The sequence below is a fragment of the Curtobacterium sp. 8I-2 genome (assembly GCF_902506155.1).
Taxonomy (GTDB): Bacteria; Actinomycetota; Actinomycetes; order Actinomycetales; family Microbacteriaceae; genus Curtobacterium; species Curtobacterium poinsettiae.
On the sequence record NZ_LR732827.1, the window covers coordinates 1,565,136 to 1,621,807 of the forward strand.

At 71.5% G+C, this 56,672-nt stretch carries 52 protein-coding genes (1 of these 52 only partly in view); 15 read left to right on the forward strand and 37 right to left on the reverse strand.

Features of this window, described 5'->3' with window-relative positions; translation table 11 throughout:
• Positions 1-42: 42 nt before the first annotated feature.
• Entirely contained in the window at positions 43-2,004 is a 1,962-nt protein-coding gene (locus BOSE127_RS11275) for a phospholipase C (protein WP_236559535.1), read from the forward strand.
• Between the two features lie 155 nt (positions 2,005-2,159).
• Here BOSE127_RS11275 and BOSE127_RS11280 read toward each other — a convergent pair whose 3' ends face one another.
• Positions 2,160-3,050 (reverse strand): CPBP family intramembrane glutamic endopeptidase, encoded by an 891-nt coding sequence (locus BOSE127_RS11280; RefSeq protein WP_159557220.1) that lies wholly within the window; start codon positions 3,048-3,050, stop codon positions 2,160-2,162.
• Between the two features lie 37 nt (positions 3,051-3,087).
• Here BOSE127_RS11280 and BOSE127_RS11285 point away from each other — a divergent pair, with 37 nt between their 5' ends.
• Positions 3,088-3,777 (forward strand): metal-dependent transcriptional regulator, encoded by a 690-nt coding sequence (locus tag BOSE127_RS11285; protein ID WP_017886335.1) that lies wholly within the window; start codon positions 3,088-3,090, stop codon positions 3,775-3,777.
• A gap of 364 nt (positions 3,778-4,141) precedes the next feature.
• Here BOSE127_RS11285 and BOSE127_RS11290 read toward each other — a convergent pair whose 3' ends face one another.
• Positions 4,142-4,786: a HEAT repeat domain-containing protein gene (locus BOSE127_RS11290; RefSeq protein ID WP_140448284.1), complete on the reverse strand. Its 645-nt coding sequence runs from the start codon at positions 4,784-4,786 to the stop codon at positions 4,142-4,144.
• 108 nt (positions 4,787-4,894) lie between these two features.
• Between BOSE127_RS11290 and BOSE127_RS11295 the strand changes: the two genes are divergently transcribed.
• Positions 4,895-5,848 carry an aldo/keto reductase gene (locus BOSE127_RS11295; RefSeq protein WP_140448283.1) on the forward strand — a complete coding sequence of 318 codons (954 nt, stop codon included), beginning with the start codon at positions 4,895-4,897 and terminating at the stop codon, positions 5,846-5,848.
• Positions 5,849-6,014: 166 nt separating this feature from the next.
• Here the strand turns inward: BOSE127_RS11295 and BOSE127_RS11300 are convergent, their stop codons facing one another.
• Both BOSE127_RS11300 and pyrE read right to left on the reverse strand, forming a co-directional pair.
• Positions 6,015-8,279, reverse strand: coding sequence for a septum formation family protein (locus BOSE127_RS11300; protein WP_159557222.1), 2,265 nt, complete (start codon positions 8,277-8,279; stop codon positions 6,015-6,017).
• On the reverse strand, positions 8,276-8,827 hold the full coding sequence (gene pyrE, locus BOSE127_RS11305; RefSeq protein ID WP_017886338.1) for an orotate phosphoribosyltransferase: 552 nt from the start codon (positions 8,825-8,827) through the stop codon (positions 8,276-8,278). Before pyrE ends, BOSE127_RS11300 begins: the two co-directional genes overlap by 4 nt.
• A 96-nt stretch (positions 8,828-8,923) precedes the next feature.
• Here pyrE and BOSE127_RS11310 point away from each other — a divergent pair, with 96 nt between their 5' ends.
• Both BOSE127_RS11310 and BOSE127_RS11315 read left to right on the forward strand, forming a co-directional pair.
• Complete coding sequence (locus BOSE127_RS11310; RefSeq protein WP_159557224.1) at positions 8,924-10,591, forward strand: hypothetical protein; 1,668 nt, start codon at positions 8,924-8,926, stop codon at positions 10,589-10,591.
• A gap of 74 nt (positions 10,592-10,665) precedes the next feature.
• Positions 10,666-12,018 (forward strand): M23 family metallopeptidase, encoded by a 1,353-nt coding sequence (locus BOSE127_RS11315; RefSeq protein ID WP_083389219.1) that lies wholly within the window; start codon positions 10,666-10,668, stop codon positions 12,016-12,018.
• A gap of 20 nt (positions 12,019-12,038) precedes the next feature.
• Here BOSE127_RS11315 and BOSE127_RS11320 read toward each other — a convergent pair whose 3' ends face one another.
• From BOSE127_RS11320 to BOSE127_RS11345, 6 genes are read right to left on the reverse strand one after another with little or no spacing between them, the layout of a single operon-like run.
• A complete protein-coding gene (locus BOSE127_RS11320; protein WP_159557226.1) occupies positions 12,039-12,833 on the reverse strand; it encodes an aminoglycoside 3'-phosphotransferase in 795 nt (264 codons plus the stop codon).
• An 8-nt stretch (positions 12,834-12,841) separates the two neighbouring features.
• A complete protein-coding gene (locus tag BOSE127_RS11325) occupies positions 12,842-13,444 on the reverse strand; it encodes a hypothetical protein (protein ID WP_159557228.1) in 603 nt (200 codons plus the stop codon).
• Positions 13,441-14,055: a hypothetical protein gene (locus tag BOSE127_RS11330; RefSeq protein ID WP_159557230.1), complete on the reverse strand. Its 615-nt coding sequence runs from the start codon at positions 14,053-14,055 to the stop codon at positions 13,441-13,443. Before BOSE127_RS11330 ends, BOSE127_RS11325 begins: the two co-directional genes overlap by 4 nt.
• Complete coding sequence (locus tag BOSE127_RS11335; protein WP_159557232.1) at positions 14,052-14,465, reverse strand: hypothetical protein; 414 nt, start codon at positions 14,463-14,465, stop codon at positions 14,052-14,054. The genes BOSE127_RS11330 and BOSE127_RS11335 overlap by 4 nt, the downstream gene beginning before the upstream one ends.
• A complete protein-coding gene (locus tag BOSE127_RS11340; protein WP_017886345.1) occupies positions 14,462-14,653 on the reverse strand; it encodes a DUF2273 domain-containing protein in 192 nt (63 codons plus the stop codon). The genes BOSE127_RS11335 and BOSE127_RS11340 overlap by 4 nt, the downstream gene beginning before the upstream one ends.
• A complete protein-coding gene (locus tag BOSE127_RS11345) occupies positions 14,650-15,144 on the reverse strand; it encodes an Asp23/Gls24 family envelope stress response protein (protein ID WP_159557234.1) in 495 nt (164 codons plus the stop codon). Before BOSE127_RS11345 ends, BOSE127_RS11340 begins: the two co-directional genes overlap by 4 nt.
• Before the next feature lie 115 nt (positions 15,145-15,259).
• Between BOSE127_RS11345 and BOSE127_RS11350 the strand changes: the two genes are divergently transcribed.
• Both BOSE127_RS11350 and BOSE127_RS11355 read left to right on the forward strand, forming a co-directional pair.
• Positions 15,260-16,096: an exodeoxyribonuclease III gene (locus tag BOSE127_RS11350; RefSeq protein ID WP_017886347.1), complete on the forward strand. Its 837-nt coding sequence runs from the start codon at positions 15,260-15,262 to the stop codon at positions 16,094-16,096.
• Positions 16,097-16,224: 128 nt separating this feature from the next.
• On the forward strand, positions 16,225-16,473 hold the full coding sequence (locus BOSE127_RS11355) for a hypothetical protein (protein ID WP_056069500.1): 249 nt from the start codon (positions 16,225-16,227) through the stop codon (positions 16,471-16,473).
• 15 nt (positions 16,474-16,488) lie between these two features.
• On the opposite strand, the gene BOSE127_RS11360 is transcribed toward BOSE127_RS11355, so the two are convergent.
• Positions 16,489-16,896 carry an aldehyde dehydrogenase gene (locus tag BOSE127_RS11360; RefSeq protein WP_159557236.1) on the reverse strand — a complete coding sequence of 136 codons (408 nt, stop codon included), beginning with the start codon at positions 16,894-16,896 and terminating at the stop codon, positions 16,489-16,491.
• A 406-nt stretch (positions 16,897-17,302) separates the two neighbouring features.
• On the reverse strand, positions 17,303-18,226 hold the full coding sequence (locus BOSE127_RS11365) for an AEC family transporter (RefSeq protein ID WP_017886350.1): 924 nt from the start codon (positions 18,224-18,226) through the stop codon (positions 17,303-17,305).
• A gap of 84 nt (positions 18,227-18,310) precedes the next feature.
• Here BOSE127_RS11365 and BOSE127_RS11370 point away from each other — a divergent pair, with 84 nt between their 5' ends.
• The 3 genes from BOSE127_RS11370 to BOSE127_RS11380 all read left to right on the forward strand — a co-directional run bounded on the left by BOSE127_RS11370 (position 18,311) and on the right by BOSE127_RS11380 (position 20,268).
• Positions 18,311-18,907, forward strand: a complete 597-nt coding sequence (locus BOSE127_RS11370) for a nitroreductase family protein (protein WP_017886351.1) — start codon at positions 18,311-18,313, stop codon at positions 18,905-18,907.
• Positions 18,908-18,992: 85 nt separating this feature from the next.
• Positions 18,993-19,427, forward strand: a complete 435-nt coding sequence (locus BOSE127_RS11375; RefSeq protein ID WP_159557238.1) for an acyl-CoA thioesterase — start codon at positions 18,993-18,995, stop codon at positions 19,425-19,427.
• An 82-nt stretch (positions 19,428-19,509) separates the two neighbouring features.
• Positions 19,510-20,268 (forward strand): HAD-IIB family hydrolase, encoded by a 759-nt coding sequence (locus tag BOSE127_RS11380; protein WP_159557240.1) that lies wholly within the window; start codon positions 19,510-19,512, stop codon positions 20,266-20,268.
• 233 nt (positions 20,269-20,501) lie between these two features.
• Here the strand turns inward: BOSE127_RS11380 and BOSE127_RS11385 are convergent, their stop codons facing one another.
• Positions 20,502-21,122, reverse strand: coding sequence for a phosphoribosylanthranilate isomerase (locus BOSE127_RS11385; RefSeq protein WP_017886354.1), 621 nt, complete (start codon positions 21,120-21,122; stop codon positions 20,502-20,504).
• A 77-nt stretch (positions 21,123-21,199) separates the two neighbouring features.
• Complete coding sequence (locus BOSE127_RS11390; protein ID WP_051067362.1) at positions 21,200-22,252, reverse strand: serine/threonine-protein kinase; 1,053 nt, start codon at positions 22,250-22,252, stop codon at positions 21,200-21,202.
• A 199-nt stretch (positions 22,253-22,451) separates the two neighbouring features.
• Between BOSE127_RS11390 and BOSE127_RS11395 the strand changes: the two genes are divergently transcribed.
• Positions 22,452-22,655 carry a DUF2945 domain-containing protein gene (locus tag BOSE127_RS11395; RefSeq protein WP_017886355.1) on the forward strand — a complete coding sequence of 68 codons (204 nt, stop codon included), beginning with the start codon at positions 22,452-22,454 and terminating at the stop codon, positions 22,653-22,655.
• Between the two features lie 3 nt (positions 22,656-22,658).
• Here the strand turns inward: BOSE127_RS11395 and BOSE127_RS11400 are convergent, their stop codons facing one another.
• From BOSE127_RS11400 to BOSE127_RS11475, 16 genes are all read right to left on the reverse strand, one after another.
• Complete coding sequence (locus BOSE127_RS11400; RefSeq protein WP_228499450.1) at positions 22,659-23,432, reverse strand: DedA family protein; 774 nt, start codon at positions 23,430-23,432, stop codon at positions 22,659-22,661.
• A gap of 410 nt (positions 23,433-23,842) precedes the next feature.
• A complete protein-coding gene (locus BOSE127_RS11405) occupies positions 23,843-25,951 on the reverse strand; it encodes a PTS fructose transporter subunit IIABC (RefSeq protein WP_159557242.1) in 2,109 nt (702 codons plus the stop codon).
• A 74-nt stretch (positions 25,952-26,025) separates the two neighbouring features.
• Positions 26,026-27,021, reverse strand: coding sequence for a 1-phosphofructokinase family hexose kinase (locus BOSE127_RS11410; RefSeq protein WP_159557244.1), 996 nt, complete (start codon positions 27,019-27,021; stop codon positions 26,026-26,028).
• Positions 27,018-27,806, reverse strand: a complete 789-nt coding sequence (locus BOSE127_RS11415; protein ID WP_056069518.1) for a DeoR/GlpR family DNA-binding transcription regulator — start codon at positions 27,804-27,806, stop codon at positions 27,018-27,020. Before BOSE127_RS11415 ends, BOSE127_RS11410 begins: the two co-directional genes overlap by 4 nt.
• A gap of 197 nt (positions 27,807-28,003) precedes the next feature.
• Entirely contained in the window at positions 28,004-29,188 is a 1,185-nt protein-coding gene (locus tag BOSE127_RS11420; protein ID WP_236559536.1) for an ABC transporter permease, read from the reverse strand.
• Positions 29,185-29,928 (reverse strand): ABC transporter ATP-binding protein, encoded by a 744-nt coding sequence (locus BOSE127_RS11425; RefSeq protein WP_071250543.1) that lies wholly within the window; start codon positions 29,926-29,928, stop codon positions 29,185-29,187. Before BOSE127_RS11425 ends, BOSE127_RS11420 begins: the two co-directional genes overlap by 4 nt.
• A complete protein-coding gene (locus BOSE127_RS11430; protein ID WP_159557246.1) occupies positions 29,925-31,079 on the reverse strand; it encodes a peptidoglycan-binding protein in 1,155 nt (384 codons plus the stop codon). The genes BOSE127_RS11425 and BOSE127_RS11430 overlap by 4 nt, the downstream gene beginning before the upstream one ends.
• On the reverse strand, positions 31,076-31,594 hold the full coding sequence (locus BOSE127_RS11435) for a hypothetical protein (RefSeq protein WP_056069528.1): 519 nt from the start codon (positions 31,592-31,594) through the stop codon (positions 31,076-31,078). Before BOSE127_RS11435 ends, BOSE127_RS11430 begins: the two co-directional genes overlap by 4 nt.
• On the reverse strand, positions 31,591-32,811 hold the full coding sequence (locus tag BOSE127_RS11440; protein ID WP_159557248.1) for a sensor histidine kinase: 1,221 nt from the start codon (positions 32,809-32,811) through the stop codon (positions 31,591-31,593). The genes BOSE127_RS11435 and BOSE127_RS11440 overlap by 4 nt, the downstream gene beginning before the upstream one ends.
• Entirely contained in the window at positions 32,808-33,461 is a 654-nt protein-coding gene (locus BOSE127_RS11445; protein WP_159557250.1) for a response regulator transcription factor, read from the reverse strand. Before BOSE127_RS11445 ends, BOSE127_RS11440 begins: the two co-directional genes overlap by 4 nt.
• 45 nt (positions 33,462-33,506) lie before the next feature.
• Positions 33,507-34,061: a DUF2231 domain-containing protein gene (locus tag BOSE127_RS11450; RefSeq protein ID WP_017886366.1), complete on the reverse strand. Its 555-nt coding sequence runs from the start codon at positions 34,059-34,061 to the stop codon at positions 33,507-33,509.
• Between the two features lie 76 nt (positions 34,062-34,137).
• Positions 34,138-36,306, reverse strand: coding sequence for an ATP-dependent Clp protease ATP-binding subunit (locus BOSE127_RS11455; protein WP_082046896.1), 2,169 nt, complete (start codon positions 36,304-36,306; stop codon positions 34,138-34,140).
• Positions 36,307-36,359: 53 nt separating this feature from the next.
• Entirely contained in the window at positions 36,360-37,766 is a 1,407-nt protein-coding gene (locus BOSE127_RS11460; protein WP_017886368.1) for an MFS transporter, read from the reverse strand.
• 104 nt (positions 37,767-37,870) lie between these two features.
• A complete protein-coding gene (gene tatA, locus BOSE127_RS11465) occupies positions 37,871-38,155 on the reverse strand; it encodes a twin-arginine translocase TatA/TatE family subunit (protein ID WP_031259354.1) in 285 nt (94 codons plus the stop codon).
• Between the two features lie 151 nt (positions 38,156-38,306).
• Complete coding sequence (locus BOSE127_RS11470) at positions 38,307-39,863, reverse strand: sugar transferase (protein WP_017886370.1); 1,557 nt, start codon at positions 39,861-39,863, stop codon at positions 38,307-38,309.
• 111 nt (positions 39,864-39,974) lie between these two features.
• Complete coding sequence (locus BOSE127_RS11475; protein WP_159557252.1) at positions 39,975-42,683, reverse strand: glycoside hydrolase family 2 protein; 2,709 nt, start codon at positions 42,681-42,683, stop codon at positions 39,975-39,977.
• A gap of 237 nt (positions 42,684-42,920) precedes the next feature.
• On the opposite strand from BOSE127_RS11475, the gene BOSE127_RS11480 reads away from it, so the two are divergent.
• Together BOSE127_RS11480 and BOSE127_RS11485 are read left to right on the forward strand one after the other, a co-directional pair.
• The gene (locus BOSE127_RS11480; RefSeq protein WP_042538705.1) at positions 42,921-43,340 is read left to right on the forward strand and encodes a hypothetical protein; all 420 of its coding nucleotides are present in this window, start codon (positions 42,921-42,923) and stop codon (positions 43,338-43,340) included.
• 101 nt (positions 43,341-43,441) lie between these two features.
• Positions 43,442-44,272 (forward strand): aldo/keto reductase, encoded by an 831-nt coding sequence (locus BOSE127_RS11485; RefSeq protein ID WP_017886373.1) that lies wholly within the window; start codon positions 43,442-43,444, stop codon positions 44,270-44,272.
• Between the two features lie 72 nt (positions 44,273-44,344).
• On the opposite strand, the gene BOSE127_RS11490 is transcribed toward BOSE127_RS11485, so the two are convergent.
• Positions 44,345-45,490, reverse strand: coding sequence for a class I SAM-dependent methyltransferase (locus BOSE127_RS11490; RefSeq protein WP_236559537.1), 1,146 nt, complete (start codon positions 45,488-45,490; stop codon positions 44,345-44,347).
• 122 nt (positions 45,491-45,612) lie between these two features.
• Here BOSE127_RS11490 and BOSE127_RS11495 point away from each other — a divergent pair, with 122 nt between their 5' ends.
• Positions 45,613-47,670, forward strand: coding sequence for an Ig-like domain-containing protein (locus BOSE127_RS11495; protein ID WP_017886375.1), 2,058 nt, complete (start codon positions 45,613-45,615; stop codon positions 47,668-47,670).
• Positions 47,671-47,740: 70 nt separating this feature from the next.
• Here BOSE127_RS11495 and BOSE127_RS11500 read toward each other — a convergent pair whose 3' ends face one another.
• From BOSE127_RS11500 to BOSE127_RS11520, 5 genes are all read right to left on the reverse strand, one after another.
• On the reverse strand, positions 47,741-48,151 hold the full coding sequence (locus BOSE127_RS11500) for a heat shock protein transcriptional repressor HspR (RefSeq protein WP_027464889.1): 411 nt from the start codon (positions 48,149-48,151) through the stop codon (positions 47,741-47,743).
• 126 nt (positions 48,152-48,277) lie between these two features.
• A complete protein-coding gene (locus tag BOSE127_RS11505) occupies positions 48,278-49,282 on the reverse strand; it encodes a DnaJ C-terminal domain-containing protein (protein ID WP_017886377.1) in 1,005 nt (334 codons plus the stop codon).
• Positions 49,283-49,323: 41 nt separating this feature from the next.
• Positions 49,324-49,983 carry a nucleotide exchange factor GrpE gene (locus BOSE127_RS11510; RefSeq protein WP_017886378.1) on the reverse strand — a complete coding sequence of 220 codons (660 nt, stop codon included), beginning with the start codon at positions 49,981-49,983 and terminating at the stop codon, positions 49,324-49,326.
• A 2-nt stretch (positions 49,984-49,985) separates the two neighbouring features.
• Positions 49,986-51,851 carry a molecular chaperone DnaK gene (gene dnaK, locus BOSE127_RS11515; protein ID WP_017886379.1) on the reverse strand — a complete coding sequence of 622 codons (1,866 nt, stop codon included), beginning with the start codon at positions 51,849-51,851 and terminating at the stop codon, positions 49,986-49,988.
• A gap of 270 nt (positions 51,852-52,121) precedes the next feature.
• Complete coding sequence (locus BOSE127_RS11520; RefSeq protein WP_139179641.1) at positions 52,122-52,412, reverse strand: hypothetical protein; 291 nt, start codon at positions 52,410-52,412, stop codon at positions 52,122-52,124.
• Between the two features lie 226 nt (positions 52,413-52,638).
• On the opposite strand from BOSE127_RS11520, the gene BOSE127_RS11525 reads away from it, so the two are divergent.
• Positions 52,639-56,442, forward strand: a complete 3,804-nt coding sequence (locus BOSE127_RS11525; RefSeq protein WP_159557256.1) for an Ig-like domain-containing protein — start codon at positions 52,639-52,641, stop codon at positions 56,440-56,442.
• A 151-nt stretch (positions 56,443-56,593) separates the two neighbouring features.
• On the opposite strand, the gene BOSE127_RS11530 is transcribed toward BOSE127_RS11525, so the two are convergent.
• Positions 56,594-56,672, reverse strand: partial view of a DUF3060 domain-containing protein gene (locus BOSE127_RS11530; RefSeq protein ID WP_156155317.1) — the 3' end only. 383 nt of this gene lie beyond the right edge of the window; only the last 79 of its 462 coding nucleotides appear in the window; its start codon lies off the right edge, out of view; it ends in the stop codon at positions 56,594-56,596.

Below are 56,672 nucleotides of genomic sequence, written 5' to 3' on the forward strand. Positions count from 1 at the left end.
CCACCCCACCGTCCCACCGTCCCGACCAGTGAGAGGTTCCACGTGTTCCGACCTTCCGAACGACGCGTCCAACAGGGCGCGCTCGCCATCATGGCCCTGGCGGCCGTCGCCGGGACGGCCCTCGCCATCCCGCAGTCGGCGTCCGCCGCGGACAACTCCCTCAGGACCACCACCCCGATCAAGCACGTCGTCGTCATGTACGACGAGAACGTGTCGTTCGACCACTACTTCGGCACCTACCCGAAGGCCGCGAACACCGACGGCACCCGCTTCACCGCCGCACGGAGCACCCCGAAGGTGAACACGCTCGCGTCCTCCGGCACCCTGACGAAGAACCCGAACGCCTACGCCCCGTCACGGCTGACGCCCGCCCAGGCGCTCACCTGCGACCAGAACCACAACTACCTGCCCGAGCAGAAGGCCGTCGACGGCGGTGCCATGGACAAGTTCGTCGAGAGCACCTCGGTGGACACCTGCACCGGGCTGTACGGCTCGCCGGGCCTGACGATGGACTACTACGACGGCAACACCACCACCGGGCTGTGGAACTACGCCCAGAACTACGCGATGAGCGACAACGCCTGGGACACCGGCTTCGGCCCCTCCACCCCCGGGGCGCTCAACCTGATCAGCGGCAACACCCACGGCGGCACCGGCGTGGACTCGGTCACCGGTGCCACGGTGCCGACCTCGACCGCCGTCGTCGCGAAGGACGCCGCGGGCCAGGGCACCGTCACCGCCGACCCGGACCCCGCCTACGACGACTGCTCCGACAAGGACCACACGTCGACGTCGAACCTGGTGAAGATGTCGGGCAAGAACATCGGCGACCTGCTCAACGCGAAGGGCGTCACCTGGGGCTGGTTCCAGGGCGGCTTCGCCCCGACGACGGCCTACGCGGGCACCGGCACGCTCGCCAAGTGCGACGCCACCACGACGAACGTCGGCGGCTCGGTCAGCAACGACTACTCGCCGCACCACAACCCGTTCGCGTACTACGCGTCGACGTCGAACCCGCACCACCTGGCACCGACGAGCGACCGCATGATCGGCTCCACCGACCGGGCGAACCACCAGTACGACCTGTCCGCGTTCGACACGGCCCTCGCCGAGCACCGGATGCCCGCCGTGTCCTTCCTCAAGGCACCCGAGGCCCAGGACGGCCACGCCGCGTACTCCGACCCGCTCGACGAGCAGAAGTTCCTGACGTCGAAGATCAACGAGATCGAGCGGTCGCCGGAGTGGTCGAGCACGGCCATCGTCATCAACTACGACGACTCGGACGGCTGGTACGACCACGTCGCGCCGACGATCCTGAACGGCTCGACGGACTCCTCGAACGACACCACGGTCTGCACCACGGCCGCGACCAAGGTCGGTGTCGCCGGTGGGTACCTCGACCGCTGCGGCCCCTCGCAGCGGCTGCCGTACCTGGTCATCTCGCCGTTCGCCAAGCAGAACCACGTCGACCACACCGCCATCGAGCAGACCTCGACCACGAAGTTCATCGAGGACAACTGGTCGACGGGCCGGATCGGTGACCAGTCGTTCGATGCTCGTGCCGGGTCCCTCCGGGGCATGTTCGACTTCACGCACCCGCAGCACCGCGAGGTGCTCCTGAACACCAAGACGGGTGCGGTCTCGCGGATCGTGTCGACGGCCGTCACGCCGAAGCCGACCCCGAAGCCCACGACGAAGCCGCACACGGGCTCCGGCAGCGGTACGGGCGCGAGCACCGGTTCCGCTGGTGGGACCGGCAGCGGCTCGAGCACGGGTGCGGGCACGGGGAGCGGGGCAGCGCCGGTCTCGAGTGCCTCAGCAGGAGCCGGGGCCACGGGGCAGACCGTCGCCGCCGACCCGTCCGCGACCGACCCGTCGGCGACGCGCCTGGCCTTCACCGGTGCGCAGCTCACCGGGGTCACGATCGCCGCGATCGTGTTCCTGATGTCCGGCATCGCGCTGGTCGTCATCCGCCGTCGCCAGCTCCGCCGTCGGGCCGACTGACACGGAGCGTCGGGCCGACTGACACCACGCGTCGGGCCGACTGACACGACGTGTCGGGCCGACTGACTCGACAGACCGGTGCCCCGGAGCGTGCTGCGTTCCGGGGCACCGTCGCGTCCGCGCGGGGTCGCCCCGCGCCCGTCGCGTCCGTTCCCTCAGACCACGTCGGCCTGGAGGCGCGGCTCGCCTCCCGGCACCACGACCGCCCCCATGGGCGGTACCGTCCGCCACCGCTTCGCCAGCCGCCGCGGCCGGTCGTCGTACCAGGCGACGACCCCGCCCGCCACGATGCCGAACGCGAGCACCCCGAACGAGAACAGCCCGATCAGGCCGAGCAGGGTCAGCTTCCCGAAGTCGCCCGTGTCCGCGGTCGCCGAGAACCCGATCGACCCGAAGTCCCAGAAGGCGTGCAGCAGCACCGGTGCGAGCAGGGACCCGGTCAGCCGACGCGCGACGTACAGCGTCGACCCGAACGATGCCGCGAACACGACCTGGATCAGCGTCGGTCCGATGCCCGCCCCGGCGAGCGCGTTGAGCAGGTGCAGCAGCCCGAACAGCACACACGACAGCGCCCAGACACCCATCTCGGGCAGGCGGCGGCGCAGCCCGACGAGCAGGGTCCCGCGGGCCATCAGCTCCTCGAACACCCCGACGAACAGCACCCCGACGGCGAGCAGCAGGAAGTAGTGCGCCGGCAGCGCCGTCCAGTCGATCAGGGGCAGCCGCACGACGCACACCACCAGCACGAGGATCGGTGCGAGCATCGTCCACCGCACCCGCGTCCGGACCGGGTCGACCGTGGCGATCCGCCACCAGCCGAGCGCCGTGACGAACACGGCGAGCGCGGCGACGGCGATGCCCTCGGGGATGACCAGGGCGTGCACGACGCTGTCGACGGTCTGCGCGAGGGTCGCGTAGTCGTCACTCGGCCGCGAGCGCCAGGCGCTGAGCGCGGCGAACACCACGAGCGGCGCGAGCCCGAGCAGCAGCGACGGGGGCACCGGCCAGCGACGGCGAGGGGCTCGGACGGGGGCGGTGGTGGTCACCTCCCGGTTGTACCAGGCGGGACGTACGATTGGCGGTATGCGCCTGCCCTCCCTGTCCACCATGGCAGAGGACTACGTCAAGCTCATCTGGAAGGCCAGCGAGCGCGGCGGGCCCGGGCTGGCGACGCGGGACATCGCCGCGTCGCTGAAGGTGTCGGCGTCGACGGTGTCGGGCAACCTCAAGAAGCTCGACCGTGACGGCCTGATCGAGCACACCCCGTACTACGGCGTCGTCCTCACGCCCCTGGGCCAGCAGGTCGCGGTGGCGATGGTCCGCCGGCACCGGCTGATCGAGACGTTCCTGGTGCGACGGCTCGGCTACTCGTGGGACGAGGTCCACACCGAGGCCGAGGCCCTCGAACACGCGGTCTCGGAGCGGTTCCTGGACCGTGTCGACGCCGACCTCGGGCACCCGACGCACGACCCCCACGGTGACCCGATCCCCGGCGCGGACGGCATCGTGCCGGACTCCCCCGGCACGCTCCTCGGCGCGATCGAGCCCGGTGCGTGCGGCACGGTCGACCGGGTCTCGGACGACGACCCGTCGCTGCTGCGGTACTTCGACGAGCTCGGGGTCCGGCTGGGCACGCACCTGCGGGTGGAGCGGGTGCGGGACTACGCCGGCGTCATCGCGGTGTCACGACGCTCGACCGACGGTTCGGAGTCCCTCGTCGACCTGCCGGCCGCCGCCGCCGCGTCCATCTGGCTGGCGCCCGACGGCGACTGACCGCGCTGCGGGCGCTGGCCGGCTGGTCGCGGCTGGTCGGCTGGTCGGCCGGTCGGCTGGTCGCGACACCCCGCTCACGTCCGCCGAGCGGTCACGAACTGTCGCCCGACAGCCCCGCAACCGACGATTCGCGACCACTCGGCGCCGAGCGCACGGGGTGTCACGACCGCACCGCGGCCCGCGAACGCGCGTGGCGACGGACGGGAGGCTCGGCGCACCGCCGCCACGCGCCTCCCGTCCGGCGCCCCCGCCGGTCACGACACCCCGCTCACGTCCGCCGACCGGTCACCATCCGTCGCCCGACAGCCCCACAACCGACGGTCCGCGACCACCCGGCGCGCCCGGCCGGGCGCGCCCGCCGGCCCTACCCCTTGACCGAACGCGTCCGGCCGAGGGCGACCTCGCGCCGAGCCCGTTCGAGCGCGTACTCGGAGGCGACGCCGGGGTCGTGCAGCAGGCGTTCGGTCTCGCGCACGTGCTCGCGGACGACGTCGGAGCCCCGGTCGGGAGCCGCGGCCAGCACCGGCGCGACGGTGTCCTCGCCGAGTCCCACCAGCGCACGCGACAGGCTGAGCCGACGATCCCGGTCGCCGACGCCGAGCTGCACCGCGAGGGTCCGCGCGAGCGACGCCCGCTCGTCGCCGGGGACCAGGGCGACCGCAGTGCGCCAGGCGGCTCGGAGCACCTCGTCGTCCTGGTCCCCGAGCAGCGGGCGCACCGCCGGCCAGGCGTCCGGGTCACCGATCTTCGACAGGGTGTGCAGCGCCTGGCTGCGGGCCTGCGGCTCGGGGCGCTCGAGCTCGGGCAGCACCCGGGCCACGACGTCCTCGGCCCGGTGTCGGGTCAGTGCCCACGTCAGCATGTCGCGGACGAAGAAGTCCGGCTCCACGGCGCACTGCGCGACGAGCACCTCGAGGTCCGACGGGTCCGGGGTGGTGCCCGCGGCCATCACGGCCTGCAACCGGGCAGAGGATCGCGGGTCGGTGAGGGCAGCGGTGAGCGTGGTCATCCCTCCATCGAAGCCCCTCGCGCCGGGGCCGTGTCAAGCATCGGGGCATAGCGTCGGGAGACGTGCGGTTCGCTCCCACCGCACCTCCGACCACGAAAGGACCTCCGCATGCCCCGCATCGGTACCAGTGACCTGCACGTGTTCCCACTCGCCCTCGGCGGCAACGTCTTCGGGTGGACGGCGGACGAGTCGACCTCGCACCAGGTCCTCGACGCCTACACCGCGGCCGGCGGCGACTTCATCGACACCGCCGACGTCTACTCCGCGTGGGCGCCGGGCAACTCGGGTGGCGAGTCCGAGCGTGTGATCGGTTCGTGGCTCCGGGCCTCGGGCAAGCGGGACGACGTCGTCATCGCCACCAAGGGTTCGCAGCACCCGGAGTTCCAGGGCCTGGGCGCCGACACCGTCGCCGCCGCTGCCCGCGCCAGCCTCGAGCGCCTCGGCACGGACCGGATCGACCTGTACTACGCGCACTTCGACGACCAGTCGACCCCGCTCGAGGAGACCGTCCGTGCCTTCGACCAGCTCGTGCAGGACGGTCTGGTCCGGTACACCGCGATCTCGAACTACTCGAAGGACCGCGCCGCGGAGTGGATCCGCATCGCGACGGAGAACGGCCTCGCCCAACCCGTCGCGATCCAGCCGCACTACAACCTGGTCACCCGCCAGCCGTACGAGTCCGACATCGCACCGCTCGCCCACGAGCACGGGCTCGGCGTCGTGCCGTACTTCTCGCTCGCCGCGGGGTTCCTGACCGGCAAGTACCGCACGAAGGACGACTTCGCCGGCAAGGACCGCGAGGGCCAGGTGTCCGGCTACTTCACCGACGAAGGGCTCGCCGTCGTGGACGCGCTGTCCTCGATCGCCGACGCGCACGGTTCCGAGATCGCCACGGTCGCACTCGCCTGGTTGCAGGCGCAGCCCGACGTCGTCGCGCCGATCGCGAGCGCCCGGAACACCGAGCAGCTGCCGGCGCTGCTGGCCTCGGCGGAGCTCGAGCTCTCCGCCGACGAGCTGCAGACGCTGTCCGACGTGTCGGCGAAGGTGCCCGCGAGCGCCTGACGCCCGCGCGCCAACGGATGCGCGTGCATGTTCCGACATCCCACTCGTCGTTCGACGGGTGGGATGTCGTTCGTTGCGCACGCATTCGCTGCGCGTGCATGTTCCGACAGAGCACCCGTCGATCACGGGGTGGATCGTCGCAGAACGGGTCCGCCCCGCCGCGCCCCTACGCCCCCGGAGCCAGCGACCCGGTCAGCGGCTGCCCCGACGACCGCGTCACGAAGCACGCGATGAACCGGTCACCCTGGTCCCACGTCGCCTGGTCCGGCGCGTAGGAACCCTGCACCTGCACGTCGCCCACGGCAGCCGCGGCCGAGGCGTTCAGGGCCGTGTCGGACTGGCACTGGTCGGCCGCCTGGGTCGCAAGGGCCTCGGCACCGGGGTAGGTGTCACCCTCGACGGCGAGGCGTGCGGTCAGCTGCCCGATGTGCGGCGTCGCGCAGTCCACCACCGTGAAGGTCTGCGACCACGCGTTCGTGAACGGGGACAGGCACTCCCCACCGGCCAGGTCGGTCCACGGGTGCTCACCGGGCTGGGCCGGTGTGGTCGCGAACTGCAGCGCGGCGGCGGGTGCGGTGGCCTCGCTCGACTGCGCGGTCGAGGGAGCGGCGGTCGGGGCCGCCGATGCCGACGACGCAGCCGAGGGCGACTTCGTCGGGACGGCCTGGTCGGCGATGTTGTTGCCGAGGATCCACTTCGACAGCAGGAAGACCAGCACGATGAGCACGAGGATCAGGGCGATCGACCCGTAGATCAGCAGCTGCTTGCCGCGCTTGCCCTCGTTCCGCAGCCGCGCAAAGCCCTCGTTGATGAAGTTGTCGCGTTCGCCGGGCTGTCGGTCCGGACCAGCCGCGGACCGGCCGACACCAGCACCAGCAGCAGGGCGGGCCGCAGCCGGCGCAGCAGCAGTGGGCACGGCAGCCGCGGGCATCATCCGCGTGCCGGTGTCCTCGGGGTCGTAGCCGGTGTCGCCGAGCTGCCCGACGGCCTCGGTGCCGAACAGGTCCTTGATGGCGCTCGTGTCGCTGGTCTCGCGGCCGTCCCACTCGGACTGGTCCAGGTCGTCCGGCGCGGCGGCGGGCAGCGACTCCGGCTGAGGACCGGTCTCGGTCCGGCCCAGTCCGAGCACGGCGTCGAGGTCTTGTCCGACCGACGGCGGCAGGTGTGCCGGGTACTCCTGGGCACCCGCGGTCGGCTCCACGAGCGGCGGCGCAGCGGTCGGCGGCACGGTCGCGTCGGGCTCGGACCACCAGGGCGTCCCGGCTGCCGGGATCGCGGTGGTCGGGGCGTCGGATCGGAGGCCCTCGGTCGCCTCCGCTTCGTCGGCTCCGGTGGACGCACGGGGCGCGTCCACCGCCTCGGTCGGGTCCGCGGGGTCGCTCGCGTCCGGCGAAGCGGCGCCGGCAGCAGCGGCGGCAGCACCTGCGCCGGCAGCGGCGGCAGCGGGCACAGCCGGCGGCACCGCGGGCGGCACCGGCACGGCCGGCGGCACCGGGTAGGTGCGCGGCGCCTGGGGCAGCCCGGCGGCCGGGGTGTCGACCTCGCCGGCCACGACCTCGTCCTCGTCGTCGAACTCGTCGGCGAGCGACCAGGACCCTGCGGACAGTGCGGTGGTGTCAAACGAGTCGGTGGTCAGCGTCGCCGGGACCTCGCCGGGCTCGTCGTCGTCGCCGATCGCCCAGTCGAACGGCCGGTCGTGGGCGCCGGTCTGCGTGGGGACCGGCCCGGTGCTCGTGATGCGCAACAGGTCGGTGAAGGTCGGCGGCTCCTCGGTCGGGGGCAGCACGTTCTCGACGCCGAGGGGCTGCGGCGCAGCTGGCGCCACGGGCTCCGGGTGCGATCCCGTCGCACGGCCGAGCCAGTCGACGTCGGCACGGCCCTCGCCGAACGGGTCGACGCGGCGACGCTCGTCCTCGATCGCCTTGGACGCGGCGGCACGTTCGTCGCGGTGGGCCTGGGCCGTCGGCAGCACGATCGACGACGGGTGCGGTGCGGTGGAGTCCGGGGGGACGTCCGCGGCGGCCGGGATCCGGTCGTGCAGCGTGGAGCGCTCGTGCTCGACGGCGGCGTCGGGGTTCTCCGACGGCGCGAGCAGCTCGGCGGGCATCGAGATGGCCTGGGTCGAGTCATCCGGCGCAGCGGGAGCAGGAGCAGGAGCAGGCGCAGGCGCAGCATCTTCGGGCTCGGGCACGAACGGCTCGGGCAGCGGTGCGCCCGTCTCACGCGCGGTGCGCTCGGCCTCGCGACGCTCCCGGCGCGACGGCCAGTCCTCCTCGCCCCGCGGCGCCCCGAAGATGTCCGCAGCGCTGCGGAGACCGTGGAACGGAGCGTCCGATCCGGACGCACGCCGAGCCTCCTGGCCGTCGTCCCCGTCTGCCGGGCCGGCGGTGCCGTCGGGTTCGCGTGCGTCGTCCGGACGCTCCTCGGTCACGCGGTCAGCCCCAGATCAGCCAACCCGATGGCTGCGAAGTACGGGTAGCCAGCCGCTTCGATCGTCTCCTTGGCACCGGTGTCCCGGTCGACGACGACCGCGACGGCGGCGATGATCGCGCCCTCACGCTCGAGTGCCTCGGCGGCCTTGAGCGGCGAGCCGCCGGTGGTGGAGGTGTCCTCGAGCACGACGACGCGCTTGCCCTGCAGGTCCGGGCCCTCGACCTGCTTGCCGCGGCCGTGGTCCTTCGGCTCCTTGCGGACGACGAAGGCGTCGTAGGTCAGTCCCTGGGCGGCGGCCTGGTGCAGGACGGCGCTGGCGATGGGATCGGCGCCCATGGTGAGCCCGCCGACGGCGGAGACGTCCGGCACCTGCTGCACGAGCTCGGTCATGACCTGTCCGATCAGCGGCGCGACGCGGTGGTCCAGGCTGACCTTCCGCAGGTCGATGTAGTACGTCGCCTTCTTCCCGCTGGTCAGGGTGAAGTCGCCGTGGAACACCGCTTCGGAGGAGATGTACTGGATCAACTGTTCGCGCGCGTCGGTCACAGCGCACAAGGGTAGCCGGTCGGGCCCGCAGCGCGCTCCCCCAGCCTGAGCGTCTGTGCGTGCTGGCACCGAGGCAGCGTCGGTACGCTCCGGGGCATGTCCCGTGCACCGCGTCGCGCCGCCGTGGAGCCGGCTCCGGCCGGCGGCCGCCGGCCCGGTGCCGTGGCCGTCACGATCGGACGGGAGGCCCTTGGCGGCCTGGTCGCGCTGGCCCTGGCCGTCATCGCCCTGCGCCACGTCGTCGCGACGGAACGGGTGGCGTTGCTCTGGTACGACGGCGACTCGGTGCTGCTGCCGCTCGTCGAGCGTTCGCTGCAGGCCGGGCAGCCGTTCGAGTGGGCGATGTCGCCCGCGCTGTTCTTCTTCCCCGAGCTGCCCGCGTACCTGTTCAGCGCGCTGGTGACCGCGACGCCGCAGCAGGCCCTGGCGTTGAACGGGGTGCTCGTGCTCCTCGCCGTCTACGCGCTGGTGCGTGCGGCCGCGAACGAACTGATGCCGTCCGCCGGGCGCCCCGCCCGGATCGCGGTGTCGGCCGGGGCGCTCGGCCTCGTCACCCTGCTGGTGCTGACCGAGTCGTCGGCGACGGCGACCTCGCTCGAGCTGGCGTCGCTGCTGCTCACGACGACCTACTACTACGGTGCCGTGCTGGCGATGCTCGGCACCGCGGTCCTCGTGCTGCGGTCGGTGCGGCTCGGCCGGGCGTCGGTGCTGCTGCTCGTGGTGCTCGGACTCGTCGCCGCGTGCACGACGGCGTCGAACCCGCTGTACGTGCCGTGGTCCGCCGCTCCGGTCGTCGTCACGCTCGGGCTCCTGGGGCTGGCGCGCCGGGTGCCGTGGCGTCCGGCGGCGCTGCTGTCCGGTGCCGTCACCATCGGCTCGGTCGTCGGGTACCTGGTGCGGATCCCGCTGCGGCCGTTCGTCTCCCTCGACCCCGCGACGTACGTGCAGCCGTCGCGGGCCGGTGAGACGCTGCGGTTCTTCGCGGCACTGACCGACGACCGGGCGGGCACGGCACCGGGCGACGTCGGCCTGCTGCTGCTGTTCGCCGGCGTGCTCGTCACCGTCGGCGGCACGGTCTGGGCCTGGCGGGTCCGCACCGCCCGCACCGTGCTGGTCGCGACGCTGCTCCCCCTGGTGACCGTCGTCGCGGTGTCCGTCGGGGTCGTCGTCGCCGGGTCCGAGACCCCGCGCTACCTGCAGCCGATCGTGACCGCACCGCTGCTCGCACTCGTCGCCGTGGCCGAACTCACCCGCACCGCGGTGCGCCGGACACGGGTCCACCGTCCGCACCGGGGCGTCCGAGCAGGGGTCGCGGTCGCGATGGCCGCCGTGCTCGCGGTGGGCGTCGCGGTGACCCCCGGGACCGCCCACGCCGTGGCGACCGCCCGGTACCCGGCGGCGGCGTGCCTCGACCGTTGGGCGCACGGACGCCAGGTCACCGGCGTCGGACAGTTCTGGACCGTCCGTCCCCTCGCCACCTACGCGTCGACGAACCTCGAGCTGCTGCAGGTCCGCGACACCTTCGAGACGTACCCGTGGCTCGTCGACCTCGGGGCGTACCGCGGTGCCGACCCGAGCTTCGTGGTGGTCGGGTCGCACGACCTCTGGACCACCGCGGTCGAGGACTCCCTCGGCCCGCCGGCGACGATCACCCACTGCACCGGCTTCGACGTCTACGACTACGCCGGCACCGCGGGGCAGGCCCTCCTGCGGCGCGACGTCGTCGGGAGCGCCGACGTCATCCGCCGCGAGCGCGGCTTCTGATCCGCTGCTGAAGTTGTCCACAGCGGCGCGTTGCCGTCCGATGCTCGCTGTACGGATGTATAGGCTCGTGCTCGATGTCTCGCCCCTCACGCCTCCGTGTCCCCCGTGTCCCCGTGCGCCTGCGCCTCGCCGTCACCGGCCTGGCGCTCGCGGGCCTCGTCGGCACGGTCGTGGTCGATGCCCCGGCGGCCCAGGCGGTGACCTACCCCACGTGGGACGAAGTGAAGTCCGCCCGTGGCAAGGAATCCGCGAAGCAGGGGCAGATCACCGAGATCCGGGGCATCATCAGCGAACTCGACGCCAAGGTCGAGGCTGCCGAGGCGAAGGCGCAGAAGCTCGGTGACGTGTTCTACAAGGCGCAGCGCAAGGCCCAGACCGCCGCAGAGAAGGAACAGCAGCTCCGCGCCGACGCGAAGGAGCACGCGGAGGTCGCCGACCAGAGCGCCGCGCAGGCCGGCCAGTTCGCCGCGCAGATGTCCCGCTCCGGTGGTGCCGACGTCACCACCTCGGTGATCACCCAGGGCAAGGACGCCAGCGACCTCCTCTACAACCTCGGCGCGCTGAGCAAGCTCTCCGAGCAGGCCGAGCGTGTGCAGGCCGCCGCGAGCTCCGACGCCGCCGTCGCCAGCTCGCTCGAAGCGCAGGCAGACCGCGCCGCCGAAGCACTCGGCGACCTCGCCGCCGAAGCAGAAGACCGCATGCAGGAAGCCCAGACGGCGTCCGACGCCGTGCAGGCCGCCTACGACGAGCAGCAGTCGAACAAGGCACGACTCGACGCACAGCTCGCGACGCTGACCTCGGGCCGGGTCCGGACCGAAGCCGAGTTCGCCAAGGGTGAGCGCATCCGCAAGGCGGCGGAAGAGAAGGCGGCACGCGAAGCCGCAGAGCGCGCAGCAGCCGCGCAGCGAGCGGCCGCCGCACAGGCTGCCGCGAACTCCGGCGGGGGCGCTCCGTCAGGCGGCGGCTCGACCGGCAGCAGCGGCTCCGGCGGCGGCGGTTCCGTCGGCGCGGGCTCGGGGACCGGCTGGGTCCGCCCCGCCAGCGGCTACGTCATCAGCCCCTACGGGTACCGCGTGCACCCGATCACCGGCGTCGTGACCATGCACGAGGGCACCGACCTGGCGAGCGGCTGCTACACGCCCATCGTCGCGGCCTCGGCCGGCACCGTCGACTACGTCGGCTGGTACGGCGGGTACGGCAACTACGTCCGGATCAACCACGGCGGCGGCGTGCAGACCGCGTACGGCCACATCGTCGACGGCGGCTTCCGGGTCGCCACCGGACAACAGGTCTCCGCGGGGCAGCTCATCGCACTCGTCGGCTCCACCGGGGCATCGACCGGCTGCCACAGCCACGTCGAGGTGCACATCAACGGCGCCACCACCGACCCGGTGCCGTTCATGTCGGCGCGCGGCGTCGCCTTCTAGCGGACCAGCCCGCCTCCGGCTCAGCCCGCGGCAGGCCCCACGTCGTCCACGTCGGTGTTCCACAGCGCCCGGTACCACGCGGTGCGCTCCGGGTCGTCCGGCAGCCCGTACGCCCGGTGGAACAGCGGCTCCCACCCGGGTCCGTAGTTCCAGCCGAGCGCCATCGTCGCCACCGCGATGTCGGCCCAGCGATCAGCGACGCCCATCGCATCCAGGTCGACGTGCCCGCTCCACCGCCGGTCCGCACCGATGAGCGTGTTCGGCGTGCACGGGTCGCCGTGACAGACGACGATCCGGTCGGTCGGCGGCTCCGGACCGAGCGAGCCCGGCCCCCGGTCGGCGTCGGTGTCGGCCGCACGCGCGCGATCGAGCCGGTCCACCGTGGACCACGTGAACGGGCAGTCGTCGACCGGCAGGGCGTCGTGCAGCGCGCGCAGGCCCTCCCCCACCGCGACCACCGCCGTCCGGGGTTCGTCGTGCCAACGCGGGTCGACGGCGCTCCAGCCGGGCACCGCGCGGGTGTGCAGCCAGACGCCGTCCTCGTCGGTGTCGTGGTCGAGCACCTCCGGCACCCGGGCGTACCGGGACGCCCACGTCAGCCGCGCGGCCTCGCCGCCGACCCACGAACCGTAGGCGTGCGGCAAGACCTTCACGAACTCCTCGGCGTGCGCGTCCGGCCCGATGCGGAACGTCGTCCCGCCGATCTGGTTGTGCCAGACGAGCGCGACCTCACGCCCTCGGGCCGCCTGGGTGACCACGCGCGGCACCGGGACGGTCTCGCCCGGCCGGGGCAGTCCACCGATCGAGCGCACCACGGCGACGCTCAGTGCACGCGGTCCGGGCGGGACGACCCCGAACCGCCACGGGCGATCTCGAGCAGCACCGGCAGGCGTTCGCCGAGCAGGGCGTCCAGGTCGGCGACGACGGCCTCGACCCGTTCGGTGATCTCCCGCGGCGCGGCTCCCCGCCGCGGACGGACCCGCACCCGGATCGCCCGACCGCCACGGACCCGGTAGACGTCGACGGCGAGCGAGCCGACCTGGGGCAGGTCCCCGATGGCCGAGGAGAGCGCGTGCTGCACGGCGGTGGACTCGATGCGCACCGAACCGGCGACGCCGTCCGCTGAGCCGTCGCTGTCCACCACGGTGCTCTCGCGACCACCGCCGAGCGTCGTCAGCACCACGAGTGCGAGCACGCCGAGCACGACACCAACGCCGAGCACGCAGGTCCACGCGAACACCGAGTCGTCACGCGACGCTCCGGTGCCGAGTCCGGCGAGGGCATCGCCGACCACGCGCCACCACGATGCGACAAGGGGCAACCTCTGGGCGGTCTGCACCAGAATCGCGGCGACCCCGGCGACGAGCAGGACGAGCCCGAGCACGATCAGTGCCGTGCGTCCGAGTGCGCGGTTCGTGGCGTTCATCCGTCCACCCGCCCCGTCGGCTGCACCCGGACGCGCGCGGCGAGGGCCGGCTGCGCGCCGATCGCGGCGAACTCCCGCTCGACGGCCTCGGTCGCGGCCACCGCGGGGACGTCCACCCCGGCTGCGGGCCGGAGCACGACGTCGACCGTGCGACGGCCGACTGTGCCCACGGCGGCGTCGGCGCCCAGACGGGTCGCGGATCGGGCGGCGCGGGCCGCGGCGGAGGCCAGGACCTCGTCGTCGACGACCACGGCGAGCCGGTCGGACGACATCGTGTGGCGTGGGCGCCGCTGCGGCAGGATCCCCTGCAGCAGGAGCACCAGGCCGATCAGGGCGACGACGGCGCCGACACCGATCACGATCGTCGTGTCGAGGCCGTCCGGCGCGGCGAGGGCGGCGTCGACCACGGCACGGGGGTCGACACCGAGCACGTTCTGGTCGAGCAGGACGAGCGCCCCGGCGAAGACCGCAGCGGCGGCGAGCACCAGGGCGATGAGCATCGCGACGACGACGGCGCCCGAACGGGAGACGTGGGTCTCCCGACGCAGCAGGCGCCGGTAGGTGGCAGCGTGGTCCCCGGCGGGCGCGCCGACGAGGGGTGGGACGGTCACCGGACCCTCCGCGGGGTGTCCACCACCGACGACGCGAACGTCACCGTCACGCGGGCAACCTGTCGGCCGGTGATGGTCCGGAAGCGCTCGGCGATCGTGCCGCGAGCCCGGTGCGCCGTGGCGACGACCGGTTCGTCGGGGAGTGCGTGCGCGCCCAGCACCGGCAGGGCGAGCGGGGCCGTGATCTCGACCGCCAGCGCACCGCGGCCGTCGTCGGCGACGCGGGCACGGACCTCCCGGGCGGCAACGCGCAGCGCTTCGGCGGCGACCGCCTGCGCGGTCCGCACCAGCGCGTGGGCTCCGATCCTGTCGGAGCCGGGGACCCGGACACCGACGGGAGCAGCGCCAGGACCGGAACCGGGGACCCGGACGCCGCGGTCGCCGGTCGTGGCGACGGCGGCGTCGCTCACGACGAGCTCCGGCGTCCGCGCAGCACGTCGAGGAGGCGACGGAAGTCGACGTCGCCGGTGACGATGCGTGCGACCAGTGCGCCGAGCGCCATGCAGACGGCGACCACGACGAACGCCCAGAACCCGAGCGTCACGGCGACGATCGCGAGCAGGGCACCGACGCCCATCCCGACGACGGTGGCGTTCAACGGACCCGACCGTCCCGGGTGTCGAGCTCGTCCGCGACGCCGTTGAGGGCCGGGATGTTCACGTCGTTGATGGCGATGTTGACCTCGGTGACCTCGAGGCCGACGAGTTCGGTCACGGCGTTCGTGACGGCGGCGCGGACCGCGGAGGCGACCTCCATCATCGGCGTCGGGTAGTCGACGACGATCGTCAGGTCGACCGCCACCTGGGTCTCGCCGACCTCGACGCGGACGCCCTGGCCGAGCGCGCTCGAGCCGATGGCGTCGCGGATGGCGCCGAACGCGCGCGAGGCGTTGCCGCCGAGCGCGAAGACGCCCGGCACGTCGCGAGCGGCGATGCCCGCGACCTTCGCGACGACCGTGTCGTCGATGATGGTCTTGCCCTTGGCGGTGACCTGCGTCGTGGTGGTGCCTGCGGGCTGGGTGTTGCCTGCCCCGGTGCCGAGCGTGGCCCCGGTCGGGGTCCCGTCGACGCGGTTCGTCGTCGATGCCATTGCTGCCTCCGTGCGGTCGATTGCTGGCCTCCAGCGAACACCATCGTGCCGGACGCCGCACAGACGATGCACGTGCCGACCTCGTCGTCAGTCGGCACCGGTAGGTTCTTGTTCCATGCGCGTGGCGACCTGGAACGTGAACTCCGTCCGCACCCGAGTGGGTCGGATCGTCGACTGGCTGGTGCGTGAGGACGTCGACGTCCTCGGTATGCAGGAGATCAAGTGCAAGCCGGAGCAGTTCCCGGTCGAGCAGTTCGAGGCTGCGGGCTACCACGTCGAGGCCCACGGCCTGAACCAGTGGAACGGCGTCGCGTTCGCCAGCCGTCTGCCGCTGGAGGACGTCACCCGCGACTTCCCGGGCCAGCCCGGGTTCCTGAAGGGCCACGAGGGGCCGGACCTGCCGGTCGAGGCCCGCGCGATCGGCGTCACGGTCGACGGCGTGCGGCTCTGGAGCCTCTACGTGCCGAACGGCCGCGAGCTCGGCGACCCGCACTACACGTACAAGCTCGACTGGCTCGCGCAGCTGGCCGACCGCACGTCGGAGTGGATCGAGGCGTCGCCGGAGACCCCGCTCGCGCTGATGGGCGACTGGAACGTCGCACCGCTCGACCAGGACGTCTGGGACCTGCGGGTGTTCGAAGGGTCCACGCACGTCAGCGAGCCCGAGCGGGCAGCGTTCCGCGAGTTCGAGGCCCGGGGGCTGCAGGACGTCGTCCGCCCGATCGTGCCCGACGGGTACACCTACTGGGACTACAAGCAGCTGCGGTTCCCGCGCGACGAGGGCATGCGCATCGACTTCGTGCTCGGCTCGCAAGCCTTCGCCGACGTCGTCACCGACGCGTCGATCCACCGGAACGAGCGGAAGGGCGACGCCCCGAGCGACCATGTGCCCGTGGTGGTGGACCTCGACCTGGACACGTCGCTCGACGACGACCGCCCGATGATCTTCTGAGCGGAGCCGGGTCACCAGGCCGGAACGTCGGCACCCGCTCTGTTACGCCCGGCGTCCGCCGTCGCGCCGAGGACCGTCACGTCGACGTAGGTTTCCTGCACCGAACCCCTTCGAGAGCAGGTGAAGCCATGTCACGCACGACGATCCTTCCCATCCAGCGCCTCATGGCGACCGCGGCCCCCGCTGCGTGGCGCGACGGCATCGTCGTCGAGACCCGCGCAGCCGACGCCGTGGTGCTGTTCCTCGACGGGAGCATCACCCAGCTGCGGGTGGCGGACGCGGACGGCGTCCTGTCGGTCGGCGAACCGGTCGCCCACCACCCGGTCGCCGAGATCCTCAGCGCCGGCAGCCGGCAGACCACCGCGCGCGTCGCGTAGCGCAGCCGGAGCGGCTCACGCGGCCATCGCGTCGAGCATCGCCTGGCACTTCGACACCATCTCGTCGCAGGCCATCGCGCAGTAGCGGCACGACTCGTCCATGTCCTGGTGCGTGCGGCACTCGGCGGCGCACGCGGTGCCCATCGCGACGACGGCCATGAGCATCGCCTGCATCGCGGCCGTGTCCATGCCCATCGGACGCATCATCATCCGCATGCCGGTGTCGGCGAGCATCGCGGTGTTCGAGCACATCGCGGCGCAGGTGGCCATGTCGCCGCCCATGCGCATGTCGGCCGCGGAACACATCGTCGCGGCCATCGACGCGGCGTTCATCGCCATCATCGTGTCCTGCATCGTGGTCATGTCCATCTGCACGGGCATGTCCGTCGTCGACATGTTCTGCATCATCGCCATCGTGTCCATCGGAGGTCTCCTCGTCGTGGTCATCGGTCGCGAGGCGGTCCGCCCCGCGTGCCCGCCACGATACGCGCGCGCTGTTCCCACTTCGTGAGCAGGAACGGTCGGGTCGGCGGGCGCGACCCGACCGCTCCTGCGCACGGTCCGCGGTGGTCGCCACCACGTGACGGACGGGAGGCCCGGTGCAGCCCCGCCACGCGCCTCCCGTCCGTCCCGCCGCGCGTCCGGACGCGGAAGACGCCGGCGTGCGCGCACGACGCCCGCAAGTTCGCGAGACGCCGCCGAATTCGGCGGCGTCTCGGCGAGATCGAGGCGTCTCGACAACACGACGGCGTCTTCCGCAACGCCACACGCCGGCGTCTCGACAACACGACGGCGTCTTCCGCAAAGCCACACGCCGGCGTCTCGAGCGCTACGGGTGCAGCAGGGCGGCGATCGCGACCAGCACGGGCACCGAGCCGAGGGTCGAGATGAGCACGACGTCACGCGCCACCGGCACCGCGGCCCCGTAGCGCTGCGCGTAGTTGAAGACGTTCTGCGCCGCGGGCAGGGCGCCGAGCGTGGTGAGCACGAAGACGTCCTGGTCCCCCAGGCCGAACACGAACCGCGCGAACACGAACGCCACCGCCGGCATCACCACGAGCTTGATCGACGACGCCACGATGACGTCGGTCCGGATCGCCGGGTCCCGCAGCGGGGTCGCACCGTGCAGGCTCATCCCGAACGACAGCAGCACGACGGGCACCGCGGCAGCGCCGACGAGCGAGAACGGCTCGAGCACGGGGTCGGGCAGGGTGAGCCCCGTCGCCGAGCACACGAGCCCGACGAGCGAGGCGATGATGATCGGGTTCCGGAACGGCCCGGCGATCCGCCTGCCCCACCCGCCACCACCCGCGGTCGCGGCGTCGAGGATCGTCAGCGCGATCGGGGCCATCACGACGAGCTGCAGCAGGATCACCGGCACGACCGCGGTCGCCTGCCCCAGCACGTAGACGGCCACCGGCAGCCCGATGTTGTTCGCGTTGACGTAGCTCGAGGCCAGCGCTCCGACGGTGGTCGTGGTGACGGACCGCCGCAGCACGAAGCGGAACACCACGGCGGCGGCGAGGGCGACCACGGCAGCACTCAGCAGTGAGACCCAGAGCATCGACGACAGCAGCGACGCGATGTCGGCCGTCGCGATGGTGTGGAACAGCAGGCACGGCATGAGCACGAAGAACGCGAGCCGGCTCATCACGAACTGTGCGTGCGGGCCGAGCAGACCGATGCGTCCGACGACGTACCCACCGGCGATGATCACGCCGATGATCGCGAAGCCGGTCAACACGCCACCCATCCCCTCCATCCTGGCACCTGGAGGCGGGGATGTGACGTCACTCAGGTCGGAAATGCGTACGCATCGAATACCGTTGAGCGCACCATGACCTCGACGAACGCTGACACCCTGACCCGGTCCACCGACTCCAGCCAGCCGCTCGTGCCGCTGCTCGAGGAGCGCTGGAGCCCCCGCTCGTACGACGAGACCGCGACGATCTCGGACGACCAGCTCGACGCCGTCCTCGAGGCAGCTCGCTGGGCACCGTCGGCCATGAACTTCCAGCCCCGCCGCTTCATCGCTGGCCGCCGCGGTACCGAGACGTTCCGGAAGATCAACGAGAACCTGCTCGGCTTCAACGCCGCGTGGGCGTTCCGTGCCAGCGCCCTGGTCGTCGGTGTGCTCGAGACCGTGACCGCCGACGGCGACGAGCGTCCCTTCGCCCAGTACGACCTCGGCCAGTCGCTCGCCGCCCTGACGGTGCAGGCCCACGCCGAGGGGCTGCACGTGCACCAGATGGCGGGCATCGACGCCGCCGGACTGCGCACCGCGTTCGACCTGCCGGAGCGGTTCGTCCCGTACACCGTCACGGCAGTCGGCACCGTCGCGCACCCGTCGCAGCTCGACGAGAAGGCCGCCGAGCGCGAGGTCGCCCCGCGCAGCCGCATCGCCCTCGACGAGGTCGTCCTCGTCAAGGAGTGAGCGACGGCGGCACACCGCCGCCCCCGGATCGTCACGACGGCCGTGTCCCTGCGGGGGCGCGGCCGTCGGCGTACCATGACGTGACATGGATCAGCACCAGGACGACGCCCCGCCGGAGATGAACTTCTACACCCGGAAGTGGGTGCGACCGGAGGACCTCAACGCGAACGGCACCCTGTTCGGTGGCAGCCTGCTCCGCTGGATCGACGAGGAAGCCGCCGTCTACGCGATCATCCAGCTCGGCAACGGCAAGGTCGTCACGAAGTACATGTCGGAGATCAACTTCCTGTCCTCGGCGAAGGAGGGCGACATCGTCGAGATCGGCCTCGTCGCCACCCGGTTCGGCCGGACGTCGCTGACCATGCGGGCCGAGGCGCGCAACCTCTTCACGCACCGGAGCATCCTGACGATCGACGAGGTCGTGTTCGTGAACCTCGACGAGGACGGCAACCCCGCCCCGCACGGCTACACCGACATCACCTACGCCCGCGACCGGGTCCCCGGCACGCACCGCGCGTGACCCCGCAGACATCACGCAGCACCCGGCAGCCCGGAGCACCGCACGCGGCATGTGATCGGCGGCCTCTGGCAGGATCAGGGGCATGACCACGACCCGCCTCGTCGCCTTCGACCTGGACGACACGCTCGCCCCGTCGAAGTCCTCCCTCGACCCCCGCATGCTCGAGACCTTCGCGTCCCTGCTCGAGGTCGTGCCGGTCGCGGTCATCTCCGGCGGCAACTTCACGCAGTTCGAGCAGCAGCTGGTCACCCCGCTCCGGCAGCGCGACGGGCTGACGCTCGACGCCCTGCACCTCCTGCCGACCTGTGGCACCCGCTACTACCGGTGGCAGGACCAGGACTGGGCGCTGCAGTACGCCGAGGACCTCACCGACGAGCAGAAGGACCGCGCCCTCGCCGCGGTGGAGACCCGTGCGAAGGAAGCCGGGTACTGGGAGTCCGAGACCTGGGGCCCCATCCTCGAGGACCGCGGGTCGCAGATCACGTTCTCCGCCCTCGGCCAGTCGGCACCGGTGGACGTCAAGAAGCAGTGGGACCCGACGGGCGAGAAGAAGGACCACCTGCGCCGCCTGGTGCAGCAGGACCTCGCCGACCTCGAGGTCCGCTCGGGCGGTTCGACGAGCATCGACATCACCCGCAAGGGCATCGACAAGGCCTACGGCATGCAGCGCCTCGCCGAGATCACCGGCATCGCGCTCGACGACATGCTCTTCGTCGGGGACCGGCTCGACCCCGAGGGCAACGACTACCCGGTGAAGGCGCTGGGCGTCCCCTGCCACGCGGTCGAGGGCTGGGAGGACACCGACGCGTTCCTGACCGAGCTCATCCCCACCCTGCGCTGATCCCCGCGCGAGACGCCGGCGTCTCGCCAGGACGCCGCGGCGTCGCCGAGACGCCGCCGGATCCGGCGGCGTCTCGGATGCATCGCGGCGTCGACAGGACACGACGGCGTCTTCCGCGCCCGACACGGACGGCACGGCGGACGGGAGGCCCGTTGCGGGCCCGCCCCGCGCCTCCTGTCCGTCCGCGGTCGCGTCCAGAGCCGCGACTGCGGCCGATCGGCGCGAGCGCGCGCTCAGCCCAGGCTGCGGACGGCCTCGACGAAGGCGCGGATCTTCGCGGGGTCCTTGACGCCGCGCTCCGACTCGACGCCGCTCGACACGTCGACACCGTCGGGGTCGAGTGCCTCGACCGCGGCGACCACGTTCGCCGGGGTCAGCCCGCCTGCCAGGATCCAGGCCTCGTCGACGCCGTCGATCGTGGCCGGGTCGATCAGTCGGCCGCTGCCGGGCACAGCCGCGTCGAGCAGCAGCAGGTCGTGGTCGAACGCGGCACGCTGTTCGGGCGTCTCGCGCAGGTAGTCCTCGGCCGCGAGGGCCCGGATGGTGAAGAAGCCGGCGTCACGCGCCCGGGCGAAGTCGGACGGCGACTCGCCACCGTGCAGCTGCAGCGTGGTGAGTCCGACCTCGGACGCGATGCCGACGATCTCGTCGATCTTCTGGTCGCGGAAGACCCCGACGGCGTCGATGCCGTCCGGCACCCGCTCCACCAGTTCCTTCGCCAGGTCGGCGGTGACGGTGCGGGGGCTGCCCGCCGCGAAGACGAACCCGACGGCGTCGGCACCCGCGTCGACGGCGGCGTCCACGGTGTCGGGCGTCGACAGGCCGCAGATCTTGATCCAGCGCTGGTCGGTCATGCTTTCCATCTTGCCAGGGTGCCGCTGTCCGCAGCGCACCGGTCTCCGGAGTCCGGAGTCCGGATCCGCGGGGTGGGTCAGTGCAGGGCGCCCGCGACGTAGGCGGCCACGCAGGCCGCGGTGACGCCGAACGCCGCGAAGGACCCGACCAGGACGTTCCGTCGGCGCCACCGGCGGACCGCCGAGAACGTGCCGCGCCGGGCGTGGCGGTGGGCAGCGCGGTGCATGCGGTGGTCGCGCTGGTGCTTCACGCGCTCCGGGCCGAGCGGCACGGGGCCGGTGATCTGGGTGGACCCACCGCGCAGCGCGTTGGCGATCGCGACCGCTGTGGGCCGGCGCTCGGGGTCGCGGGCGGTCATCCGGCTGAGCAGCTCGCGCCACTCGTCGGCGACGTCGTCCGGCACTTCGGGGTCTCGGCGGAGCCGGGCGAGCGCTGCTTCGATCAGGGTGCCGGAGTACTCCTGCTTGCCGGTCAGCGCCTCGAGCAGGACGAGTCCGAGCGAGTACACGTCGGTGGCGAAGCTGATGGGCTCGCCGGCGACCTGCTCCGGGCTGAGGTAGGCGGCGGTGCCGATGACCGTGCCGTCGTTGGTCAAGCGGGAGCCGTCGACGAAGTGGGCGACGCCGAAGTCGGTGAGCTTGACGGTGCGGGCGAACCCGGACGAGCCCTCGTCGCTGATCAGGATGTTGGCGGGCTTGACGTCGCGGTGCACGATGCCGCGCGAGTGCACGTACGCCAGGGCGTCGGCGAGCTGTGCGCCGAGGTCGGCGACCTCGTAGTTGTGCAGCGCGCCCTCGGACAGGCGGCGCAGCAGCGTCGTGTCGGCGATGAGCTCCATCACGATGAACCGGTGCGGGCCGTCCTCGAACTCGTGGGTGCCGGCGTCGTACAGCGGGATCAGGCCGGGGTGGGAGAGCATGCTGAGCAGCCGGATCTCGCGCTCCTGGCGCACGCGGTCGGCGGTGGTCATCTTGTCCGGGGTGGCGAAGAGCTTCACGGCCACGGCGCGGTACGTGTGCTCGTCCCGGGCTTCGTAGACGGATCCCATGCCGCCGGTGCCGATGAGCTTCACGAGCCGGTACCGCGCAGCGAGGACGGTGTCCGCCCGCGCGCTGTCCAGCAGGGTCATGGTGTCCGTCGTCCCGTTCCGGAGCCCGTGGTTCCGCGGCCGCTGCCGACGTGTGGACTCACGGGAAACGGTACGCGTCCGACTCTGGATCCGCAGGGCCGTTACGACATCGTGACCGCCGTGCTTCCCCGGGTTCCCGGGGATCGCCGGGGTACAGTCCGACACCCATCAGGAAGACCGAACGCGCAAGGAGGACAGCATGGCGCTGTCGAAGGGTGACGAGGTGCGCTGGAACACCTCGCAAGGCAAGACGACGGGCACGCTCGTGCGGAAGCGCACGAGCGACTTCGAGTTCGACGGACAGCACTTCAAGCCGACCGACGACGACCCGTACTGGATCGTCGAGTCGGGCAAGAGCGGCAAGCAGGCCGCCCACAAGGAGTCGGCGCTGACGAAGGCCTGAGGGTCAGTCGCGGGCGGGCTCGGCGCGACGACGACCCCGGGCACCGCTCGCGGCCGGGCTGCTGCTGCCGCGGTCGTCGTGGTCGTCGGACCCGCCCGCACGACGCTCGGCCCGCACCCGGCGGAGCCGCCGCACCACGAAGCTCACCACGACCACCGCGATGGCCACGTAGAGCACGCGGTCGATCCACTCCGTGTAGGCCTCGACCTTGTCGTACTGCGACCCGAACGCTGCACCGAGCAGCACGAGTGCACTGTTCCAGATGCCGCTCGCGATGATCGTGAACACCGAGAAGGTGCCGAGGTGCATGCGGTCGGCGCCGGCGGGCAGCGAGATCAGGCTGCGGACGATCGGGATGAACCGGCCGAAGAAGACCGCGCTCTTGCCGTGGCGGTGGAACCAGCCGGCCGCCTTGCGGAAGTCGTCCTCGTCGACGAGGGGCAGCTTGCCGAACCACCGCGTGGTGCGTTCGAACCCGATCTTCGCGCCGAGCCAGTACAGCACCAGGGCCCCGAGGTACGAGCCGATCGTCGCCAGCACGAGGACCAGCACCAGGTTCATCTGACCGGCACCTGCCAGGAACCCGGCCAGCGGCAGGATCACCTCGGACGGGATCGGCGGGAACACCGTCTCGACGAAGAGCATCAGCCCGACGCCCCACTCCCCCAGGGCGTCGATCAGCTGGAGCACCAGGCCGGAGAGCCCACCGAGGTCCGAGGGGGCGGTGGAGTCGCCACTGGCGACGGTCATGGCGCGGGCGGTCACGGCAGTCGTCATGCCCCCAGCATCCCTGAACGCCCTGTCAGGACCCGGCGCGCCACCTGGGTGTCGGCCGAGTTCGTGCAGAGCGACGACCTCGGTTTCGGCCTCGGTGGAGCCGCCCGGTCACGACACCCCGCTCAGCTCCGCGGACTGGTCAGCAAGTGTCGGATGGAACCGGCGCAGACGACGATCCGTGACCAGTCGTTGTGATTCGGCGCGCGTGGCGGGCGAAGGCGACGGGACGACGGACGGGAGGCCCGGTGCCAGCTGGCACCGGGCCTCCCGTCCGTCGAATGGTGGCGTTGACACCGCGAGACACCGTCGTCTTGCTGAAGCGCCCGTGCTCCCGCGAGACGCCCCCGAATCCGACGGCGTCTCGGCGACGCCACGGCGTCTCAGTCGGACGCCGGCGTCTCGCGGATCGACTACGCGGCGACCGGCGCGCGCTGGCCGATCGTCTCGCCGGCCACGGCAGCCTCGCTGCCCGCAGCGGCCTCGTCGACGGGGCGACGACGCACCCACTTCTTCAGGGCGACGAGCACCAGCGCGGACACCACGGTCCCAGCCAAGATCGCGACGACGAACATCAGGACGTCACCGATCGCGAAGAAGACGAAGATCCCGCCGTGCGGCGCTCGTGAGGTCACACCGGCAGCCATCGAGATCGCGCCCGTGATCGCGGCCCCGACCATCGACGCCGGGATGACGCGCAGCGGGTCGGCAGCGGCGAACGGGATCGCACCCTCGGAGATGAAGGACGCACCGAGCAGCCACGCGGCCTTGCCGTTCTCGCGCTCCGGCTTCGTGAAGCCCTTGCGGTAGAGCACGGTCGAGGCGAGCGCGAGTGCCAGCGGCGGCACCATGCCGGCGGCCATGACGGCGGCCATGATCTCGAACGGCACGACGTTCGTGGCGGTGCCGGCACCGAGCCCGGCGACGGCGAACGCGTACGCCACCTTGTTCACCGGACCACCGAGGTCGAAGGCCATCATCAGGCCGAGGATGATCCCGAGCAGCACGGCCGAGGCGCCGGACAGGGAGTTGAGCCAGGCGGTGAGCTCGGTCATGACCCAGGCGATCGGGCCACCGAGCACCAGGAGCATCAGCCCCGAGGCGATGATCGAGGCGAAGAGCGGGATGATCACGACGGGCATCAGGCCACGCAGCCAGCGCCAGGTCGGGATGCGCCCGATCCAGTAGGCGGCAGCACCGGCGATCAGGCCACCGACCAGACCACCGAGGAACCCGGCGTTCATGAAGACGGCGATCGACCCGGCGACGAAGCCCGGCGCGATGCCCGGGCGGTCGGCGATGGCGTAGGCGATGTACCCGGCGAGTGCTGCGACCAGGAACCCGAGCGACACCTGCCCGATCTGGAACGCGGCGGCGCCGAGGTAGTACCCGAGGCCCTCCGGCGGCAGGTTCAGCAGCGTGGAGTTCGTGAGCGTGTACGCGGCGTTGCTCATCCCCGAGTCACCGTGGTCCAGCGCGATGCCGTACCCGGAGAGCAGGAAGCCGAGCGCGATGAGCAGCCCGCCGCCGGCCACGAACGGGATCATGTAGCTGACGCCGGTGAGCAGCCAGCGCTTGAGCGACTGGCCGAAGTGCTCGTTCTTGGCGGTGGACTCACCCTCGACGGCGGCACCACCCTGCACGCGTGCGGCGTGCGGGTCCTCCGAGGCGCGGATGGCCTCGGCGATCATCTTGTCGGGCTCGTCGACACCGCGCTTGACGGGGCCGGAAACCAGCGGCTTGCCGGCGAACCGGCCGCGGTCGCGGACGTCGACGTCGACCGCGAACACGACGGCGTCGGCACGGGCGATGAGGGCCGGGTCGAGGGGCTCGACCTGCGAGGACCCCTGCGTCTCGATGTGCATCTCGGCACCGGCGCGCTGGGCGGCGGCGACGAGGGCGTCGGCAGCCATGTAGGTGTGTGCGATGCCGGTCGGGCAGGCGGTGACGCCGACGAAGACCTTGCGGTCGGCAGCGGGGGCCGCGGCGGTCGCGCTGCCTGCCGTCGCCGGAGCGGAGGCGCTGCTCGCCGTCCCGACGCCGGCCTCGGCCACTTCGCCGCTCACCTCGTTGTCGACGAGCTGAACGATCTCGTCGGCCGTGGTCGCGGCGCGGAGCGCGGCGGTGAAGTCCTCACGGATGAGTGCGCGAGCCAGGGTCGAGAGGACCGTCAGGTGGTCCTTGTCCGCCCCTTCGGGCACGGCGATCATGAAGACGATGTCGGCGTCGCCGTCCGGAGCGCCGAACGGCACCTTCCGGGCCAGGCGCGAGAACGCGAGCGTCGGCTCGGACACCGACGCCGACCGGGCGTGCGGGATGGCGATGCCACCGGGGACGCCCGTGCCGACGCTCGCCTCGCGCTTGATGGCGTCGTCGGCGAGCGTGGCACCGTCGGCGGCGCGGCCGGTCGCGGCGACGCGGTCGGCGAGCACCCGGATCACGTCGGTCGACGTGGCGCCGAGGTCCTCGTCGAGGCCGACGAGCTGTGCGCTGATGAGGCGCGGACTCGAGTCTGCGGACATGTGCTTGCTCCTTCGCAATGGCGCTGATCGCGCGGTGGTGCGGGTGTTCGTGGGGTGATCGGGTGGGGTGGGGATCAGGCGGGTTCCGGAGCCGGGTGCGTTTCGAGCAGCCGGACGGAGACCGCCGTCGGGTCGGTGTGGTCGAGTGCCGGCACGTCACTGCCGGGCAGTGCTGCGGCCGCGGCCCCGGTGGCGACGGCCTGTGCGAGACGCTGCTCCGGCGACGCTCCCGCGACCTCGGCGAGCAGGTAGCCGGCGAGCGAGGAGTCCCCCGCGCCGACCGTCGAGCGGGCGATGATCTTCGGTGCGGCGGCGGCGAAGGCCCCCTCGTCCGAGACCAGCACGGCTCCGGCGCTGCCCAGGGTGAGCAGGACGGTGCCGACGTTCTTGCGCCGCAGCCGCTGGGCTCCGGCGACGGCGGCGTCGAGGTCGCGCTCGTACTCCTCGGGGTCACCGCCGACGACCTCGGCGAGTTCCTCGGCGTTCGGCTTCACCAGGTCGAGGTGTTCGCCGGACTGCAGCAGCGCGGTGAACGGCACCCCGGACGAGTCGACGGCGATCCGGACGTCCGCACCGTGGCGGGCACGGACGGCCCGGACGAGCACGGCGAGGGCGTCGTCCGGCAGACCGGGCGGCAGGGACCCGGCGACCACGACCCAGCGGGCGGCGGGGCCGGTGGCGGTCGCGGCGGCGGTGTCGGCCACCAGGGCGGCGAGGTCGTCGAGGCGCCCGGCGAGCGAGGGGCCGGGTTCGTTGAGCTTCGTGGTGGTGCCGGTCGGCTCGGTCACGGTGACGTTCGAGCGGAGCGGTGCCCCGATCGGCAGCGCGGCGGTCGGGATGCCGCGCGTGGCCAGGCCGAGCAGGACCGGGTCGAGCTCGTCGCCGGGCAGGACCGCGACGGTGTCCCCACCGCTCGCGACGACCACACGGGAGACGTTGACGCCCTTGCCGCCGGGCTCCGCCGTGGACCGGGTCGCGCGCTGGACGGCGCCGCGCTGCAGTTCACCGGCGAGCTCGATCGTGCGGTCGAGCGACGGGTTCGGGGTGACGGTGACGATGCGGGCGTTCATGCGACGACCACCTCGACGTCGGCGTCGGCGAGTGCTCCGGCGAGGTCGGCCGGGGGCTGGTCGTCGGTGACGAGCGTGTCGATCTCGTCCAGGCGTGCGAACCGCATCAGGGCCTCTACGCCGTGCTTGGCGGCGTCGGCGAGCACCACGGCGCGTCGGGCGGCGAGCACGTAGGCACCCTTCACGGCGGCCTCGTACTCGTCGGGAGTGCTCAGGCCGAAGCCGGCGGACAGGCCGTTCGTGCCGATGAACGCGACATCGGGGCGGAGCGCACCGATCTGCTCGACGGTTGCCGTGCCGACCGCCGCGCTCGTGACGCCGCGGACCCGGCCACCGAGCAGGTGCAGTTCGAGGTGCTCGCTGTGCTGCAGGGTCGCGGCGATCGGCACCGAGTTCGTGATGACGGTGATCGTCGAGCCGGCGACCTCGGGCTCCCAGCGGGCGAGTTCGGAGGCCACGGCGGCGCAGGTGGTGCCGGCGTCGAGGGCGATCGAGCCGGTGAAGGTGGGCGGCACCAGGCGCATCGCGGCGCGGGCGATGGCCGACTTCGCGGTGCCGTGCTGTCCCTCGCGCTCGGCGACGCTGAGTTCGACCACGCTCGAGCGGCCGACGGGCACCGCTCCCCCGTGCACCCGGCGCAGGACCCCGGCGGACTCGAGGGCGTCGAGGTCACGGCGCACGGTCTCGGTGGTGACGTCGAAGTGCTCGGCCAGGCCTGCGACGGACACGCGACCGGCGGACTGCAGCTCGGCGGCGATGGCGGTGTGCCGCTCGGTTGCGTACATGCCCGAACTCCTTCGTTCCGTTGGGTTTCGTGCACTGTACGTCGCAAACCCACAAGAACGCAACCGTTCCGTCCTGAAACCAACAGGTCCACAGGTGCCGGCCGTCACGCCCGCGGGGCCGCGGCGACCGCCTGGAGGCCCGGTGCCGGTCCGGCGGACCGGCACCGGCCCTCCTGTGCGGACGTCCACCGCACGCGTCAGACGGCCGCCAGGGCGGACGTCGGTGGGATCCTCGCCGCGCGCGCCGCCGGGTAGAGCCCGGAGACCCCGCCGATCACTACGGTGGCGCCGAGCCCCCCGACGACGGCCCAGACCGGCAGCGCGACCGGCCACCCCTGGGTGACGGCGAACACGACGGTCACCCCGACCCCGAGGACGACACCCGCCACCCCACCCAGGAACGACAGCAGCAACGACTCGACCAGGAACTGGTCGCGGACGTCCCGACGACGTGCGCCGAGGGCACGACGGACACCGACCTCGGCGCGGCGCTCCAGGACGGTGATCACCATCGTGTTCGCCACCCCGATGCCACCGACCAGCAGGGCCACCCCGCCGATGCCGACGAGCAGCCCGGTGAACGAGTCGTCGGTGGCGTCCTTCGCCGCCAGCGCGTCCGACGGCCGGGTGACGCCGACGTCCTGCGGGTCCCCCGGCCGGACCGCGCCGGCGAGCAGGTCCCGCGACCGTTCGACGTGCGCCGGGTCGACGCGTGTGTAGACGGCGGTCGGTGCCCCGTCGAAGCCCAGCTGCTCGGCGAACCCGCGGGGCACGAACACCCGCGAGTCCAGGTCCGCGGCGAGCGCCACGGGTTCGAGCACCCCGACCACCTGCACCCACTGCCCACCGAGCCAGACCCGGCTGTCCGGCCGTGGGTCGCCGATGCCGAGCACGACTGCGGCCCGCGCTCCCAGCACGACCTGCGGCGGGGCGCCGGCGGCGTCGATCCAACGCCCGGATGCGAGCCGCCCGCCGAGCACCCGTGGCACGTCGCCCCACGCAGCGAGGACCCCGAGGCCCTTCGTCTGGGGTGCCGGGACGAAGTCGTTCCGGTACACGCCGGTGTCCGGCACGGTGCCGACCGCAGCTGCCGACTCGACGTCGTCCTGTCGCAGCACCGACTCGAGTGCGGTGGACGGCAACGGCACCGGTTCGCCGAGGCCCTGCGCCTGGGTGAGGGTGAGCACGTTCGTGCCGAGCGTGTCGAGCACCTGGTCGACCTTCGCCTTGCTCGACGACGAGATCCCGACGACCGCGAGCATCGCCGCGATGCCGATCGCGATGCCGAGCGCGGACAGCACGACGCGACCCGGTCGGGTCCGCAGCCCGAAGACGCCGAGGCGGAGCAGGTCGAGTCCGCCCACGGACCGACGGCGGCTCACGGGGCGACCTCGTCGACCGGCGCGACCTCAGGCTCGATCATGCCGTCGCGCATCCGGACCTGCCGGGGCAGCGATGCCGCCAGGTCCAGGTCGTGCGTGATGACCACCACCGTCGTGCCCGCAGCGTTGAGCTCGCGCAGCAGCTCGACGACCGTCGCACCGGACGCCGTGTCGAGCGCCCCGGTGGGTTCGTCGGCAAGCAGGATCGTCGGGTCGCCGACGACGGCCCGCGCGATGGCGACGCGTTGGCGCTCGCCGCCGGAGAGCTGGTGCGGTCGGTGGTCCACCCGGTGGGCCAGTCCCACGCGGCCCAGGGCCTCGACGGCCAGGCGGTGCCGCTCGCGCCGGGGGACCCCCTGGTAGAGCAGGCCGTCGGCGACGTTCTCGGCGGCGGTCGCCCCGGCCTGCAGGTGGAAGTGCTGGAAGACGAACCCGATGTGGTCGGCACGCAGGCCGGACAGATCGTCGTCGGACATCGTCGCGACGTCGTTGCCGGCGATCGTCACCGTGCCCGAGGTGGGACGGTCGAGCGTGCCGACGACGTTGAGCATCGTCGACTTGCCCGAGCCCGACGGGCCGACGACCGCGACGAGCTCCCCCGCGCCGACCTCGAGCGAGACCCCGCGCAGGGCTCCGACGTCGCCGTGGGTCTTCGTGACGTCCCGGAGCGACAGGACGGCGGCCGCCGGCAGGACGGCCGTGACGGGCACGGCGGGAACGACGGGAACGACGGCGCTCATCCGGGCACCACCACCCGGTCGCCCGCGGTCAGGGCGCCGGTGACCGCGACCCGCCCGTCGGCGCTGAAGCCGGGCTCGACCCGGACCCGCTCGGTCGTGCCGTCCCGCTGCACGACGTCGACGGCGTACCTGCCACCGGCACCCGCGACGAGGGCGGCGACCGGCACGGACAGGACGTCGTGCTCGGTGGCGCCCTCCGCGTCGACCTGCGCGGACGCGGCCTCGGGCAGGGACCGCTTGCCCGGGTCGAACGACACCGAGACGTCGACGGCCGTGCCGCCGTCCTCGCTCGTCGTCGGCTGCACGTCGACGACGGAACCGGGCATGGCCCCACCGGCGCCGTTCACGCGGACCTCGACGTCGGTGCCGACGGCGAGCCGCTCGGCATCGCGCTGCGGCACGGTCGCCGTGACGACCCGCCGGGTGCTCGTGACCTGCAGCACGTCGGTCGTCGCGCCCGCGCTGCCGGCACCGGTGCTCGCTCCCACTGGACCGGCGCCGGCCGCTGCACCAGCACCACCCGCGGCCGCTCCCGCACCACCGTCGATCCGCTCGCCGAGGCGCCCCTCGACCGAGGCGACCCGGACCGCGCCGTCCACGAAGGCGACGTCGTCCGCAGTGAGCACCCCGGTGCCCTCGTGTCCCCGGCCCTCGTGCCACTGCCGGACTGCTCGCTCGGTCCGCGGGCCGAACCGGTCGTCCACGGACACGTCGTACCCGAGCGCGGCCAGGTTCTCGTTGAGCTGCCGGACGTCGGCGCCCTGCAGCCCCCGTTCCAGATCGCGCCAGAGCGGCACGGTGCCGTACATCGACCGGACGTCCCGCTCGTCGACGGCGTACAGCGCCCCGTCGCGTTCGACCACGTCGCCGACCCGGGGCAGCCAGGTGATCGTGCCGGCGGCTGCACCGGGGACCCCCGAGGCCGCGCCGTACCCGAGCGTCCCGGCGAACACCTTCGAATCCGTCAGGTCACCGCGCGTGACGGTGCCGGTGGCTCCGGCGGGTGCAGTCCCGCCGCGCGACGCACTGCTGGCCGAGGCGCCCGCACCGTTCGGCGCCACGGCGAGGGCCCACGTCCCGACCCCCGCGGCCACCGCTGCGACGAGGCACCCCGACACGATCAGCCGGCGACGGGCGCGTCGGTGGGTCACGACCCGGCTCCGCCCTGGACAGCCTCGAACGCCGCGTCGGTGCACGGCCCGGCGGCCTCGTCGAACGCCTGTTGGTCGTCCGGCTGGAACCGCATCTGCGCGTCCTGGTCGTCCGGGTAGTCCGGGAACCCCTGCTCCCGCAGGCACTCCGCCGTCCTCCGGGCGATCTCCTCGGTGCCGGGCATCGGTTGCGCGGCCTGCGCGTCACCCGCGGCCGCAGAGTCGTCGAGGCAGCCCTTGAGGTCGTCCTGGTACTGCTCGGGGTCGACGCCGTCCGGTGCGCTGAGCTGCATCGACCCGCCGCCGGTGCCGGGGTCCGGCATGTCGTAGCCGCGGTCGCGCATGCACTCGGCGAGGGCGACGCCGGGTGCCGCGCCCCCGGAGGCGGTCGTCGCGTCGTCGTCGGGTGCCGGGTCGGAGCAGCCGGCCAGCAGCAGGGGCAGCAGGACGACGGCCGCGGCCACGCTCATCAGGGACCGGGTGCGACGGGTGGTCGTCATCGTGGTGTGGTTCATGCCTCCAGCACAGCGGACGGGCTGTTTCGCCCCGCGTGCACGTCGGGTTGCACCGGCGAAACACCGACCCGGACGAGCAGCCCACCGGTCGGCCGTGCGGTGATCGACAGCGTCCACCCGTGCGCGTGCACGATCGCGGCCACGATCGACAGGCCCAGACCGCTGTGCTGCCCACGTCCGGCGTCCGCGCCGCCGCGACGGAAGGGTTCGACGAGCAACGCCGCCTCGTCCGCCGCGACCACCGGCCCGTCGTTCTCGACCACGAAGCCGTCCGGTTCCGTCGTCACCCGCACGGCACCGCCGGGTTCGTTGTACTCGACGGCGTTGCCGACGAGGTTGCCGAGCAGCTGCCGCAGCAGCGTCGGCTCGCCGGACACGACCAGGCTGCCAGGAGGCCCGGTCCGGCGTTCGTGGGTCAGCGTCACTCCCGCCTCGGCCGCGTCCCGGGCCGCGCTCGCGACGACCTCGTCGGTCACCTCGACGAGGTCGACGGCCCGTGTCGCGCCCGCCAGGCCGCGGTCGGCCTCGGCGAGCACGAGCAGCGACGCGACCAGCCGCTCGGTCCGCCGGTTCTGCTCGAGCAGCTCGGCGCGGACGGCACGCACCTCGGCCGGGTCGGCGTCGTCGTGCAGCCCGATCTGCACCGCGGCGCGTTGCACCGCGAGGGGCGTCCGGAGTTCGTGGGACGCCTGGGCGACGAACCGTCGCTGGCTCTCGAACGCGGTCTCCAAACGGGCCAGCAGGTCGTCGACCGTCCGCGAGAGCCGTCGGAGCTCGTCGTCGGGTCCGCCCAGGGCGATGCGCTCGTGCAGGTTCGACGCGGAGATCCGGTTCGCGGTCGCCGTGATCCGGTCGATGGGACGGAGCACCCGGCGGCTGACGATCCAACCGATGCCGCCGGCAGCGATCCCGGCACCGGCGGTCCCGATCGCGGACCACTGCCACTGCTGCACCGCGACGAGGCGGATCACCGCCACGGCACCGGTGCGCTCGTCCGCCGCCGCTGGGTCCACCGCGAGCGGGGCCGGAGCGGTCGTGGCGCTGTCCGATCCGGACGGTGGTCGCTCGACGGCCGCCGTGTCGAGACCCGCGCCGACGCCCGCCAGGGACATGGTGTTCGTGAAGACCACGACCCCGGTCGCGAGCGCCATGGCCGCCAGCGCGAACGTCAGGGCCGTCCGGGTCCGGATGCTCCAGCCTCGGGCCCACCGACTCACAGCGAGTAGCCCTGGCCGGGCACCGTCCGGATCGGGTCCGGGTCCCCGAGTTTCCGGCGCAGCTTCGACATCGTCACGCGGACCGCGGCGGTGAACGGGTCGGTGTTCACGTCCCAGACCTTCTCGAGCAGGTGCTCGGCGGAGACGATGCGACCGTCCGCGCGGAGCAGGGTCTCGAGCACCCCGAACTCCTTCGACGTCAGGTCGAGCGGGTGACCGTCACGCGTGGCCATCCGCCGGTTCGTGTCGACGACGAGTCCCGCGCGTTCGAGCACGGGGGCGACGGGTGGGACGCTCCGCCGACCGAGCGCGCGGACCCGGGCGACGAGTTCCGGGTACTCGAACGGCTTGGTCAGGTAGTCGTCCGCACCGAGCTCGAGCCCCTGCACCCGGTCGCGCAACGTGGTCGCTGCGGTGAGCAGGAGGATCCGTGTGAGTGCGCCACGAGCGGTGAGACGCCGTGCGACCTCGTCGCCGTGCAGCCCGGGGACGTCGCGGTCGAGCACGACGACGTCGTAGTCGTGCACCGCCAGCAGCTCGTCGGCGTCGTCGCCTCGGTAGGCGACGTCCACCGCCATGTCCTGTCGGGTCAGGCCCGTCGCGATCAGGTCGGCGAGGGCCCGTTCGTCGTCCACCACGAGTACGCGCATCGATACATCACACGTGACGTACCTGTACTGGACCTGGGAGGCAGATCAGGCGTCGAACGGCACCTCGCCGTGGTCGCTGACGCCGGCGCGCTGCCGGTAGGACAGGTGTCCGCCCAGGTACCCGCCGACACTCACGACGGCGAGCCCGGCGAAGCCGAGCAGCTTGCCGGCCCCGTGGTTGCCGCGCTTCCGCTGCAGCCACGACAGGCCGTACAGCGACAGTCCGGTCCAGTTCACGGCCTGGTGCACCCATCCGGTGCGGAGCTGCTCGCGGTCCAGTTCCGACCAGTCGACGTAGCCGGCGACCGAGGCGCTGCTCGCCGAGACGACCCCGACGCCGACCAGGGTCTTGGCGGCCTTCGCGTTGCCCTTCCCGCCGAGCAGGTCGAGCACCGCGGCGGAGATCCAGGCGCCGAGCGGCACCTGCACCATGAGCGGGTGGATCGGGTGACCGAACGGGACTCCGTGCAGCAGCTGACGCAGGGCTTTCGGCTTGGCCAGGGCATTCACGACGGCACGGTCGATGTCGACGGCCTTGTCGAGCACGCTGGCGTGCTCGACGGCGTCGGTGAGGCGGCGGAGCGCGCGGATCTCAGGCATGCTCTGCAGCCAACACCCTGGAGGCCCGGCACCGGTCTCAGGAACCGGTGGCGGGCCTCCCGTCCGTCTTGGTGGGCTACTCCTCGACGATCTCGGCCAGCTCGAAGGGCTCGACCGTCAGGCCGTCGCCGTCCGCGGCGACGTCCACCCGGACGGTGTCGCCGTCACGGACGTCACCCGACAGGATCGCGCGGGCCAACCGGTCGTCGATCTGCCGCTGCATCAGGCGACGCAGCGGCCGCGCACCGTAGAGCGGGTCGTACCCGCGTTCCGCGAGCCAGCCGCGCGCCTCGGGGGTGACCGCGAGCTCGAGCCGACGGTCGGTCAGGCGACGAGCCAGCCGGTCGACGTAGAGCGACACGATCTGTCCGAGGTCCTCGGCGGTCAGGGCCTGGAACACCACGATGTCGTCGAGGCGGTTGATGAACTCGGGGCGGAACGCCTGCTGCACGAGCTCACGGACCGCCTCCTCCCGCTGCACGTCGCTCAGGGACAGGTCCGTCATGAACTGCGACCCGAGGTTCGACGTCAGCACCAGGATCGTGTTCCGGAAGTCGACCGTGCGGCCCTGGCCGTCGGTGAGCCGTCCGTCGTCGAGCACCTGGAGCAGCACGTCGAACACCTCGGGGTGGGCCTTCTCGATCTCGTCGAGCAGGATCACCGAGTACGGACGACGCCGGACGGCCTCGGTGAGCTGCCCACCGGCCTCGTACCCGACGTACCCGGGCGGGGCACCGATCAGGCGGGCCACGGAGTGCTTCTCGCCGTACTCGCTCATGTCGATCCGGACGAGGGCCTTCTCGTCGTCGAACAGGAACTCGGCGAGCGCCTTGGCCAGCTCGGTCTTGCCGACGCCCGTCGGGCCGAGGAACAGGAACGAACCGGTCGGACGGTCCGGGTCGGAGATGCCGGCGCGGGTGCGCCGGACGGCCTCGGACACGGTGGTCACGGCCGTGCGCTGCCCGATGATGCGGCGGCCGAGCTCGCTCTCCAGGTGCAGGAGCTTCTCGGTCTCGCCCTGCAGCAGTCGGCCGAGCGGGATGCCCGTCCACTGCGCGATGACGGCGGCGATGTCCTCGTCGGTGACGCTGTCGTTCACCATCCGGTCGGCGCTCTCGGCCTGTTCGGCGGCGGCGAGCTCGGCCTCGATGCGGGGCTTCTCGCCGTACTCCAGGCGGGAGACGAGTTCGTAGTCGGCCTCGCGCTGGGCTCGCTGCGACCGCATGTTCAGGTCGTCGAGCTGCTGCTTGAGCTCACCGATGCGGTTCAGGCTCGCGCGCTCGGCCTGCCAGCGCTGCTCGAGCTCGGCCAGCCGGGCCCCGCGCGTGTGCAGCTCGTTGCGCAGGGTCTCGAGGCGGGCCTTGGAGGCGTCGTCCTTCTCCTGCTTGAGCGCGAACTCCTCGACGCGCAGACGGTCGACGTTCCGCTTCAGCTCGTCGATCTCGACGGGGCTGGAGTCGATCTCCATGCGGAGTCGACTGGCGGCCTCGTCGATCAGGTCGATGGCCTTGTCGGGCAGCTGGCGGCCGGAGATGTACCGGTTCGACAGGCTCGCGGCGGCGACCAGTGCGGAGTCGTTGATCGTCACCTTGTGGTGCGCCTCGTAGCGTTCCTTGAGCCCGCGGAGGATCGCCACGGCGTCCTCGACGCTGGGCTCACCGACGTAGACCTGCTGGAAGCGACGCTCGAGGGCGGCGTCCTTCTCGATGTACTCGCGGTACTCGTCGAGGGTCGTCGCACCGATGAGCCGGAGCTCACCGCGGGCGAGCATCGGCTTGAGCATGTTCGACGCCGCGACGGACCCCTCGCCGCCACCGGCCCCCATCAGCGTGTGCAGCTCGTCGATGAACGTGATGACCTGCCCGTCGGAGTCGTTGATCTCCTTGAGCACGGCCTTCAGCCGCTCCTCGAACTCGCCGCGGTACTTCGCGCCGGCGATCAGGGCGGAGATGTCGAGCGAGATGAGCCGCTTGTCCTTGAGGGAGTCGGCGACGTCGCCGGCGACGATGCGCTGCGCGAGCCCCTCGACGACGGCGGTCTTGCCGACGCCGGGCTCGCCGATGAGCACCGGGTTGTTCTTGGTGCGGCGCGTGAGCACCTGGGACACGCGCCGGATCTCGGAGTCACGTCCGATCACGGGGTCGAGCTTGCCGCTGCGGGCGATCGCCGTGAGGTCGATGCCGTACTGCTCGAGGGCGGTCTTCTGTCGTTCTTGCGAGTCAGGAGCGCCCTGGAGGTTCGCCATGCGTTCCGTCCTTTCGTTGCGGTGGTCCTGGACTTGAGTCTACTCCACTCAACTTACGTCCGCGCGGGCGTATTCCGGATCCCGACCGCGCAGACGACGGCACCGGCCAGCAGCAGGAGCGCCATCACCACCATGGCCCGGTGCAGCCCCTCGACGCTCACCTCGCCGCCGAGCACGACGCCAGCGAGTGCCACCGTGACCAGGCCGGCGATCCGGGCGAAGGCGTTGTTGACCGCCGACCCGGAGCCGGCCTCGGACTGCGGGACCGAACCGAGCACCGCACTCGTCAGGGGTGTGACCATCAGCGCGATGCCCACGCCGATCAGCACCAGTCCGGGGAACACCGACCACCAGTAGCCGTCCGGGTCGTCGCCGGCGAACAGCAGCAGGAGCGCCCCGACCGCACCGACCGCCGGCCCCGCGGCCATGAACCAGCGCGGGCCGTACCGACCGGCGAACGACCCGACGGCGGTGGAGAGCACGAGCAACATGATCGTCGGCGGCAGCGTCGCGAGGCCGGCGAGCCAGGCCGGGAACCGCCAGACCTCCTGCAGGAAGAGCGTGACGACGAAGAAGACCATGCCGAGTGCGCCGTAGATGGACAGCGTCGCGAGGTTGCCGACGGTGAAGTTGCGCGCCCGGAACAGTTCGAGCGGCACGAGCGGCGACCCGGCCGTCCGGGTCACCCGCAGTTCCCACGGCACGAACGCCACGAGGGCAGCGGCACCGAGCACGAGCGCGGCGACCACCACCGGGGAACCCCACCCCAGCCGCTCCTGCTCGATGAGCCCGAGCACGACACCGCCGACCCCGACCACGGCGAGCAGCGCCCCGACGACGTCGATGCGTGGGCGGACGACTGGGTGCACCTCGCCGGTGATGCGCAGGACCAGGGGGATCGTCACGGCGATCGGCACCGCGGTGAGCACGAAGATCCACCGCCACCCGATCCCGTCCACCACCAGGCCGCCGGCCACGGGCCCGAGGATGGTGGCTGCACTCGACCAGGCTGTCCACGTGCCGATCGCCTTCGCCTGCGCCGCCCCGCGGAACGCCGCCACGATCAGCGCGAGCGCACTCGGCATGACGAGCGCCCCGCCGACGCCCTGCAGCGCGCGGGCGACGATGAGCACCTCGCCGGTCGGGGCGACCGCGCACGCCACGGACGCGATGCCGAAGACCACGAGCCCCCACGTGATGATCCGCACCCGGCCGAACAGGTCGGACAGGCTCCCGGCGACCAGGATGAGCGAGCCCAGGGTGACGAGGTAGGCGTCGACGACCCACTGCTGCACGACGAGTCCGCCGCCGAGCTCCTGCCGGATCGCGGGGAGTGCGACGTTCACGACGCTCGAGTCGAGCCCGACGACGAACGACGCCAGGATCGCCACCACCAGCACGATGCGTCGGTCGCCCCGGAGCGGTGCGACGGCGTGCGGCGCGGGGACGGGAGCGGTCATGTGCTCATCCTGCGGCACGGGGTGCCCGGCGGTCGATCCCGCACGACGAAGCCCCCGCGACCGATGTGGTCGCGGGGGCTGCCGACAGGACGGGGCTGGGTGTCCTAACGCCGGGAGTCGGTGTTGGGCTGCGCGCTCGGCCCCGGGTTCAGGACCGGACCGGCGGCGGGCTCGGCGGGAGCGTTCTGGACGGTGCTGTTGTGCACCGTGCCGTCCGGCGCCGCACCGTTGGCCTGGGCCTTCTTCTCGTCGTCGGACATCTCCTTCTTGAAGATGTTGATCGACTGACCGAGGCCCTTGGCGAGCGCCGGGAGCTTGGTCGCGCCGAACAGCAGGATGACGATCCCGAGGATGATCAGCAGGTGAATGCCGCCGAGGTTTCCGAGCATCATGACTCCTTGTTGTGGAACTGGTCGCCGTCCGGTGATCGTCGTCGACCCACGCGGCGGAAGTCCGTGTGCCTCCATCGTAACTCCCCCGCCCCTGGAAGCCCAGGCCGGCCCCCGGAACGGACACCGTTCGTCCAGGGAAGCGCAGCGCTCAGTACGCGCCGCGGGACCGCAGCACCGACGGGACGGTGCGGGCGAGGATCACCAGGTCGTGCAGGAACGACCAGTTCTCGACGTAGTGCAGGTCGAGCCGCACCCCTTCGGCCCAGTCGAGGTCCGATCGGCCGCTGACCTGCCACAAGCCGGTGATCCCCGGGGTCACGAGGAGTCGGCGGTCGGCGAAGTCCTCGTACAGCGCGACCTCGCGGGGCAGGGCCGGTCGGGGGCCGACCAGGCTCATCGACCCGGTGAGCACGTTCCACAGCTGCGGCAGTTCGTCGAGCGAGGTCCGTCGCAGGAAGGCACCGACCCGGGTCACCCGCGGGTCGTCCTGCATCTTGAACAGCGGACCGGCGCCCTGGTTCTCGGACTGCAGAGCAGCCATGCGCGCCTCGGCGTCGACGCACATCGTCCGGAACTTCAGGATCGGGAACTCCGCGCCACCGCGACCGACGCGGACCTGCCGGAAGAACACCGGCCCGCCGTCGTCAGCGCGGACCGCCAGCGCGACCGCGGCCAGGACCGGGGAGAGCAACGCCAGGCCGAGCACGGCGCCGACGACGTCGAGCGCCCGCTTGCCCATCCGGCGGCGGTAGTCGGGGGTCTCGACGTGCATGAGCGGCAGCCCGTCGACCGGGCGCTCGTGCACCCGCCCGGCGGCGATGTCGGCCAGGGGGGAGGACACCACGAGCTCGACGCCGTGTTCCTCGAGCTGCCACCCGAGGCGACGGAGGCGGGCGTGCCCACCACGGACGGCACCCGCGACGACGACGGCGGAGACGCCCTCGGCCCGGGCGTGCGCGAGCACGTCATCGATGCCCCCGACGACCGGAGCCGTTGCCGCCCCCAGGTCGACACGGGCCCCGGCCGGAGCGCAGTCCGTGACGACGGCCCGCACGCGGTAGCCGGCACTCGGCGCAGCGGCGATCCGCGCACCCACGTACCGGACGTCCTCGGCGTCGCCGACGATCAGGACGTCCTGCAGGTGCTCGCCCCGGGCGCGACTCCGGGCGAGCACTGTGCGGACACCCTTGCGGCCGAGTGTCAGGAACGCGAGCCCCAGCGGGAACGCGATCGCGACGTACCCGCGGGCCAGGTCGAGCTGCGCCGCGTACGCGACGACCGCGACCCCGGCGATGGCGACGAGGCTCGCGGTGACGAGGCGGCGGTACTCCTCGCCGCCGATGCCCGCGATCCGGGGGTCGCGGGTGCGGAACACCGAGAGCAGGAGCATCCAGACCACGACGATGGCGGGGGCCACCACGAACTCGAACCAGCCCGAGCGTGGTCGGACGGATGCGAGCTCCCAGGGGAACCGCACGACGTGGGCGATGGCGAACGCGGTGAGCAGCAGCGCGAGGTCGAGCAACGCCACCGCGGGGACGAACCCCCGGCGCGCCCCCGCCGGAGCGACCGTCCGGAGTGACGCCGTGGCACCGACCGGCCCGGCGGACGTCGGCACCGTCGAGTTCAGCGCGGTCGGGTGGAGCACGGTCGAGTGGAGCACGGTGGGGACCGCTCCGGTGGGTGGGCGCATCGCGAACGACATCTGGGGCCTCCTGTCGACCGATCGACGAGGAGATCGATCGGACGCCGGAGTCGCTCAGGTCACGACATCGAGCGGCGCACCGTCAAATATATCACCGTGTCGTTCTGCATATCAACGGTCGAGCGCGCGGTCCAGACTCCAGAGCACGGGCGCCTCCCGGAGCGCGGGGACGTCGGCCTCGGTCACCCCGCGCAGCCGGAACACCACCCGTTCGCCGGGCAGCAGCGTCATGAACCCGCGGTCGACCGTGCCGCCGGCCGCCACACGGTCCGGCTGCACGAGCAGGTCGCGGACGAGCGAGTCAGCCTCGACGGTCAGGTCCACGCCGCCGTCGACCACCGCGAACGCGGTCCGGTAGCGCGCCGGCTCCCAGCGCATCGCAGCGTCGGGGCCGGGGGTCCAGACCGCACGGCGCCAGTCCATGTCCGCGACGATGAGCTCGTTCGCCGGGTCGTCGACGACGCCCACCGACTCGGGCAGCGACACCACCGCGACGCCGGCGCCGGACAACCGGACCGGCAGCGACACCTCGGCCAGGATCGTGCCGGCCGTGGTGATCCGGCGGACCCGGACGACGCTGTCGTGCCCGGTGCGGGTCGACCGGACGGCCACCTCGACGGGCGAGGACCCGAAGGCGCCGGGCGAGACGCCCAGCGAGAGCGTGTCCGCGAGCGCACCCAGATCGGCCGTCTCGCCGGCCGCAGGCGACGCACCCGGGTGATCCGGGCCTCCCGTCCGCTCCGCACCCGACGCACCCGACGCGCTGGTCGGAACGACCGCACCGGACGCGTCGGCCGCCCCAGGCGCCACCGACACCGACGACACCGGACGGATCGTCAGCAGCACGTCGTCGTACAGGCGGCGCAGCTCGTGCGCCAGCGGCTTCAGCCGCCCCGCCGAGTCGATCGCGGACCACGACGACACCGGCCACAGGTCGTTCAGCTGCCACACCACCACGCCGGTGTTCCGCGGCCAGTGCGTGCGCCAGTGCTCGATGCCGGTCGCGATCGCCCGTGCCTGCTGCAGCTGCGTCAGGTAGTGCCAGGCGTCGAACGCTGCCGGGTCGACCCCGCCGAAGCGCGGCTCCAGCCCGCGGGCCAGCTTGGCCATCCCGTCCGCCGCCTTCTGGTGGTGGACCACACCGGGCGAGTCGACCCGCAGCGGCGCGTCCGTGACCGCATCGCGCAGCGTGCGCCAAGCGGGCGGCGCCTGCCAGCCGAACTCGGACACGAAGCGCGGCACCGACTCGCGGTAGGCGGTGTCGGGCAGCCGGTTCCAGACGTCCCAGGAGTGGTGCGTCTCGTGGTCGACCTCGTTCGCGGGCAGCGACTCGGAACCGGACCACGGCGACGCGACCGTGTAGAAGCGCGACGGGTCGACGGCGTCGACGATGGTCGGCAACAGGTCGAGGTAGTAGTCGAGGCCCCAGCCCCGATCGCCCAGCTCGGCACCCCAGCCGTCGGCGTCGTGCAGCCAGATGTTCTCGTTGTTGCCGTTCCAGACCACCAGCGAAGGATGGCGGGCGAGCCGGGCGACGTTGTCCCGCGCCTCGGCGATGACCTCGCTGCGGATCGGCTCGACCTCCGGGTAGGCGGAGCAGGCGAACGGGAAGTCCTGCCAGACGAGCAGCCCGAATTCGTCGCAGACCTCGTAGAAGTCGCGCGATTCGTACACGCCGCCGCCCCAGACGCGCACGAGGTTCGTGCCGAGCGACGCCGCGGCACCCAGCCGGGACTCGAGCCGGGCGCGGTCCACGCGCGAGACGATGACGTCGTCGGGGATCCAGTTGACGCCACGGACGTCGACGAGGGTGCCGTTGACGTGCACCGCGAAGGGGCGACCGATGCCGTCCACCTGGGTCTCGATCCGGGTCGACCGGAAGCCGGTGCGGAACGTGTCGCGGTCGAGCACCTCGCCGTCGACGGTCTGCAGCTCGACCACGACGTCGTACTGCGGCTGCGCGCCGTAGCCGCGCGGCCACCAGCGTCGTGCCTCGGGAACGCGCACGGTGACGACCGTCTCGTCGTCCTTCGGGGTCAGCTGCGCGCGGGAGCGCTGACGCGTGGTGGCGCCGTCCTCGGTCTCGCCGCTCACGGTGACGACGAGCACCAGGTCGTCGTCCTCGCCGTCCTGGTCCAGGTCGTTCATCCCCGAACGCTCGACGGTGATGTGGGCGTCGAGCACGCCCTCACCGGCCTCGACGTCGACGAGTGGACGCACCTCGCGCAGGCGCGCGGTCGACCAGCGCTCGATCGCGACCGGCCGCCAGGGGCCGCTCGTGACCGCGGTCAGGCCCCAGTCCCAGCCGAAGTTCGACGCCATCTTGCGGATGTACGGGAACGGTTCGTCGTACGGGCCCGGCATGCTGCCGGCCTTCGCGGCCACCCGGCCGGCCTCGCGGTACGGCGACTCGAACAGGATCTCGAGGTCCTTCGTGGTGCCACCGGACCCCGTCTGCACCCGGGCGTCGAACCGGTAGCGGCGGTGCATGTTGCGGGTCGTGCCCACGACGACGCCGTCCAGGCTGAGCTCCGCGACGGTGTCCAGGCCGTCGCAGACCAGGTCGACGCGCTCGTGTCCGCGCGGGTCGACGTCGACCGTGCGGCGGTAGGCCCAGTCGGCGCGGCCGACCCACTTGGCGGCCTGCTCGTTCAGGTGGAACGTCGGGTCCGGCAGCAGGCCCTCCCACTCCAGGTCGGTGTGGACCTGGCCCGGCACCGTCGCCGGGATGGTGCGGCCCACGACGCCGTCCGGCGCACCGGTTCCTCCGGCCATCGTCACGGTCCAGTGGTCGCGGAGTTCCTCGCGTTCGAGGGTCATGCGGGTCCTTCTCTTCGGCGGCAGGGTGTCCGTCAGCCTCGGTCGGGGACGCCGGCCGGCGGCCCGGCCCACGACCGGTCCCACGGCCTGGAGGCGCGGCACCGGTTGCCCGGGCGTCGTCACGCCGCGCGCGCGAACGGGGTGCGCTCGCGCGAGGGGTGCTCGGCGATGCTAGTACGGGATGCTTTCGGCAACCTAGGTGGTGACAGGGGCGGGTCGCGCGGGCAAGGTGGGAACGTGATCACCGTCGAACTCGCCAGGTCCCTCCGTGACGCCGGCCTCCGCTGGCACCCCGAGACCGGGGACCGGTTCGTGATCGACAAGCCCGGCATCGACGACGACGTCTACACGGTGTCCGAGATGACCGTCGAACGGCACGACTCCCCCACCGGCACGATCCTCGGCTTCAACGGCACCACGGAGTGGGCCCTCGACTCGGTCACCGCGTCGGAGTCGCTCTGGCTGCCCCGCGAGGACCAGCTGCGCGACCTGCTCGGGCCGTCGTTCATCGGGCTGACCCGGGTGCCGGTCGGCGGGCGCCTGGTCTTCACGGTGACGGCGACGATCGGGGGCGTCGACCGCAGCTTCGCGTCCGAGGTGCCCGCGATCGCGTACGGGCAGGCACTGCAGGCGTACATCACGGCTGCGCTCTCCTGAGCTGCGCAGCCCGCGCGGCGCAGCCCGAGCGGCGCGCCCGGGCTCGCCGTTCCTGGGTGTCGGCGGAATGCGCGCTGAGGGGCGTTTGGTTGCATGGGTCCATGACCGTTCCGAACATCACCCTGAACGACGGCAAGACCATCCCGCAGCTCGGCTTCGGCGTCTTCCAGATCGACCCCTCCGAGACGAAGGCCGCCACGCTGGCTGCGCTCGAGGTCGGCTACCGCCACATCGACACCGCCGAGATGTACGGCAACGAGAAGGAGGTCGGTGAGGCGATCGCTGCGTCCGGCATCCCGCGTGAGGAGATCTTCGTCACCTCGAAGCTCAACAACGGCTTCCACGACCCCGAGGCTGCGCTGGAGAACGGCAAGAAGTCGGCCGAGCTGCTCGGCGGCTACACCGACCTCTTCCTCATCCACTGGCCCCTGCCCACCGTCTCGGACTTCGTGCCGACGTGGAAGGCCTTCGAGGAGCTCTACGCCGCCGGTACCGCCCGGTCGATCGGTGTCTCGAACTTCCAGACCAACCACCTCAACCGCCTCGCCGCCGAGACGACCATCACCCCGGCCGTGAACCAGATCGAGGTGCACCCGTACCTGGCGCAGGACGAACTCCGTGCCTACAACCGCGAGCACGGCATCGCGACCGAGGCGTGGTCCCCGATCGCGCAGGGCCTCGTGCTCGACGACGAGACCATCACCCGCATCGCCTCGTCGGTCGGCAAGTCCCCGGCGCAGGTCGTCCTCCGTTGGCACATCCAGCGCGGCGACATCGTGTTCCCGAAGTCCGTCACGCGCGCCCGCGTCGAGGAGAACTTCGCGATCTTCGACTTCGAGCTCTCGGACGAGGACATGACGGACATCACCGGCCTCGACAAGGGCCACCGCACGGGTCCCGACCCCGACACGTTCGACTACGTGCCGGCCTGATCGATCCCAGCACAGCAGCACGTCGCGAGAGCCGTCCGGGTCAGCCCGGGCGGCTCTCGCCGTCCGTGGCCGTCAGCGGTTCGTCGCGACCGAGGCCGTCACGGTGAACTTCGGGGTCCTGACGACCTCGCGGGTCGGCCCGGCCAGGCGCGAGAGGACCGGCCGGTAGCGCAGGTGCGTGTTCCAGACGCACCACAGTTCACCGCCGGCCTGGAGGATCGTGGCCGCGTTCCGGAACATCGCCTCGGCGGTGTCCGTGGTCACCGCCGTGTCCGCGTGGAACGGCGGGTTGCACAGCACCAGCTGCGCGGACCCCTCGGCGAGCTCGTCGCCCGCGTCGGTCCGCAGCACCGTCACCCGGTCGGCGACCCCGTTGGCCTCCGCCGTCGCGCGCGTCGACTCCACCGCGATCCGCGACACGTCGGTGGCGACCACGCGGACGTTCGGTCGGCGCAGCGCGGTCGCCGCTGCGATCACGCCGTTGCCACTCCCCAGGTCCACGACCGTGCGCGCGGTGGGGACCGCTCGGTCCATCGCGTCGAGGAGCACCCGCGTGCCCTGGTCGAGCGACGTCCCCGCGAACACGCCACCGTGCGCGACCAGGGTCATGCCGAGGTCGTCGACGTGCACCGACCGGGGCCAGGGGTTCGTGGTCGCGGCACGGGTGGCCTGGGCGCGGAGCGGGTCCTGCGCGATGAGCAGCCGCGACTTGCCCCGGCCACGCGAGGCAGTGACGTCGCCGAACGACCGGCGCAGCACGTCGTTCTGCGACAGGTTCATGTACTTGACGTTGCCGCCGCAGAGCAACACGACGTCGGGCGCGGCGAAGCGGGCGACGGCGCGGGCGATCTCGTCCAGTCGGTCGTGCGACTTCGACAGCCGCAGCACGACCAGCCGGACGTCGCGGAACGCAGCCTCGAACGAGTCGGGGTGGTGGAACCCACGGAGTCCGAAGGTGCCGGCGTTGGCCTCGAGCGCCCGCTCCCCCACCAGGGAGTCCTGCACGACCCGGATGTCGCTCGCGCCGTACTGCGTGATGAGGCCGAGCGTCAGCACCCCGTACCGGTCGTCGACGACCGCGACCTCGCCCGGCTGCCGGAGTGCGTCGCCGTGCACGTGCGGTGCTTCGTCGAGCAGGAAGCGGTCGGTGCCGTCGATCGCGATGAGGTCGGGCGCGTCGTCGTCGCGTCGGCGGAAGAGGTCGGCGAAGTCTGGCACCGCGTCAGCGTACCCGGCGACAGCCCGCGGCGAAGCGCATGGTGATTGCACTCGCGATATCAACAGCCTGTGTATTTCACATGTCAATACACTGGGAGTCCCCCCACCAGAAGGAGCCCTCAATGGCATCCACATCGTTCCGGAGCGCCGCGGTCGTCTGCGGCGTCCTCACCGCTTCCCTCGGCTTCGGCTTGCTGACGCCCGCGGCCGCCACCGCTGCCACCGCCACTCCCGCAGCCGCCTCGTCGTCGGACTCCACCGTGCAGGAGACTCTTCCGGACTTCGATTCCATCCCCGTCGATCCCTCGCTGGAGGCACTGCGCTTCTCCATCGACTGGAGCACCCCGTGGTCATCCCGCATCGTCGGCGGACGAGCCGGTGGTGGCGACGACGTCTGGCTCGTCAGCGGCAACCAGGTGTACGACCGGAGCACCACCGGCATCTTCTTCCTCGTCGTGCAGGACCGCCACAAGGACGAACCGCTCGAAGCGATCCGCGTCCACACCGCCGCCGACGGCACCCAGACCCGCGGCGAGCGCACCCCAATCCCCCGCACCATCAAGATCGACGGACTGCAGCAGCAGAACACGTTCACGCCCGGCACCACCCACTTCGCCGGCAGTGCGACCGCCGGTGCCACGATCGTCGCGAAGGACACCACCTCGGGCGCCACCCTGTTCACGACCGAGGTCAGCGGGGCACGCAACGGGACCGGCACCTGGAACGCCGATGCCGACCTCGCCGACTCCGACCACGTGATCACCCTCACGCAGACGACGACCGACGGTCGGAAGAACGAGCTCCGCGACGTGCGGTTCTCGCCGGCGGCATCGGAGGCGCCGCAGGCGCCGACGGTCGTGCAGAAGGGGCGCGTCCTCGACGGGTCGTTCGTCGTGGCGGGTTCCGTCGCTGAGGACGTCGACTCGGTCGTCGTGCAGGACGAAGCCGGCTCCACCATCGCCGACGCCAGCCTCGGCGAGACCGGCTACTCCGCTCGGCTCCCGCAGGACCGCGTCGGCTCCACGGTCTACGTCGTCGGACGCACTGCCGACGGCACCTCCTCGGCCCGCGTGCCCGTCGCGCTCGAGCAGCTGCCGATCGACCCGACTGCCGCCGCACCGTCCCTCCGGTCCGTGTTCGTCTACCCGGACGGGCGCGTCCAGGTGGTCGGGGAGCGCGATGACGCTCCTGGGCTCTGGATCCTCGACGGAGACCGCGTCGTCGGGCACACCACCCGCGCCGATGCGGTGTGGAGCTACACGATCGCCGCCGCCGCGACCGGCAAGCAGCTCGACATGGTCAACCTGGTCTTCAACGGCCGCGACTTCAGCGGGACATCGGAGCGCGTTGCGCTTCCCCGCCTCCTGCGGGTCGAGGGCCTCGCGGACGAGAACGACTACACGCCGGGCAAGCGGGCGTTCGCCGGCACCGCCGAGGCCGGCGCGACGATCACCGCGACCGACCAGCGCGGCCAGCGACTCTTCGAGACGAAGGCAGACGGCGCACGGTCGGGCGTGGGCACCTGGGACGCCACCGCCGACCTGACCAGCAAGGACGGGTACGAGGTCACGTTCACGCAGACCACCGCCGACGGACGCTCCTCGGTAATGCGCAACATCGCCTTCACCACCGAAGACGACGCCGTCGCACCGCTCGTGGTCACGTCCCCCGGGATGAACGGCACCGCCTCCGGCCCCCGCCCCACCTTCACCGGCACGGGCCAGGCCGGGTCCACGATCGAGATCCGCGGCACCTCCCGCGTCGTCGGGACCGCCGAGGTCAACGCCGACGGCAAGTGGAGCGCCACGTCGAGCATCGACCTCGGCCGCGGCAGCTACGCCCTCACCGCGAAGCAGACCACCACCGGCAACGCCACCAGCGAAGCCCCCGTCCGCTTCTCCGTCACCGCCACGGCAGCGCCGTTGACGGTCACGTCCCCCGGGATGAACGGCACCACCACCGGACCCCGCCCCACCTTCACCGGCACCGGCCAGGCCGGCTCGACGATCGAGATCCGCGGCACCTCCCGCGTCGTCGCGACCGCCGAGGTCAACGCCGACGGCAAGTGGAGCGTGGCGTCGAACATCGACCTCGGCCGTGGCAGCTACGCCCTCACCGCGAAGCAGACCACGCCCGGCAACGCCACCAGCGAGCTCCCCGTCCGCTTCACCGTCAAGTAAGCCACACAGCCCACACAGAACGCCCCCGGTGACCACTCGGTCACCGGGGGCGTTCGCCTGTCGATCCCCGTCAGCGCGGTCCGCGGTACAGGACGATCTGCGTGTTCCGCTGCGGCCGCGACCCCGCCTTGAGCGAGATCGCCGCACCACTCGCGGTGGCGGCGAAGACCCGCGCACCGGGCCGGTTGATGAGCTGGTCGGCCAACGCCGACTCGAGTTCGCGCACCCGGTCGCGCAGCGCCTTGTTCTCGTTCTCCAGGTCGAGCACCCGCCGGATCCCCTCCAGCGACACCCCCTCGGAGCCGAGTCGCGCGATCTCGCGCAACTGCACGACATCGCGCATCGAGTACCGCCGCGACCCACCCCGGGTGCGACCCGGCACGACCAGGCCGAGCCGGTCGTACTGCCGCAGCGTCTGCGGGTGCATCTCGGCGAGCTCCGCAGCGACCGCGATCGCGAAGACGGGCGAGTTCTCGTCCATGTCGGTCATGGCGCGTTCCTTTCCGTCGTCCGCGTGGGGTGGAAACCAGCCTGGAGGAACGGCGAGCGTCCGTCAGGAAGCCGCGCCGTTCCTCCAGGCCGGGTCTACTGCATTGCGTGCGCGACGCTAGTCGCGCGCCTTGGCGAGGAGGTCCTCGCGGGGGTTCTCGTCGGGCAGCGCAGCCGCAAGTGCCTCGACGGCCTCGCGCTGCTTGTCCGACAGGTGCGACGGCACCGCGACCTGGACGGTCGCGAGCAGGTCGCCCGTGCCGTTCTTCGTCGTGACGCCGCGGCCCTTGACGCGCAGGACGCGACCCGACGGCGTGCCGGGGGCGACCTTGAGCTTCACGGGCGAACCGCCGAGCGTCGGGACCTCGATCGTCGCGCCGAGCGCTGCCTCGGTGAACGTCACGGGGACGTCCACGCGCAGGTTGAGCCCGTCGCGCTCGAACACCGGGTGCTTCCGCACCGACACGGCGACCACGAGGTCACCGGCCTCTCCGCCATCGGGCGAGGGCTCGCCGCGGCCGCGCAGACGGATCTTCTGACCGTCGGCGACGCCCGCGGGGATGCGGACGTTCACCGGTCGGCCGTTGCCCTGCGACAGCTTGACGGTGTCACCGGCGATCGCCGTGGTGAAGTCGAGGGTCGTCGACGCCGTGACGTCGCGGCCCTTCGTCGGCCCGCCGAAACCGCGGTAGCCGCCGGAGGTCTGGCCGAAGCCGCCACCTCCGCCGAACATCCCGCCGAGGATGTCCTCGAATCCACCGGCACCGCCGGGGCCACCCTGGCCGAAGCGGACACGCTGTCCGCCGCCGCCCTGCTGCCCGAACATCCCGCCGAAGACGTCCTCGAAGCCGCCCTGGCCCCCGCCGCCCGCTGTGAAGCGGGCGCCGGAGCCCATGGCGCGGACCTGGTCGTACTCCTGGCGCTGCTCCTTGTCGGAGAGCACCGAGTACGCCTCGCTGATCTCCTTGAAGCGGTTCTCGGCGGCGGCGTCACCCGGGTTGGAGTCCGGGTGGAACTGCCGCGCGAGCTTCCGGTACGTCTTCTTCAGCTCGGCGTCGGAGGCGTCCTTGGACACGCCGAGGACCTTGTAGAAGTCCTTGTCGAACCAATCCTGACTGGCCATGGATCACCTGCCTTCTTCTGTCGTCACCGTGGGGACCCGGCTCAGGCCGGGACCGCCACCGCGACCTTGGCCGCGCGGAGAACGCGCTCACCGAGCTTGTAGCCCGGCTCGACGACGTCCGCGACGGTCTGTCCGGTGGCGCCCGGGGTGGGGAGCTGGACGATCGCCTCGTGGATGTTCGGGTCGAACGCCTCGCCCTTCTCGCCGATCTGCACGAGCTTGAACTTCTCGAAGCCCCCGCGGATCTTCTGGCCGATGACCTGCATCGGCCCCTCGGCGAGGTCACCGTGGGCCTCGGCCCGGGTGAGGTCGTCGAGCGCCGGCAGCAGGGCCCGCACCACTTCGGCGATGGCGACCTCGCGGTTGGCCTCCCGGTCACGCTCGACGCGCTTCCGGAAGTTCACCAGCTCGGCCTGCGCACGGAGCATGTCCGCACGCATCTCGGCGACGAGGTCACGGTCCTCGGTGCTGAGCTTGTCCTCGGCGATGCCGCGGGCTGCGTCGGCGAGCAGCGCTTCGTCCTCCGGGGAGAGGTCGTTCGCTGCTTCGGCCGCCGGGCCCCCGGCGGCGGGGCCGTCCGTCGGTACTTCGACGTCGGGCCCCTCCGCCTCGATGAGGTCCTCGGGCTCGGCCGCGTTCGTGGCGTCGCCCTCGACCTGGGGCTCGTCCTCGTGGGGCGCGTTGTCCTTGGGATCCGTCATCGTTACTTCTTGTCCTTGTCGTCCTCGTCGTCCACGACCTCGGCGTCGACGATGTCCTCGTCGTCGGCCGGCTGCTCACCCGCGGGCTGCTCGCCACCGGCGGCGCCGGCTGCTGCGTCCTGCTGGCTGTAGATGGCCTGGCCGAGCTTGCCCTGCGACTCGTTGAGCTTGTCGAAGGCGGTCTTCACGGCGTCGTCGTCCTCGCCCGCAAGAGCGGACTTGAGCGCGTCGACATCGGCCTGCACCTCGGACTTGACGTCCGCGGGGAGCTTCTCGTCGTTCTCCTTGATGAGCTTCTCGATCGAGTAGACGAGCTGCTCGGCCTGGTTGCGACGCTCGTTGGCCTCGCGACGTGCCTTGTCCTCGGCGGCGTGCTCCTCGGCTTCGCGGACCATGCGCTCGATGTCCTCCTTCGGCAGCGACGAGCCGCCGGAGATGACCATCGACTGCTCCTTGCCGGTGCCCTTGTCCTTGGCGGACACGTGCACGATGCCGTTGGCGTCGATGTCGAAGGTGACCTCGACCTGCGGCACACCACGGGGAGCCGGGGCGATGCCGGTGAGCTCGAAGGTGCCGAGCGGCTTGTTGTCCCGGGTGAACTCGCGCTCGCCCTGGAAGACCTGGATGGCGACCGACGGCTGGTTGTCGTCAGCGGTCGTGAAGGTCTCGCTCCGCTTGGTCGGGATCGCGGTGTTGCGGTCGATGAGCTTCGTCATCAGGCCGCCCTTGGTCTCGATGCCGAGCGACAGCGGCGTGACGTCGATGAGCAGGACGTCCTTGCGCTCGCCCTTCAGCACACCGGCCTGCAGCGCGGCACCGACGGCGACGACCTCGTCCGGGTTGACGCCCTGGTTCGGGGACTTGCCACCGGTCAGCGACTTGACGACCTCGGCCACGGCGGGCATACGGGTCGAGCCACCGACGAGCACCACGTGCGCGATGTCGTTGACCGAGACACCGGCTTCCTTGATGACGTCGTTGAACGGCTTCTTGGTGCGGTCGAGCAGGTCGGAGGTCATCTGCTCGAACTGTGCGCGCGAGATGGTCTCGTCCAGGTTCAGCGGGCCCTCGGCGGTGAGCGTCAGGTACGGGAGCTGGATGTTCGCCGACATCTGCGACGACAGCTCCTTCTTGGCCTGCTCAGCCGCTTCCTTCAGGCGCTGCTTGGCGATCTTGTCCGTGGACAGGTCGACGCCGTGCTCGTCCTTGAACTTCTTGACCAGGTAGTCGACGATGCGCTGGTCCCAGTCGTCGCCACCGAGGCGGTTGTCACCGGAGGTCGCGCGGACCTGGATCGTCGAGAAGTCGTCGTCCTTGCCCACCTCGAGCAGGGAGACGTCGAACGTGCCACCACCGAGGTCGAAGACCAGGATGAGCTCGTCTTCCTTGCCCTTGTCGAGGCCGTAGGCCAGTGCGGCCGCGGTCGGCTCGTTGATGATGCGGAGGACGTTGAGGCCGGCGATCTCACCGGCGTCCTTCGTGGCCTGACGCTCGGCGTCGTTGAAGTACGCCGGAACGGTGATGACCGCGTCCGTGACGTCTTCGCCGAGGTACTGCTCGGCGTCGCGCTTGAGCTTGCCGAGGGTGCGGGCCGAGATCTCCTGCGGCGTGTACTTCTTGCCGTCGATCTCGGTGGTCCAGTCGGTGCCGACGTGACGCTTGACCGACGCGATGGTGCGGTCGACGTTCGTCACGGCCTGGCGCTTGGCGGTCTCGCCGACCAGGACCTCGCCGTCCTTCGTGAACGCCACGATCGACGGCGTGGTGCGCATGCCCTCGGCATTGGCGATGACGGTGGGCTCGCCACCTTCGAGAACGGAGACGACGGAGTTGGTGGTTCCGAGGTCGATGCCTACTGCACGTCCCATGTGTTGCTCCTCTTGCTTGGGGGTAAGTCGTTGGACTTGCGTCCGATGGACTCAACCCTACTCCTGAGTCACCTGGAGTCAACTTCAGGGAGCACAGACCTGCGCCAATCCCACTCAACTCCCAGCCGGGACGCCCGCGAGGTAGCACGTTCGTATGTTGGTATTTCACGTGATATTCTGAATACACATGCGCCGTTGGAGTCTGTCCACGGGCGTGCCCCTTCCCGCACAGCCGCCGTCGCGCGGCCTGTCCTGAAAGATGCACATGTCTCACAAGAAGAGGGCATCGACTGCCCTCAAGTCCATGGGTGCGGCCGGGCTGGCCGCTGCCACCATCGTGTCCGGCCTGTCATTCGGTGCAGCAACGGCGATCGCTTCGCCCGAGCCCCGGTCGATCTCGACCCAGGCCACCGCCTCCGGCAAGTTCGTGATGAAGTCCAGATCTAACTCGACCTGGTGGGCTGTCGGATCCAATCTCAGCGCCACAGCCCATTCATCGCTCGCCGCCGCGAAAGCGGCTGCTGCGACTGCAACATTCACTACGGGTACTGGCGAGCTCAAGATCGGATCCTCGTGCATTGTCCCGGCACCGTCGGGCTTCACCCACGACTACACCGTTGGATCTTGCGGCAACGCGGTGCAGATCAACCTCAGTGGCGGCACCCTCTGGGAGGGTTCTTCCCGGATCGGTATCTGGCCGTACTCGAATGAGCCAGCATGGCTTGGGAAAGGCCAGACAGGTTACGAACTCGCGACGTACGATGAGATTTTCCCGAGCACCCGAGCCATGACCGCGCAGGTGACGAAGGTGAACAACATCGCGAGGACCGCTGAGGTGTCGGGTACGGCAACGCCGAACGGCACGGTGACGATCGGCAACAAGACCGTCGACGTCAACTCGAGCGGCAACTGGTCGATGACCGTCGAAGGGCTCTCAGTCGGGGCGAACTCCCTCACCGCGACGCAGCGCTTCAACAACGCGCGGGTCGACGAGAAGACTGTCACCGCGACGATCGTCGAGGGCGGCACGCTCGTCGGTGTCGACCAGGGCCCGATCGAGCTCGAGCGCGGCGAGAGCACCCCGGTGCCGTTCGTGGTCGAGAACCGCGAGGCGCGCACGAACACCGACGGCACGGTCACGCTCGACGCACCCGAAGGCACCACGTTCGACCAGCAGGCCACGGTCCAGGGCCAGATGCGTGACGTCGGAGAGGACGACTGGGCGAACACCACGTCCGTCCCGCTGACCGACGGTTCGCGGTCGAATGACGGCAAGACCATCACGTTCGATGCCGAGTGGGCCGCGAACCACCCCGCAGACGAGCAGTACCGCTTCATGGTCGGCGTGACCGCTGACGAGGACGCTCCCGCCGGTTCCGACGCAATGGAGTTCTCCATGCCGGGCACCAGCAGCAAGGGCGACTTCCTGGCTGAGGGCACGACGACCACCACCATCGAGACCAACGTCGTCGACCTCGTGGCCGACATCGCTTCGATCGACCACGCAGGCAAGTCCGCCGTGATCTCGGGTACCGCAACTCCGGGCGCGACGATCACGATCGGCGACGAGAGCACCGAGGCCGACGCCGAGACCGGTGCGTGGAGCATCACGGTCGACGGCCTCGAGCGCGGCACGAACGCACTCCACGTGGTGCAGGAGATCGAAGGCGAGGAGCACGACTCGAAGGACCTCGACGTCGTGATCAACGACGCCGCGATCTCTGGCCAGGCCGGCACCGCAGTCACGCTCGAACGTGGCGAGGTCACCTCGGTGGAATCCCTTTTCAAGACGAACGGTTCGATCAGCCGCCCGCAGGGCAAGGTCGAGTTCACCGCTCCCGAGGGCACCACCTTCGCCGCGGACCAGAGCACGATCGAGGGTTCGTTCAAGAAGCCGGGTGACGACGCCTGGACGAACTCGGCCATGACCCTGACCAACGGGGTCCGTTCCGCGGACGGCACGAAGTACACCTACGACTTCGCGACGACCACCACGACCTGGAACCTTCCCGACGCGTCCCTGATGCGCTGGAACATCGACGTGAACACGCCCGAGGACGCCGAGGCCGGCACCTTCCCGATGCGCACCGTGCTCAGCGGTACCGCCACCGAGGGAGCGTTCAACACCACCAGCACCACGCAGGCCACGGTCGAAGCCGCCGAGGTTCCCGCACCGGACGCGCTCGTCGTCACCACGCCGGCCGACGGCTCCACGGTCGACTCCAAGCGCCCGGTGTTCTCGGGTACCGGCGACGAGGGTGCCACGATCGAGATCCGCGACGCCGACGACAACCTCATCGCGACCACCGTCGTGAAGGACGGCGCCTGGAGCGTCCCCGCGACCGCGGACCTCGCAGACGGCTCCTACGAGTTCGACGTGATCCAGACCCCGCTCACCGGGGCACCGAGCACCGAGAAGGTCTCCTTCACGGTCGCGACGAACCCGCTCACGACCGAGCTGACCGCGGTCGGCGCGTTCGATGACGACGTCACCAAGCCCGCGACGATCTCCGGCGACGCCACCACGGGCGCGACCGTGATCGTCAAGGACAGCCTCGGCAACGAGGTCGGCCGCACCGAGGCAGTCGACGGGAAGTACTCGATCCCGGTCCCGCCGTCGTTCGCCCACACCGGCGTCAACGACTTCACCGTGACCCAGACGAAGAACGACACGACCTCGCCCGAGAAGGACGTCTCGCTCGACTACGGCATGCCGGCACCGATCCGCATCACCAGCCCGGCGAACGGCTCGACGGTCCAGAAGGACGGCCTGACCTTCACCGGTACCGGTGACGAGGGCGCCCGCATCGACGTCCGCGGTTCCGTCCGAGCCATCGCGACCGGTACCGTCACCGACGGTGTCTGGAACGCACCGGTGACGATCGACCTGTCGAACAACGTCTACAACCTGCGCGCCGTGCAGACCACCAAGGGCGGACTCACGACGCAGGTCCCGATCACGATCACGATCACCGACGAGGCGCCGGTTGCTCCGCTGACCGCGACCGCCGCGTTCAACACCACGGACGAGAACCTGCCCGCGACGATCACCGGCTCCGCCAACCCCGGCGCAACCGTCACCGTGAAGGACAGCAACGGCGACACCATCGGCACCGCCATCGCCACCAACGGCCGCTACACGATCACGATCCCCGCGAACAAGGCCCACTTCGGCGTCAACGACTTCACCGTCACCCAGACCGTCCGAGGCCAGGTCTCCGCACCACTCGACCGCTCCCTCGACTACGGCAACCCCGCAGCCCCGGTCATCCAGACCCCGGCCAACGGCGCCACCGTCACCAACGGCTCCATCCGCTTCACCGGCACCGGAGCCACCGGCGCCAAGCTCGACATGCGCGGCAACAGCTCCTCCGTCGGTGACACCAAGATCACCGACGGCGCCTGGACCGTGGACGTCACCCGCCAGCTCAACCCGGCGGTCTACGACCTCCACGCACTCCAGACCAGCAAGGGCGGCCTCACCCAGCGCGTCAACATCACCGTCACCGTCCGCAACGAGGCGCCGGTTGCTCCGCTGACCGCGACCGCCGCGTTCAACACCACGGACGAGAACCTGCCCGCGACGATCACCGGCTCCGCCAACCCCGGCGCAACCGTCACCGTGAAGGACAGCAACGGCGACACCATCGGCACCGCCATCGCCACCAACGGCCGCTACACGATCACGATCCCCGCGAACAAGGCCCACTTCGGCGTCAACGACTTCACCGTCACCCAGACCGTCCGAGGCCAGGTCTCCGCACCACTCGACCGCTCCCTCGACTACGGCAACCCCGCAGCCCCGGTCATCCAGACCCCGGCCAACGGCGCCACCGTCACCAACGGCTCCATCCGCTTCACCGGCACCGGAGCCACCGGCGCCAAGCTCGACATGCGCGGCAACAGCTCCTCCGTCGGTGACACCAAGATCACCGACGGCGCCTGGACCGTGGACGTCACCCGCCAGCTCAACCCGGCGGTCTACGACCTCCACGCACTCCAGACCAGCAAGGGCGGCCTCACCCAGCGCGTCAACATCACCGTCACCGTCCGCAACGAGCAGATCACGGCGCTGACGGCCAACGGGGTCTTCGACCGTGACGTCGAGCAGAACGCCGTCGTCTCGGGCAACGCCCAGACCGGGGCGGACGTCATCGTCCGCGAAGGCACGACGATCATCGAGAGCGTCAAGGCCGTCGACGGGAAGTACTCCGTCACGATCCCCGCCACGGTCGCCGGCGTCCGCACCTTCACCGTCACCCAGACGGTCAACGGCACGGTCTCGGCGCCCAAGACGGCGACGCTCGACTACGGCACGCCCGCGGACCTCGTCATCGAGACCCCCGGCAACGGTGGGACCCTCCGAGGCGACCAGGTCGTCTTCACGGGGACCGGTGCCCCCGGCGCCAAGGTCGTCCTGAACGGCACCGTGAGCCGCCTGGGCTCCGCGACGGTGAACGGTCAGGGCGCCTGGACGATCTCCGTCGAGCGCACCCTCACCCCGCAGGCGTACACGCTGTTCACCAAGCAGATCACCAAGGGCAACCTCAACGGCCCTGCTGACCAGCGCACCATCAACGTCATCCGGTAACACCACCAGCACCACGCGACGGGCGCCCCTCCACCAGGAGGGGCGCCCGTTCCCGTGCGTCAACCGCGATGCGGGAGGAGAACAGCGGGACAGAACGACGAATGCCGCCGGCCTGGGGCCGGCGGCATTCGTCGTTCTGCGTGTGTGTCGATCAGCGCGTGCGGAACACGTTGTCCTTGCCGTCGTCGCTGATCTTCGGCTCGTTGTCACTGGTCAGGCGGTTGCCGTCG

Excerpts from the sequence above, each read along its gene's own strand:
- BOSE127_RS11285 (WP_017886335.1), top strand. The coding sequence starts at position 3,088 with ATGCGCCTGCCCTCCCTGTCCACCATGGCAGAGGACTACGTCAAGCTC.
- BOSE127_RS11290 (WP_140448284.1), bottom strand. The coding sequence starts at position 4,786 with ATGACCACGCTCACCGCTGCCCTCACCGACCCGCGATCCTCTGCCCGG.
- BOSE127_RS11295 (WP_140448283.1), top strand. The coding sequence starts at position 4,895 with ATGCCCCGCATCGGTACCAGTGACCTGCACGTGTTCCCACTCGCCCTC.
- BOSE127_RS11310 (WP_159557224.1), top strand. The coding sequence starts at position 8,924 with ATGTCCCGTGCACCGCGTCGCGCCGCCGTGGAGCCGGCTCCGGCCGGC.
- BOSE127_RS11315 (WP_083389219.1), top strand. The coding sequence starts at position 10,666 with ATGTCTCGCCCCTCACGCCTCCGTGTCCCCCGTGTCCCCGTGCGCCTG.
- BOSE127_RS11325 (WP_159557228.1), bottom strand. The coding sequence starts at position 13,444 with ATGAACGCCACGAACCGCGCACTCGGACGCACGGCACTGATCGTGCTC.
- BOSE127_RS11345 (WP_159557234.1), bottom strand. The coding sequence starts at position 15,144 with ATGGCATCGACGACGAACCGCGTCGACGGGACCCCGACCGGGGCCACG.
- BOSE127_RS11350 (WP_017886347.1), top strand. The coding sequence starts at position 15,260 with ATGCGCGTGGCGACCTGGAACGTGAACTCCGTCCGCACCCGAGTGGGT.
- BOSE127_RS11355 (WP_056069500.1), top strand. The coding sequence starts at position 16,225 with ATGTCACGCACGACGATCCTTCCCATCCAGCGCCTCATGGCGACCGCG.
- BOSE127_RS11360 (WP_159557236.1), bottom strand. The coding sequence starts at position 16,896 with ATGGACACGATGGCGATGATGCAGAACATGTCGACGACGGACATGCCC.
- BOSE127_RS11365 (WP_017886350.1), bottom strand. The coding sequence starts at position 18,226 with ATGGGTGGCGTGTTGACCGGCTTCGCGATCATCGGCGTGATCATCGCC.
- BOSE127_RS11370 (WP_017886351.1), top strand. The coding sequence starts at position 18,311 with ATGACCTCGACGAACGCTGACACCCTGACCCGGTCCACCGACTCCAGC.
- BOSE127_RS11375 (WP_159557238.1), top strand. The coding sequence starts at position 18,993 with ATGGATCAGCACCAGGACGACGCCCCGCCGGAGATGAACTTCTACACC.
- BOSE127_RS11380 (WP_159557240.1), top strand. The coding sequence starts at position 19,510 with ATGACCACGACCCGCCTCGTCGCCTTCGACCTGGACGACACGCTCGCC.
- BOSE127_RS11385 (WP_017886354.1), bottom strand. The coding sequence starts at position 21,122 with ATGACCGACCAGCGCTGGATCAAGATCTGCGGCCTGTCGACGCCCGAC.
- BOSE127_RS11390 (WP_051067362.1), bottom strand. The coding sequence starts at position 22,252 with ATGACCCTGCTGGACAGCGCGCGGGCGGACACCGTCCTCGCTGCGCGG.
- BOSE127_RS11395 (WP_017886355.1), top strand. The coding sequence starts at position 22,452 with ATGGCGCTGTCGAAGGGTGACGAGGTGCGCTGGAACACCTCGCAAGGC.
- BOSE127_RS11400 (WP_228499450.1), bottom strand. The coding sequence starts at position 23,432 with ATGACGACTGCCGTGACCGCCCGCGCCATGACCGTCGCCAGTGGCGAC.
- BOSE127_RS11405 (WP_159557242.1), bottom strand. The coding sequence starts at position 25,951 with ATGTCCGCAGACTCGAGTCCGCGCCTCATCAGCGCACAGCTCGTCGGC.
- BOSE127_RS11410 (WP_159557244.1), bottom strand. The coding sequence starts at position 27,021 with ATGAACGCCCGCATCGTCACCGTCACCCCGAACCCGTCGCTCGACCGC.
- BOSE127_RS11415 (WP_056069518.1), bottom strand. The coding sequence starts at position 27,806 with ATGTACGCAACCGAGCGGCACACCGCCATCGCCGCCGAGCTGCAGTCC.
- BOSE127_RS11425 (WP_071250543.1), bottom strand. The coding sequence starts at position 29,928 with ATGAGCGCCGTCGTTCCCGTCGTTCCCGCCGTGCCCGTCACGGCCGTC.
- BOSE127_RS11435 (WP_056069528.1), bottom strand. The coding sequence starts at position 31,594 with ATGAACCACACCACGATGACGACCACCCGTCGCACCCGGTCCCTGATG.
- BOSE127_RS11445 (WP_159557250.1), bottom strand. The coding sequence starts at position 33,461 with ATGCGCGTACTCGTGGTGGACGACGAACGGGCCCTCGCCGACCTGATC.
- BOSE127_RS11450 (WP_017886366.1), bottom strand. The coding sequence starts at position 34,061 with ATGCCTGAGATCCGCGCGCTCCGCCGCCTCACCGACGCCGTCGAGCAC.
- BOSE127_RS11455 (WP_082046896.1), bottom strand. The coding sequence starts at position 36,306 with ATGGCGAACCTCCAGGGCGCTCCTGACTCGCAAGAACGACAGAAGACC.
- BOSE127_RS11460 (WP_017886368.1), bottom strand. The coding sequence starts at position 37,766 with ATGACCGCTCCCGTCCCCGCGCCGCACGCCGTCGCACCGCTCCGGGGC.
- tatA (WP_031259354.1), bottom strand. The coding sequence starts at position 38,155 with ATGCTCGGAAACCTCGGCGGCATTCACCTGCTGATCATCCTCGGGATC.
- BOSE127_RS11470 (WP_017886370.1), bottom strand. The coding sequence starts at position 39,863 with ATGTCGTTCGCGATGCGCCCACCCACCGGAGCGGTCCCCACCGTGCTC.
- BOSE127_RS11475 (WP_159557252.1), bottom strand. The coding sequence starts at position 42,683 with ATGACCCTCGAACGCGAGGAACTCCGCGACCACTGGACCGTGACGATG.
- BOSE127_RS11485 (WP_017886373.1), top strand. The coding sequence starts at position 43,442 with ATGACCGTTCCGAACATCACCCTGAACGACGGCAAGACCATCCCGCAG.
- BOSE127_RS11495 (WP_017886375.1), top strand. The coding sequence starts at position 45,613 with ATGGCATCCACATCGTTCCGGAGCGCCGCGGTCGTCTGCGGCGTCCTC.
- BOSE127_RS11500 (WP_027464889.1), bottom strand. The coding sequence starts at position 48,151 with ATGGACGAGAACTCGCCCGTCTTCGCGATCGCGGTCGCTGCGGAGCTC.
- BOSE127_RS11505 (WP_017886377.1), bottom strand. The coding sequence starts at position 49,282 with ATGGCCAGTCAGGATTGGTTCGACAAGGACTTCTACAAGGTCCTCGGC.
- BOSE127_RS11510 (WP_017886378.1), bottom strand. The coding sequence starts at position 49,983 with ATGACGGATCCCAAGGACAACGCGCCCCACGAGGACGAGCCCCAGGTC.
- dnaK (WP_017886379.1), bottom strand. The coding sequence starts at position 51,851 with ATGGGACGTGCAGTAGGCATCGACCTCGGAACCACCAACTCCGTCGTC.
- BOSE127_RS11525 (WP_159557256.1), top strand. The coding sequence starts at position 52,639 with ATGACCGCGCAGGTGACGAAGGTGAACAACATCGCGAGGACCGCTGAG.